This window comes from Peterkaempfera bronchialis (assembly GCF_003258605.2).
Taxonomy (GTDB): domain Bacteria; phylum Actinomycetota; class Actinomycetes; order Streptomycetales; family Streptomycetaceae; genus Peterkaempfera; species Peterkaempfera bronchialis.
On the sequence record NZ_CP031264.1, the window covers coordinates 4951448 to 5009118 of the forward strand.

The window sequence follows — 57671 nt, forward strand, 5'->3', positions numbered from 1 at the left end:
TCCTGGCCGGCGACCACACCAAGGCGGCGGCCGTCCACCAGAACCTGCTGCCGGTCTTCACCGGGATCTTCCGCACCCAGGGAGTGATCACCACCAAGGCGGCGCTCAACCGGCAGGGCCTCCCGGCCGGCCCGCTGCGGCTGCCGCTGGTGGAGGCGACGGACGCAGAGGTGGAGCAGCTCAGGAAGGATCTCGCCGCAGGCGGGGTACACCTGTAGGCAGGAGCACCGCAGACGTGCGCGCCCCGGCTCGCAGGCTCCCGTCGGACATCCCGGCGGAAGTCGCCGCAGAACCGGACAACGGCGCGAGGCAACGCACGGAGACCCACCCCGCCCGGCGACGGGCGGACAGCAACCGAAGGAACGAGACGATACGCGCGCCATGTGCCGCTCGGGGACCCACAGCCCTGGGGCATGTGGCGCGCGTCGTGAGGAGAGACTTTTGAGCCATCCGCACCCGGAACTGGGCCCGCCGCCGGAGCTTCCCGAGGGCGCGCTGCGCGTCACCCCCCTCGGTGGCCTCGGCGAGATCGGCCGCAATATGACCGTCTTCGAGTACGGCGGCCGCCTGCTGATCGTCGACTGCGGGGTGCTCTTCCCCGAGGACGAGCAGCCGGGCATCGACCTGATCCTCCCGGACTTCTCCACCATCCGGGACCGGCTCGACGCCGTGGACGGGATCGTCCTCACCCACGGCCACGAGGACCACATCGGAGCCGTCCCCTTCCTGCTCAGGGAGAAGCCGGACATCCCGCTGATCGGCTCGAAGCTGACCCTGGCCCTGATCGAGGCCAAGCTCGCCGAGCACCGCATCCGGCCGTACACGCTGGAGGTCAAGGAAGGGCAGCGCGAGCGCATCGGCCCCTTCGACTGCGAGTTCATCGCGGTCAACCACTCCATCCCGGACGCGCTCGCGGTCGCCCTGCGCACCCCGGCGGGCCTCGTCGTCTGCACGGGCGACTTCAAGATGGACCAGCTGCCGCTGGACGGCCGCCTCACCGACCTGCCGGCCTTCGCCCGGCTGGGAGAGGAGGGTATCGACCTGCTGCTGGTGGACTCCACCAACGCGGAGGTCCCCGGCTTCATCCCGCATGAGCGGGACATCCTGCCGGTGCTCCGGCAGGTCTTCGACAAGGCGGAGCGCCGCATCATCGTGGCCAGCTTCGCCAGCCATGTGCACCGCATCCAGCAGGTGCTGGACGCGGCCCACGAGTTCGGCCGCAAGGTGGCCTTCGTCGGCCGCTCGATGGTCCGCAACATGGGCATCGCCAGGGACCTCGGCTATCTGCGGGTGCCGGGCGGCCTGGTGGTCGACGTCAAGACGCTGGACGACCTGCCCGACGAGGACGTGGTGCTGATCTGTACCGGCTCGCAGGGCGAGCCCATGGCGGCGCTCTCCCGGATGGCCAACCGAGACCACCAGATCCGGATCGTCGAGGGCGACACCGTGGTGCTGGCGTCCTCCCTGATCCCGGGCAATGAGAACGCGGTCTACCGCGTGATCAACGGGCTCACCCGGTGGGGCGCCCATGTGGTCCACAAGGGCAATGCCAAGGTCCATGTCTCGGGCCATGCCTCGGCCGGCGAGCTGCTCTACTTCTTCAACCTCTGCAAGCCGCGCAACCTGATGCCGGTCCACGGCGAGTGGCGCCACCTGAGGGCCGCCGCCGAGCTGGGCCGGGCGACCGGCGTCCCCAAGGACCGGACCGTCATCGCCGAGGACGGCGTGGTGGTCGACCTGGTCGACGGCGTCGCCCGCATCACCGGCAAGGTCCAGGCCGGCTATGTGTATGTGGACGGTCTGTCGGTCGGGGCGGTCACCGAGACGTCCCTGAAGGACCGCCGCATCCTGGGCGACGAGGGCTTTGTCTCGGTCTTCGTGGTGGTCGACTCCACCACCGGCAAGGTCGTCGGCGGCCCGCACATCCAGGCCCGGGGGTCCGGTATCGACGATGCCGCCTTCGCCCCCGTGGTGGCGAAGATCGAGGAGGCGCTGGCCCGGGCAGCGGGCGACGGCGTCGCCGAGCCCCGGCAGCTCCAGCAGCTGATCCGGCGGGCGATCGGCAAGTGGGTGTCCGACACCTACCGCCGCCGCCCGATGATCCTCCCGGTCGTCGTGGAGGTCTGACCAGGCAGAACGGTCAGGGCGGGCCCCGGGGTGTGTACCGGGTCCCGCCCTGACCGCATCCGGGGGGTTGACAGACCCCGGGTGCGCTACTAGTGTTCTCCGAGCTGCCTGTAGAGGGAACCGGGCGCGCAGGATGCGCGGACGGCCTCCGGGTAGCCGACTCCAGAGGTAGGCAGACCGATTCGGGAATTCCCGGAGCGGTTGCTTATCGCGGGCCGGGAAGCGTGAAAGACCGTCGGAGAGATCTGATAGAGTCGGAAAGCGCCGAAAGGCCGAAGGAAAGAATGCAGTGCCCCGCCAGCGGGGGTCGGAAAAGCGGTCAGCGGATCTGATAAGCTGGAGACACAAGAAGGGAAGCGCCCGGAGGAGCCCGGAAGGGTTTCGATGGAAGCGTCCGTTCCTTGAGAACTCAACAGCGTGCCAAAAGTCAACGCCAGATATTTGAACCCTTTGGGTTCCTTTGAATGAAGTGCAGCGAGGACGCTGTGCGCGGGTCCGGCTTATTCCGCCGGATGCCGTGCCGCTCTTCCGCGAATGAGACATTCACGGAGAGTTTGATCCTGGCTCAGGACGAACGCTGGCGGCGTGCTTAACACATGCAAGTCGAACGGTGAAGCCCTTCGGGGTGGATCAGTGGCGAACGGGTGAGTAACACGTGGGCAATCTGCCCTGCACTCTGGGACAACACCGGGAAACCGGTGCTAATACCGGATACGACGTACCTCCGCATGGGGTGTGCGTGGAAAGCTCCGGCGGTGCAGGATGAGCCCGCGGCCTATCAGCTTGTTGGTGGGGTGATGGCCTACCAAGGCGACGACGGGTAGCCGGCCTGAGAGGGCGACCGGCCACACTGGGACTGAGACACGGCCCAGACTCCTACGGGAGGCAGCAGTGGGGAATATTGCACAATGGGCGAAAGCCTGATGCAGCGACGCCGCGTGAGGGATGACGGCCTTCGGGTTGTAAACCTCTTTCAGCAGGGAAGAAGCGCAAGTGACGGTACCTGCAGAAGAAGCACCGGCTAACTACGTGCCAGCAGCCGCGGTAATACGTAGGGTGCGAGCGTTGTCCGGAATTATTGGGCGTAAAGAGCTCGTAGGCGGCCTGTCGCGTCGGATGTGAAAGCCCGGGGCTTAACCCCGGGTCTGCATTCGATACGGGCAGGCTAGAGTTCGGTAGGGGAGATCGGAATTCCTGGTGTAGCGGTGAAATGCGCAGATATCAGGAGGAACACCGGTGGCGAAGGCGGATCTCTGGGCCGATACTGACGCTGAGGAGCGAAAGCGTGGGGAGCGAACAGGATTAGATACCCTGGTAGTCCACGCCGTAAACGTTGGGAACTAGGTGTGGGCGACATTCCACGTCGTCCGTGCCGCAGCTAACGCATTAAGTTCCCCGCCTGGGGAGTACGGCCGCAAGGCTAAAACTCAAAGGAATTGACGGGGGCCCGCACAAGCGGCGGAGCATGTGGCTTAATTCGACGCAACGCGAAGAACCTTACCAAGGCTTGACATACACCGGAAACTGGCAGAGATGTCAGCCCCCTTGTGGTCGGTGTACAGGTGGTGCATGGTTGTCGTCAGCTCGTGTCGTGAGATGTTGGGTTAAGTCCCGCAACGAGCGCAACCCTTGTTCTGTGTTGCCAGCGAGTAATGTCGGGGACTCACAGGAGACTGCCGGGGTCAACTCGGAGGAAGGTGGGGACGACGTCAAATCATCATGCCCCTTATGTCTTGGGCTGCACACGTGCTACAATGGTCGGTACAATGGGCTGCGATACCGCGAGGTGGAGCGAATCCCAAAAAGCCGGCCTCAGTTCGGATTGGGGTCTGCAACTCGACCCCATGAAGTCGGAGTCGCTAGTAATCGCAGATCAGCATGCTGCGGTGAATACGTTCCCGGGCCTTGTACACACCGCCCGTCACGTCACGAAAGTCGGTAACACCCGAAGCCGGTGGCCCAACCCTCTGGGAGGGAGCCGTCGAAGGTGGGACCAGCGATTGGGACGAAGTCGTAACAAGGTAGCCGTACCGGAAGGTGCGGCTGGATCACCTCCTTTCTAAGGAGCATTGGCCGGCTTCGAGCGAGTGTCTCGGAGCGGTTGCTCATGGGTGGAACGTTGACTATTCGGCACTGTCTGGAAGCTTCTTCTCAGTACTGCGTCTCTTCGGGGTGTGTGGAACGGTCGGGGTTCTGGGTGGTGTCGGGCGCGCTGTTGGGTCCTGAGGGAACGGTTGGTTGTTTCCTCTGGTTGTGCCGGTCCCATGCTTGTTCTGGGTGGGTGGCTGGTCGTTGTTTGAGAACTGCACAGTGGACGCGAGCATCTGTGGCCAAGTTTTTAAGGGCGCACGGTGGATGCCTTGGCACCAGGAACCGATGAAGGACGTGGGAGGCCGCGATAGGCCCCGGGGAGCTGTCAACCGAGCTTTGATCCGGGGGTGTCCGAATGGGGAAACCCGGCAGTCGTCATGGGCTGTCACCCGCTGCTGAACACATAGGCAGTGTGGAGGGAACGCGGGGAAGTGAAACATCTCAGTACCCGCAGGAAGAGAAAACAACCGTGATTCCGGGAGTAGTGGCGAGCGAAACCGGATGAGGCTAAACCGTATGTGTGTGATACCCGGCAGGGGTTGCGCGTGCGGGGTTGTGGGAGCGTACTTCAGTCGTCTGCCGGCGGCTGGGCGAGTCAGAAACCGTACAGGTAGTCGAAGGGCATGCGAAAGGCCCGGCGTAGAGGGTAAGACCCCCGTAGACGAAATCTGTGCGGCTTGCTTGTGCGTTTCCCAAGTAGCACGGGGCCCGAGAAATCCCGTGTGAATCTGGCGGGACCACCCGCTAAGCCTAAATATTCCCTGGTGACCGATAGCGGATAGTACCGTGAGGGAATGGTGAAAAGTACCGCGGGAGCGGAGTGAAATAGTACCTGAAACCGTGTGCCTACAAGCCGTGGGAGCGTCGTCGTGGTTTTCGGACTGCGGCCGTGACTGCGTGCCTTTTGAAGAATGAGCCTGCGAGTTTGCGGTGTGTGGCGAGGTTAACCCGTGTGGGGTAGCCGTAGCGAAAGCGAGTCCGAATAGGGCGTTCTTAGTCGCATGCCCAAGACCCGAAGCGGAGTGATCTAGCCATGGGCAGGGTGAAGCGCGGGTAAGACCGTGTGGAGGCCCGAACCCACCAGGGTTGAAAACCTGGGGGATGACCTGTGGTTAGGGGTGAAAGGCCAATCAAACTCCGTGATAGCTGGTTCTCCCCGAAATGCATTTAGGTGCAGCGTCGTGTGTTTCTTGCCGGAGGTAGAGCACTGGATAGGCGATGGGCCTCACCGGGTTACTGACCTTAGCCAAACTCCGAATGCCGGTAAGTGAGAGCACGGCAGTGAGACTGCGGGGGATAAGCTCCGTGGTCGAGAGGGAAACAGCCCAGAACACCGGCTAAGGCCCCTAAGCGTGTGCTAAGTGGGAAAGGATGTGGAGTCGCAGAGACAACCAGGAGGTTGGCTTAGAAGCAGCCACCCTTGAAAGAGTGCGTAATAGCTCACTGGTCAAGTGATTCCGCGCCGATAATGTAGCGGGGCTCAAGTACACCGCCGAAGCCGTGTCACTCACACAAGAGCCTTAACGGGTGTGTGGGTGGGTAGGGGAGCGTCGTGTGCCGGGTGAAGCGGCGGCGGGAGCCAGTCGTGGACGGTATACGAGTGAGAATGCAGGCATGAGTAGCGATACAAGAGTGGGAAACTCTTGCGCCGATTGACCAAGGGTTCCTGGGTCAAGCTGATCTGCCCAGGGTAAGTCGGGACCTAAGGCGAGGCCGACAGGCGTAGTCGATGGACAACGGGTTGATATTCCCGTACCCGCTGTAGAGCGTCAACGCTGAACCTCTGAATGCTAAGGCCGTGAAGCCGCCCTTGAGACCTTCGGGTCGAGGGGAGTGGTGGAGCCGCCGGTCCAACAGGGTAGTAGGTGAGCGATGGGGTGACGCAGGAAGGTAGTCCAGCCCGGGCGGTGGTTGTCCCGGGGTAAGGGTGTAGGACGTGGGGTAGGCAAATCCGCCCTGCATATAGTCTGAGACCTGATGCCGAGCCGATTGTGGTGAAGTGGATGATCCTATGCTGTCGAGAAAAGCCTCTAGCGAGTTCTGTGGCGGCCCGTACCCCAAACCGACTCAGGTGGTCAGGTAGAGAATACCGAGGCGTTCGGGTGAACCGTGGTTAAGGAACTCGGCAAAATGCCCCCGTAACTTCGGGAGAAGGGGGCCATTGCTGGTGATGGGTCTTGCACTCTGAGCTGGTGGTGGCCGCAGAGACCAGCGAGAAGCGACTGTTTACTAAAAACACAGGTCCGTGCGAAGCCGTAAGGCGATGTATACGGACTGACGCCTGCCCGGTGCTGGAACGTTAAGGGGACCGGTTAGTCATGATTCGTCGTGGCGAAGCTGAGAACTTAAGCGCCAGTAAACGGCGGTGGTAACTATAACCATCCTAAGGTAGCGAAATTCCTTGTCGGGTAAGTTCCGACCTGCACGAATGGCGTAACGACTTCTCGACTGTCTCAACCACGGGCCCGGTGAAATTGCATTACGAGTAAAGATGCTCGTTTCGCGCAGCAGGACGGAAAGACCCCGGGACCTTTACTATAGCTTGATATTGGTGTTCGGTTCGGCTTGTGTAGGATAGGTGGGAGACTGTGAAGCTGTGACGCCAGTCATGGTGGAGTCATCGTTGAAATACCACTCTGGTCGTGCTGGATGTCTAACCTGGGTCCGTGATCCGGATCAGGGACAGTGTCTGGTGGGTAGTTTAACTGGGGCGGTTGCCTCCTAAAGGGTAACGGAGGCGCCCAAAGGTTCCCTCAGCCTGGTTGGCAATCAGGTGTTGAGTGTAAGTGCACAAGGGAGCTTGACTGTGAGACCGACGGGTCGAGCAGGTGCGAAAGCAGGGACTAGTGATCCGGCGGTGGCTTGTGGAAGCGCCGTCGCTCAACGGATAAAAGGTACCCCGGGGATAACAGGCTGATCTTCCCCAAGAGTCCATATCGACGGGATGGTTTGGCACCTCGATGTCGGCTCGTCGCATCCTGGGGCTGGAGTAGGTCCCAAGGGTTGGGCTGTTCGCCCATTAAAGCGGTACGCGAGCTGGGTTTAGAACGTCGTGAGACAGTTCGGTCCCTATCCGCTGTGCGCGTAGGAGTCTTGAGAAGGGCTGTCCCTAGTACGAGAGGACCGGGACGGACGGACCTCTGGTGTGCCAGTTGTTCTGCCAAGGGCATGGCTGGTTGGCTACGTTCGGGAGGGATAACCGCTGAAAGCATCTAAGCGGGAAGCCTGCTTCGAGATGAGGGCTCCCACCACCTTGAGTGGGTAAGGCTCCCAGCAGACGACTGGGTTGATAGGCCGGGTGTGGAAGCCTCGTGAGGGGTGGAGCTGACCGGTACTAATAGGCCGAGGGCTTGTCCATAGTTGCTCCGCGTCCACTGTGTTGTTCTGAAGCAATGATCCGTGCCGATTCCGGGTCAACTTCATAGTGTTTCGGTGGTCATAGCGTGAGGGAAACGCCCGGTTACATTCCGAACCCGGAAGCTAAGCCTTACAGCGCCGATGGTACTGCAGGGGGGACCCTGTGGGAGAGTAGGACGCCGCCGAACAATCTTTGACGGGAGGGCCCCGTAGCCGGAAGGCTACGGGGCCCTTTCGCATGCCCGGGCGCCGGTCAGGACGGCCGGCGTTTTGCGCGGCTGGGTTGCACGCGGCGCGGTTCGCCTTCCATTTTCGGGTGGTCCGGGGGATAGGGCAGGTCGCCGAGGCCGTGTTCGCGTTCGTCGCGGGCGGCGAGTTCCAGGGCCTGGTCGAGGCGGTAGCTGTGGTGGTCCATGTCGGCGTGGACATCGCCGACCTCGGCATAGCGCTGCTGCATGGTCATCAGATCGAAGTCCTGGGGGCGGGCGTCCCGGAGTTCCTCCCACCGCAAGGGCGCCGACACGGTGGCGTTCGGGGTGGGACGGACGGAGTAGGCGCAGGCGATGGTGCGGTCCCGGGCCGTCTGGTTGTAGTCCACGAAGATCTTGGCGCCGCGTTCCTCCTTCCACCAGGAGCTGGTGACCTGGTCGGGCATTCGCCGCTCCAGTTCCCGGGCGATGGCGATGGCGGCACGCCGTACCTGGACGAAGGTCCACTCGGCGGCGATGGGGACGAAGACATGGACGCCCCGGCCGCCCGAGGTCTTGGGCCAGCCTCGGAGGCCGAGTTCGTCCAGCAGACCGTGGAGTTCCTCGGCGGCCCGGACGGCGTCGGTGTAGTCGGTGCCGGGTTGGGGGTCGAGGTCGATGCGCAGCTCGTCGGGGTGGTCGAGGTCGCTGCGGCGGACCGGCCAGGGGTGGAAGGTGAGGCAGCCGAGGTTGGCGGCCCAGACGACGGCGGCGGGCTCGGTGGGGCAGAGCTCGTCGGCGTGGCGTCCGCTGGGGAAGCGGATGCGGCCGGTGGGGATCCAGTCGGGGAGGTTGGCCGGGGCGCGCTTCTGGAAGAAGGACTCGCCGGTCACCCCGTCGGGGTAGCGCTCCAGGGTGGTGGGCCGGTCCCGCAGGGCGCGCAGGATGCCCTCCCCGACCACCGTGTAGTACTGGGCCACGTCGAGCTTGGTCCATCCGGGCTCGGGGAAGTACACCTTGCCGGGATTGGACAGCCGGACCGTCCGTTCGCCCACCGTCAGCTGCACCGCTTCTGCCATCCAGCCACGGTAGGACGGCCGGTCGCCCGGCGCGCGCCGACGGGCGGCCGGAGCGGGCCGGAGCCACAATCGGGGCCATGGACCTTCCGGTGATGCCGCCTGTGAAGCCGATGCTTGCCAGATCGGCCGCGCAGATCCCGCCGGGGATGCAGTACGAGGGCAAGTGGGACGGCTTCCGGGCGATCGTCTTCCGGGACGGCGGTGAGGTCGAGATCGGCAGCCGTACGGGCAAGCCGCTGACCCGCTACTTCCCCGAGGTGGTGCAGGCCCTGGCGGCGGCGCTGCCGCCGCGCTGCGTGGTTGACGGGGAGATCGTGATCGTCCGGGGCAGCCGTCTGGACTTCGACGCGCTGCTGGAGCGGATCCATCCGGCCGACTCGCGGGTGCGGCTGCTGGCGGAGCGGACCCCGGCGAGCTTTGTTGCCTTCGATCTGCTGGCGCTGGACGACGTCTCGCTGATGGACACGCCGCTGGTGGAGCGCCGCCGGGCCCTGGTGGAGGCGCTGGGGGAGGCGCCGACCGGGCCGGTCCACCTGGCCCCGGCCACCACCGATCTGGAGACCGCCCGGCGCTGGTTCGACCAGTACGAGGGGGCCGGATTGGACGGCGTCGTGGCCAAGCCGCTAGACATCGGCTACCGGCCGGACGAGCGGGTGATGGTGAAGGTGAAGCACGAGCGTACGGCCGACTGCGTGCTGGCCGGGTTCCGCTTCCACAAGAGCGGCCCGGTGGTGGGTTCGCTGCTGCTCGGCCTGTACGACGGGCAGGGGCGGTTGCAGCATGTCGGCGTCTGCGCGTCCTTTCCGATGCGCCGCCGGCAGGCGCTGGTGGAGGAGTTGGAACCGCTGCGGATGGAGTCGCCGGCCGGTCATCCATGGGCGTCGTGGGCGGACGAGGAGGCGGCGGCGGCCGACCGGATGCCCGGGGCGCCCAGCCGCTGGACCGGGAAGAAGGACCTGTCCTGGGTGCCGCTCCGGCCGGAGCGGGTCTGCGAGGTCGCGTACGACCATATGCAGGGCGGCCGGTTCCGGCACACGGCGCAGTTCCGCCGCTGGCGGCCGGACCGGGAGCCGCGCGGCTGCACCTATGCGCAGTTGGAGGAGCCGGTGCGGTTCGACCTGGCGGATGTGCTGTCGGGCCCGAACGGGTGAAGAGGTGGCGGTGCTGCGGCCCGCCTCGTAAGGATGGACCGCCCCGGTGCGCGGCGCCGGGCGTCGATGGATGAGGTTCTCTTGGATGTGCTGATGCTGGTCACCACCGATGTGGCCCATGACAGCAGGGTGGTGCGGGAGGCGGCGGCGCTGGCCGGGGCCGGGCACACGGTGCATGTGCAGGGCAGGGAGGTACCGGCCGGGTGGGCGCCCCCCGGGGGGCTCTTCACGGTCGGCTCCTCCTCGGGCGGCCGTGGCCTGCGGCCGCCGCGCGCCCCGGGTCTGGGCGGTCAGCCCCAGGGCGACCGGGCGGGGGAGGCGCCGGAGGCCGTCCGCCGGGGGCCGGGGTGGCTCTGGCGGGCGGTGCGCTGGTGGCTGCTGCCCCGGCACCGCCGCCAGGTCTGGGCGGCGTGGTCCCGGGCGGCGGTGGCGGAGCTGCGGGAGCGGCGGTTCGACGTCGTCCATGCGCATGACTTCAACACCCTGCCGACGGCCGCGCGGCTGGCCCGGGAGTACGGCGCGCTGCTGGTGTACGACTCGCATGAGTGGTGGTCGGGCCGTCAGCGGCACGGCCGGCCCGCCCCGTTGGAGCGGCTGCGGGACCGCCGCCTGGAGGTGGAGCTGACGGGCAGGGCCGATGCGGTGGTGACGGTCGGCGAGGGGATTGCGCGCCGTCTGGAGCGCTGGGCGACCGGTCCGGTGACGGTGGTCCGCAACACCTTCCCGGCCCTGCCCCCGGCCACCGGCGCGGAGGAGGTGCCGCTGCCGTCCGCCCCCAAGGGGATGGTGTACGCGGGCCGGATCGGCGCCGGGCGGGATCTGGAGACGGTGCTCGCGGGGGCCGCCGCGCAGCAGAGCGCGGTGGTGCTGGTGGGTCCGGCCGACGAGGCGTACGCGGCGCGGCTGGCGCGGGCCGAGGGCGGGGACCTGGAGCTGCTGGCGCCGCGTCCGGTGGATGCGGTGGACGGGCTGCTGCGGCGCTACGGCCTGGCGGTGGTGGCGCTCACGGACAGCTGTGAGAACCACCGGCTGGCGCTGCCGAACAAGCTGTTCCACGCGGTGCGGGCGGGGGTGCCGGTGGTCGCCGCCGATCTGCCGGAGCTGCGGGGGACGGTGCTCCGGTACGACCTGGGCGAGCTGTACCGGCCGGGTGACCCGGGTTCGTTCCGGGCGGCGGTGGGCCGGGTCGAGGGGCGTTATCCGGAGCTGCTGCGGTCGGTGGCGGCGGCGCGGGCGGAGCTGGCGTGGGAGCAGGACGCGCGGCGGCTGGTCGCGCTGTACGGGACGCTGGCGGCCGCGCGGCAGAGCCCGGGGGAGCCGCCGGTGGACCGGCCTGCGGCGTCCCGGCGGGCGACGGCTCGGCGGGCGACGGCTCGGCGGGAGGGGGATCGGCCGCCGGCCGGTGACCGGGCATGAGCTGCGGCGGCCCGCTGCCCGGCCGGGTGGTGATGCTGGTCGCCAATGGGGTGGACGGCGACTCCCGGGTGCAGAAGGCCGCCTGGTCGATGGCGGCGGCGGGCTGGGACGTGGTGCTGCTGGGCCGGGCGCCGGGTCCGGAGCGGCTGGAGTACCGGCTGGGCGGCGCCCGGGTGGTGCTGCTGCCGGTGGGGTCGGCGGTCTCCGGCTATGAGCGGGGCAGGGGCGCGTCGTTGCGCAGCGCCTGGGCGCGGCGTGCCGCGTACGCCCGCGCGCGGGCCGTGGTCGCGCGCTGGGACGCGGTGGACGCGCCCCGCAGCGCGCGGCTGCGGCTCGCCGCCGTCGCCCGCCGCCGACTGGCGGCGCACCCGGCGCTGGACGCGCTGCTGGTGCCGCTCGGGGCCGGTCGGGTCGCCGGGCGGCTGCGCCCGGCCCTGGACGGGCTGCGCGGTGTGCTGGACCGGTACGGCGGCTGGCGCTCGCTCAACCCGTGGTTCCGGGATCTGGAGCTGGCCTTTGCGCCGGTGGTGGCCGAGCTGGCGCCGGAGCTGATCCACGCGCATGACTTCCACATGGTGGGGATCGGTGCCCGCTCCGCCGCCCGGCTCGGCGTCCCCGGGCGGCCGGTGCGGTGGCTCTATGACGCCCATGAGTATCTGGCCGGGATCGAGGTGCCGGGCCGCTGGGACCTGCGCGGTCGGCTGCGCCGCCGGATGCTGCTGGGCGTGGAGCGGGAGTACATCGGCCGGGCGGATGCGGTGGTGACCGTCTCGGAGGCCATCGCGGAGCGGCTGCACCGCGACCATGGCCTCACCCGCCGCCCGGCGGTGGTGCTGAATGCGCCGCTGGTCCGCACGGACGGAGCGGCCGGGGCATACGGAGCACCTGAAGCGGCGGTCCCCGAGGTGCGCCGGGCGGTGGGGCTGCCGCCGGACGCCCCGCTGCTGCTCTACAGCGGCGGGCTGGCGGCCCGCCGCGGGGTGGCCACGGCGGTGGCGGCGCTGCCCGCGCTGCCCGGGGTGCACCTGGTGCTGGTGGCCCGCCGGGGCGATCCGGACGCCGGGGAGCTGCGGGCGCTGGCGGGGCGGCTCGGGGTCGCCGACCGGCTCCACCTCGCCGACTATGTCTCCCCCGACCAGGTGATCCCCTATATCGCCTCGGCCACCGCCGGTCTGGTGCCGATCCTGCACCGCCCCAACCACGAGCTGTCGCTGATCACCAAGTACCTGGAGTATCTGCACGCCCGGCTGCCGATCCTGTGCAGCGATGTCGCGGAGATGGCCGCCACCACCCGCGCCCTGGGGGTGGGCGAGGTCTTCCAGGCCGGGGACACCGGGGCGTTCTGCCGGGCCGCCCGTACGCTGCTGGCCGACCCGGAGTGCTACCGCCGCCCGTACCGGCCGGACGGCGCCGCCGGGCGGGCGCTGCCCGGCTACGGCTGGGCGGGTCAGGCCGAGGTGCTGGACGCCCTGTACGCCGAGCTGACCGGGCGCCGCCCGCGCCCGGCGGCCCCGCCGCCCGCCGGTCCGCTGCTGCTGACGCCCTGGCCGGACGGCCCGGGTGATCCCGGACGGCCCTGTACGGCGCGCGCTGCGGACGGTGGTGTGCCTACCGTGCAGGGGTGAGGCTGCGGCGGCCGGGTCTGCCTGCTGCCCAGCGTTCACCTGGGCAGCAGCCCCTGTTCAACGGCGTCCGGAAGCCTGGTGGCGAATGCCCCGGGCGGCGGGACGTGCCCTCCGCCGTCCTGGGTGCCCAGGACGGCGCAACCACGCAGCGACGATGGAGGTGGCCGCATGCGCGGGCGGCACGAAGAACCGATCCCTGCGGCCCGTCCCGTGATCGGCGAGCATGAGATCGAGGCCGCCGTCCGGGTGCTGCGCAGCGGCGCCGTGGTGCAGGGCCCCGAGGTGGCGGCCTTCGAGACCGAGTTCTCCGCACTGGTGGAGGGCCGCCACTGCGTGGCGGTCAACTCCGGTACCTCCGCGCTTCAGCTCACCCTGATGGGGCTGGGCATCGGGCCGGGCGACGAGGTCGTGGTGCCGTCCTTCTCGTTCGCGGCCACCGCCAACGCGGTGCGGCTGGTGGGTGCCGAGCCGGTCTTCGCCGATATCGAGCCGGGCAGCTTCTGCCTCGACCCGGACGCGGTCGCCGCCGCCGTCGGGCCGCGTACCGCCGCAGTGCTGCCGGTGCACCTGTACGGGCATCCGGCGGCCATGGACCGGCTGCTGCCGATCGCCGAGCGGCACGGCCTGGCCGTGGTGGAGGACGCCTGCCAGGCGCATGCCGCCGCGCTGAACGGCCGCCCGGTGGGCACCTTCGGTGCGGCGGGCTGCTTCAGCTTCTACCCGACGAAGAACATGCACTCCCTGGAGGGAGGCATGATCACCACCGCCGACGCCGAGCTGGCCCGCACCCTGCGGCTGCTGCGCAACCAGGGCATGGAGCAGCGGTACGCCAATGAGGTGGCGGGCGCCAATATGCGGCTGACGGATGTGGCCGCCGCCGTCGGCCGGGTGCAGCTGGGCCGGCTGCCGGTCTGGACGGAGCAGCGCCGGGCCAACGCCAAGCTGCTGGACTCGCGGCTCACCGGCCTGCACACCCCGCCGGTGGCGGACGGGGCCCACCACGTCTACCACCAGTACACGGTGCGGGTGCCGGGCAACGGCCGCCCGGACCGCGACTGCCTCCAGAAGGCGCTGGCCTCGCGGGGGGTCGGCAGCGCGGTGTACTACCCGACGCCGATCCACCGGCTGAAGGCGTACCGGGGGGAGGAGGGCGCGCAGGCGCGGCGCTGGGACCTGCCGGAGACCGAGCGGGCCTCCGCCGAGGTGCTGTCGCTGCCGGTCTACCCGACGCTGACCGGTGCCGAGCTGGAGCGGGTGGTCGCCGCCGCCAATGCGCTGGGCGGGCTGCTCTGACCGGGTGCCCGCCGGACGGGGGAGCTGCGGCGGCCGGTTCCCCGGGGACGGGCCGCCGCTGACGTACCGCCAGCAGCGGCCGGGCGGTGGGCGGGTGCCCGGATGGCTGCGCTCGGCGCGCGGGGTGGCGGATCGTCTGCCTACGGTGCAGAGGTGACCTCGGCAACGTCTGGCACCACCCGGCAGCAGCCGTCCCGCGAGCCGTCCCGCGCGATCGACGCCGGTCCGGCGGGCGGACGCGGGGCGGCGTCCGCGCGCAGTACCCGCCGCCCGGTACGGACGCCGCCGCGCCGTGCCGCCCGCAGCGGCCCCCGCGTGCTCTATCTGGCCTTCTTCTTCCCGCCGACCCGGGCCAGCGGTGTCTACCGGGCGCTGGCCACCGCCAATCTGCTGGCCGACCGGGGCTGGGAGGTCACGGTGGCCACGGCGCCGCGCGAGTTCTTCGCGGACTACCTGCGCTCCCACGACCCGTCGCTGGAGGGCCGGATCCATCCGGCGGTCACCGTGGAGCGGCCCCGGATGGGCTACTTCCGCTGGGAGCGGGACGTCCGCCGGTTCGGCCGGCTGCGGGCCAACTTCCCCAGCCTGGCGAGCGCGGCGTACGGGTGGGCGCAGCGCCGGGTCTTCCCCGAGCACTACGCGACCTGGCTGCCGCATCTGCTGGCCCGCGCGGTGCGGCTGCACGCCCGGCGGCGGTTCGACGTGGTGGTGGCGACCGGCAACCCGTTCGCCTCCTTCGCGGCGGCCTGGGCGCTGGGCCGGGCGCTGCGGATTCCGTATGTGCTGGACTATCGCGACCCGTGGACGTTCAACCCGCTCACCGGGGACCTCGGCTTCCCCGAGGGGAGCAACGCCTGGACCTGGGAGCGCCGGGTGCTGCGCGGAGCCGCCGAGGTGGTGCACGTCAACGAGCCGATCCGGCAGTGGTACGCGGACCGCTACCCCTTCGCTGCCGGGCGCTCCCGGGTGGTCTACAACGGCTGGGAGCCCGACATCCTGGGGCGGCCGGAGTGGGTGCCGCGCCCGGCCGGGCGTCCGCTGCGGTTCGGCTACATCGGGACCGTCACCGACCATCTGCCGCTGGAGGTGCTCTTCGACGGCTGGCGCCTCGCCCGGCAGGACCCGTCGCTGGCGGGGGCGGAACTGCACCTCCACGGCCATCTGGGGTTCTTCTCGCACAGCGCGCAGCCGCTGCTGGACCGGCTGCCCGCCCCGGAGGAGCAGTTGGGCGTGCGCTACCGGGGGCCGGTGGCCAAGGCGGAGGTGGCGGCCGCGTATGCGGAGATGGACGCGGTGGTCTTCCTGGCCGGGGGGTCCCGCTATGTCACCTCCGGCAAGGTCTTCGAGTACATGGCCACCGGGAAGCCGATCGTCTCGGTGCACCGGCCCGACCACGCCGCCGTGGAGGTGCTGCGCGGGCATCCGCTCTGGTTCTCCGGCGGTCGGCTGGACGCCGAGGCGGTGGCCGGGGCGTTTGTGGAAGCCGGGCGAGCCGCACTGGAGTTGACGCCGGATCAGGTGAAGCGGGCGGTGGAGCATGCCGAGCGGTTCACCCGGGAGGCGACGCTGGCCCCGTTCGAGGAGCGGTTGAGGAGGATCGCAGGTGGCCGCTGACCGCAGGCAGCAGCACAGGCAGCAGGCGTCGACCCCGGCCCGGCCCGCACGGCGGGCCGGGACTCTCGCGGTGGTGACGCCGTGGTACCCGTGCCCGCAGCGCCCGCACGCGGGGTCGTTCGTGAGGACCGCGACCGCCGCGGTGGCGGAAGGTTTCGCCCGGGTGGAGGTCCTCAACGGCGAGGACTGGCCGTCGGCCGGCGGGGAGTTCCGCCACGACCTGGTACGCACCGCCTATGAGCGGCTGGCCGGACCGGTCGGCGCGGCCCGGGTGCCGGTGGTGCCCGAGACCACCCCCGAGGGGTGGCGGCTCACCAGGGTCCCGGTTCCGGTGCGGCCCCCCGCGCTGTACGCGGAGTGGGCGCGGGCGCATGAGAGCGCGCTGCGCGCGGTGCTGCCCGGCGGCCGGATCGACGCCGATGTGGTGCACGGCCACACCGGTGTCTACGGTGGCTGGGTCGCCTGCCGGCTGGCCCGGCCGGGGGCGCGGGTGGTGGTCACCGAGCATGCCTCCTTCCTGCCCAGCGTGCTGCGGCAGGCGCCGTCCCGCGAGCTGTACCGCGAGGTGGTGGAGCGGGCGGACGCCTTCCTCTGCGTCAGCCCCTGGCTGCGGGAGCGCCTGGCCCAGTCCTTCCCGGAGCACGAGGGGAAGTTCCGGGTGGTGCCCAATGCGGTGGATGTGGCGTCGATCCCGGTGCGGCCCGAGCCGGTACGGGAGCTGCGCCGCTGGCTCTTCGTCGGCAACCTGGTGCCGGCCAAGGGCGTACCGCTGCTGCTCACCGCGTTCGCGGCGGCCGTGGCGGACAACCCCAGGCTGGAGCTGACCCTGGTCGGGCCGGGCAACGCGGAGGCCGTCCGGCGGCGGGCCGCCGAGCTGGGCGTGGGGCATCAGGTGGTGGTGCGCGGGCCGGTGGAGCCCGGCGAGGTCTTCGGCATCATGCATGACCACGACCTGCTGGTGCATCCGAGCACCTTTGAGACCTTTGGGATGACCGTGGTCGAGGCGGTGGCCACCGGCCTTCCGGTGCTGGTCACCCGGTGCGGTGGGCCGGAGCAGACGCTCGCCGGGCTGGAGGGTGTCGCCGGGCGGCTGGTGGACCTCGCCGACGACCCCGGGCCGCTGCTGGACGGCTACCGGCGGCTGGCCGCCGCCGTGGACCGGCTGGACCCGGCGCGGGCCCGGGCCGCCATCGAGCGGCGCTATGGGCTGGCCGCGATCGGCGCCCGGCTGAGTAACTGTTATACGGGCGTGGCCGGTGGCTCGGACCGGCGCGATGGCGGCGGGGCTGGTGGGTCGGCTCGGAGCGGCGGCGGGGCTGGTGGTCCGGCTCGGCGCGGCGGCGGCGGCGGGTCCGGGACCGGGACCGGCGCCGTGGTGTTCGGCGGGCCGGTCGCCGGGTCGGCGGCCGTGGACGGCCTGCCCGCCCTCCCGTACCACCCGGAGCAGCCACCCGCCGCCGAGGACGGGGCGGTGCTGCTGCTGGCGCTGGGCGGCACCCGGCTGCGGGCCGTGGTGGAGGACGCCCGCTTCCTTGCCGAGCGCGGGGTGCCGGTGGTGGTGGCCGCCGCCCGCCGGGAGGTGGCGGAGGCGGCGGCGGAGGACCCCCGGATCTGGGTGCTGCGGCTCCCCTCCGGTGACGGCCCGCTGGGCGCGTGGCGGCTCTGGCGCCTCGCCCGGGGCGGGCTGCCCGCACTGCTCCGCCACGGGCCCCGGCCGAGGATCGCCGAGCTGGTGGTGTGCGACGCCCCCGCCACGGCCTTCGCCTGGCACCTCGCCAGGTCGGCCCCGGCGCTGCCGCTGCGCTGGTGCGTGGAGCGCGCCGGGTACGCCGGGCGCACCCGACCGCCAGGCCCGCCCGAAGCCGGGCACGGCAGCCGCTCGGATGTACCGGAGCCGGTCCGATGACGGCCCCGGCGCCCGCCTCCTCCACCGACACCGACACCGACACCGACACCGCCTCCACCGACACCGGCCGTCGGGTGCTGCTGCTGGCGCTCAACACCCGGCGGGTGGCGGCGGTCTGCGAGGACGCGCAGTTCCTGCTGGACCGGGGGATCGGGGTGGACCTGCTCATGGTCAACCCGGCGCCCTGGGAGGCCGCCGGACTGCCCCCGGCCGTGCGCTGCTGGTCGCTGCGCGCGGGCGAGGGGAGGCATCCGCTGCCCCGCAGTGAGCGGCTGCTGGTCTACCGCGCCCCGCGCAAGGCCCTCGGGCTGCTGCGGGAGGCGGCCGAGCCGCACTACGGCCGCCCCGACACCGGCCGCGCCCTGGAACTCGCCGTCGGCATGGCGGTCCGCGTCCACGCCCGGCTCGCGGACGGCTTCCACCAGCGGGTCTTCATCCGCGGCTACCGGGTGGTCCGCCCCTATCTGCTGTGGCGGGTGGCCCGCCGCGACCCCGGCGAGGTCCTGGTCTCGGAGACCACCGAGCGGGCGGTGGTCTATGACACCTACGCCATCCCCACCGCCTGGCACCTGGGCCGCAGCCACCCCCGGCTGGAGATCTCGCTCGGTCTCGACCGGGCCCGGTACGAGGCACCGTCGGGCGGTACCGGGGAGGCGGCGGGATGAGCGAGACCGCGATCGGGCCGCAGGCCGTACCCGAACGGCACCTGGAGCACCACCTCTTCCGTGCCCAGCGGGCCGGGCTGCCGCAGCTGCCGGTCTACTTCGGCCAGCTGTGGCAGCGTCGGCAGTTCGTCCATGAGATGGCCCGCAGCACCCTGCGGGCGCAGAACTACACCAGCTTCTTCGGCCAGCTCTGGCTGGTGATCAACCCGCTGCTGCTGGGCTGCGTCTACTACGTGCTGGTGGACATCCTGGGCGGCGGCACCCACCAGCCCGACTACTTCGCCAAGCTGCTCGCCGGGCTCTTCGCCTTCTACTTCTTCTCCGGCTGCCTGGGCCAGTGCGCCGGGTCGGTGATCGGCAGCAGCCGCCTGATCATGAACAGCTCGTTCCCCCGGCTGCTGCTGCCGATCACCCAGATCGTCATCGCCTTCATGCGGTTCCTGCCGTCGATGGTGGTCTTCCTGGTGGTGCACCAGGTGGAGGGGCTGCCCTGGGCCTGGGCGATGCTCTGGGCGCTGCCGGCCTTCGGCTGCCTGGTGCTGTTCGGCGCGGGGCTGGGCTTTCTGGCCGCGACCGTGCAGGTGTACTTCCGGGACTTCGCCAACTTCCTGCCGTACATGATCAGGATCTGGCTCTTTCTGTCGCCGGTGCTCTGGGTGCTGGAGGACCAGATCGCCAAGGGCGGCCGCAAGGCGCTGCTGATGTCGCTCAACCCGCTGTCGCCGATGCTCGGCACCTGGGGCGATGCGCTGGTACGCGGTCGCTTTGTCCATCCCGAGTGGCTGCTCCAGGGCGGCTGCTGGGCGGTGGGCGCCTTCCTGGTGGGCGCCCTGGTCTTCATGTGGAGGGAGCGTGAGTTCGCTGTCCGCCTCTGAGACGGTCACCGCCGGCCGAGGGCCGGCCGCACCGGGGCCGCCCGGCCGGGGCAGGCCCTGGGCGGTGCAGGTCCGCGACGTCCACATCACCTACCGGGTGCCGCGCGACCCGCGCGCCAACACGCTGCGCTACCGGCTGACCCGGCCCGCCCGGCGGCGCAGCGAGCTGGTGCGCGAGATCAAGGCGCTGCGCGGCATCTCCATGGATGTGGCGCACGGCACCGTCCTGGGCGTGGTGGGTGCCAACGGCGCCGGCAAGTCCACCCTGATGCGGGCCGTCGCCGGGATCCTGCCGCCGAGCGGCGGCGAGATCGAGGTGCACGGCCGGATCAGCACCCTGCTCGCCCTCGGCGTCGGCTTCAACGGCAACCTCAGCGGTCGGGAGAACGTGGTGCTCGGCGGCCTGGCAGCAGGTCTGAACCGCCGTCAGATCGCCGAGCGCTATGAGCAGATCGCCGCCTGGGCCGACCTGGGCGACTTCATCGACATGCCGATGAAGACCTACTCCTCCGGCATGTACGGGCGGCTCGCCTTCGCGGTCTCCACCCATATGGAGCCCGATGTGCTGCTCATCGACGAGGCGCTGTCGGCCGGGGACGCCAAGTTCAAGCGCAAGTCGTACGACAAGATCCGCGAACTGGTGGACCAGGCCCGCACCATCTTCCTGGTCAGCCATGCCGTGGGCACCATCCGCGACCTGTGCGACGACTGCGTCTGGCTGCATCGCGGCCGACTGATGATGCGCGGCGACCCGCAGCAGGTCACCGCCGCCTACATCCGCTTCCAGGAGGTCGGCGAGGACGCCGTCGTCCTGGAGGACGTCTGACCCGAGATCCACCAAGCCGAGGCGGTGCCACGACCATGAGCCACCCCGCAGCGGACCGCACCCCCGGCGACCGGCCGGCCGCGCTGCCCGCCCCGGTCGACGTCTCGCTGCTCACCAGCGGCCACCATGTCGCCGACGCCCGGCTGCACCGGCACTGCGCCGCGCTGCGCCGGGCCGGCCTCTCGGTGGAGGTGCTGGCGCGCGGCCGGGCGGCGGACGCACCACCCGGCGTGGACTTCCGGCCGATCGAGTCCGGTGGCCTGGCCCGGCGCGGACTGCACGCCCTGCTGCTGCCCACCCGGGCGCGCGGCCGGGTGCTGCTCACCCTCGACCCCGACCTGGTGCCCGCCGCCCGGCTGCACCGCGCCCTCTGCCGGCCACTGCCCGGTGCCCGCCGGCTGCTGGTCGTCGACGTGCACGAGGACTACCAGGCGCTGCTGCGCGACCGGGTCTGGGCGCATGGCGCCGTCGGCGCTGCCGCCCGGGTCTGGGCCCGCGCGGCGACGCTGCTCAGCCGCCGCGCCGACCTGACGGTGGTGGCCGACGAGCATGTGCCGCCCCGCTCCGCCGCCAACCGCCTGGTCGTCCGCAACCTGCCCGACTTCCGGCTGCTGCCCGCCCCGCAGCCGCCCGGCCCGGTGCCCCGCGCCCTCTATGTGGGCGACATCCGGGGCAGCCGGGGGCTGTGGACGATGCTCGCCGCCGCCGAGGCGGCGCCCGACTGGCAGCTGGACCTGGTGGGCCCGGTCGCCCTCGCCGACCGCGACCGGCTGCGGGACTGGCAGCGCACCAGCCCGGCCGCGCACCGGGTCCGGCTGCACGGCCGGATGCCGCCCCGGGCGGCCTGGCGGCTGGCCCAGGGCGCCTGGGCGGGCCTGGCCCTGCTGGAGCCCACCCGGGCCTTTGTGGACTCCGTCCCGTCCAAGGTCTACGAGTACCTGGCCTGCGGGCTGCCGGTGCTCGGCAGCCCGCTGCCGCGCGCGGAGGAACTGGTCCGCTCCCGGGGCGCGGGCACCGTGGCGGACGGCCCGGAGCAGGCCGCCCGCATCCTGACCGGCTGGGCGGGCCCGCAGCGGGACGCATACGACCGGTGCCGGGCCGGTGCCGTCCGCTGGTCCGACGAGCACCGGCAGCAGGAGAGCCCCTACGACGGCCTGGCCGTGGCGGTGGCCGAGCTGCTCGCCGCCGCCCGGCTCCATCCACTGCCCCATCCGGCGGAGGCGGCATGAGCACCGCCGGCGGAGGCGGCATGAGCACCGCCGGCGGAGGCCGGATGAGGCGGGCTCCGCACCGAGACCCCGAGCCGACGACGACCTGGACGACATGACGGAGGTGGCCGCGATGCGCGGGCGAGACCAACAGCTGATCCCTGCGGCCCGGCCGACCGCCCCCGGCGGGGGCCGGCGATGACCGCCACCGCCCCGACCGGGGCCACCGGGCGCCGTACGCTGCGGGCCGGACTGATCGGCCTGGGCGCGATGGGCCGCAACCACGCGCGGGTGCTGCGCGAACTCGACGGTGTGCAGCTGGTCGCCACCGTGGACCCGGCCGGTGACCGGAGCGGCGCCGCACGCGGGGTGCAGGTGCTGCACACCGTGGCCGAGCTGATCGCGCTCGGCATCGACTACGCCGTGGTGGCCTGCCCCACCGCGCACCACGAGGAGGTCGGCCTGGAGCTGGCCGCCAACGGGGTCTGCGCGCTGATCGAGAAGCCGCTGGCCCACTCGGTGGCCGCCGCCGAGCGGCTGGTGGACGCCTTCGAGGCGCGCGGCCTGGTGGCCGGGGTCGGCCACATCGAGCGGTTCAACCCCGCGCTGCAATCCCTGCGGGCCCGCCTGGAGACCGGCGAGCTGGGCGAGGTCTTCCAGGTGGTGACCCGCCGCCAGGGACCCTTCCCGCACCGGATCGCCGACGTCGGCGTGGTCAAGGACCTGGCCACCCATGACATCGACCTCACCGCCTGGGTGACCGGCCAGGAGTACGCCTCGCTCGCCGCCCGCACGGTGAGCAAGAGCGGCCGCCCGCACGAGGACATGGTGGCCGTGGTCGGCGAACTCTCCGACGGCACCGTGGTCAGCCACCTGGTCAACTGGCTGAGTCCGCTCAAGGAGCGCTTCGCCGCGGTCACCGGCTCGCACGGCTGCTTTGTCGCCGACACCCTCACCGCCGACCTCACCTTCTACGCCAATGGCGCGGTGACCACCGAGTGGGAGGCGCTGCGCGCCTTCCGGGGCGTCGCCGAGGGCGACATGGTCCGCTATGCCATCCCCAAGCGGGAGCCGCTGCTGGTGGAGCATGAGCGCTTCCGGGACGCGGTCGAGGGCAAGCCGGGCGACATCGTGACCCTGCGCCAGGGGCTGCGCACCGTGGAGGTCTCGGCGGCGGTGCTGGAGTCGGCGCAGCAGCGGACCACGGTGGCCGTACCGGCGCGGATCCCGGACGAGCCGCAGCCGGCGTAGCGGTCAGGAGGTGCCGGACAGCTCCCGGCGCCGCAGGTGCTCGGCGAGTACCTGCGCCACCCGTCCGGCCGCCCGGCCGTCGCCGTAGGGGGCGGCGGTCGGCTGCCGGGGGGCGGGCCGGGCGGCGGTGGCCGTCCAGGCGGCGGCGGTGAGCAGCTGGGGGTCGGGTACCAGGGCGTTCCAGCCGCCGGCCAGGGTCTCCGGCCACTCGGTCTCGGGGCGCAGCGTGGTGCAGGGCCGACCGAGCAGGTACGCCTCCTTCTGGAGGCCGCCGGAGTCGGTGACCACCCCGGCGGCGCCCAGCACGGCCGCGACCAGCTCCGCGTACGGCAGCGGCCGGCCCACCCGTACGGCGCCGCGTGCCAGTTCCACGCCGTGCTCCCGGGCGCGGGCCAGCAGCCGGGGGTGGGCCAGCAGGGCCACCGGCAGTGGCAGCGCCGCCAGCGCGTCGGCGAGGGCGGCGAGCCGCTTGGGGTCGTCGGTGTTCTCCGCCCGGTGCACGGTGGCCACCAGGTACGGCCGGTCGGGGGCGATGCCCTCGGGCAGCGTGGGCACCCGCCGCTCGGCCTGTACGGCGTCGCGCACCCGCAGGCAGACGTCCACCATCACATCGCCGACCAGGACCGAGCGTTCCGCCAGCCCCTCGGCGGCCAGGTGGCGCATGGCCTCGGCGGTGGGGGCGAGCAGCAGGTCGGCGGCGTGGTCGGTGAGCACCCGGTTGTGCTCCTCCGGCATCCGCCGGTTGAAGGACCGCAGGCCCGCCTCCAGGTGGGCGACCGGCAGCTGCTGCTTGACCGCCGCCACCGCCCCGGCCAGCGTCGAGTTGGTGTCCCCGTACACCAGCACCCAGTCGGGGCGCTCCGCCGCCAGCACCGGGTCCAGTGCGGCCAGTACGCCGCCGGTCTGCACGCCGTGGCTGCCCGAGCCGATGCCCAGGTGGACCTCGGGCGCGGGGATGCCCAGGCCGGTGAAGAAGACGTCCGAGAGGTCGGCGTCATAGTGCTGCCCGGTGTGGACGATCACATGGCGGTGGCCCGCCTGCGACAGTGCCCCGGCGACGGGGGCGAGCTTCACCAGCTGGGGCCGGGCCCCGACGACGCTGAGGACCTTCACGGCGGGCTGCTCCTCCGGGCGGGGGGTACGGGAACGCCCTCACGCTAGGCGGGCCCCGCGCGGCCCGGGGCCCGGCCACGCCGCGCGGCCCGCCGCCGTCCCCCGGACGCCGCGCCCGGGAGGCCGGGTCCGGGCCCCCGGCCGACAATCGCAGGGGAGCGGGGCCGCTGACGGGTGCCGCTGACGGGTGCCCGGCTCGGCCCGGGGCGTGGAGGGAAGCAGCCGTGCGGATCTGTGTGGTGGCGCTGGGGAAGATCGGTCTGCCGCTGGCGGTGCAGTGCGCCGCGCGGGGGCACCGGGTGGTGGGCGCGGATGTGGACGAGCGGGTGGTGCGGCTGGTCGGCGAGGGGGCGGTGCCGTTCCCGGGGGAGGCCGAGCTGGAGGTGCGGCTGAAGGAGGCGGTGGCCGCAGGGCGGCTGCGGGCGACCACCGACACCACGGCGGCGGTGGCGGACGCCGAGGCCGTGGTGCTGGTGGTGCCGCTCTTTGTGGACGCGGCGGGCGAGCCGGACTTCGGCTGGATGGACGAGGCGACCCGGGCGGTGGCGGCCGGGCTGCGGCCGGGGACGCTGGTGAGCTATGAGACCACGCTGCCGGTGGGCACCACCCGGGGGCGCTGGGCGCCGATGCTGGAGCAGGGGTCGGGGCTGGTGGCGGGGCGCGACTTCGCGCTGGTCTTCAGCCCCGAGCGGGTCTTCACCGGCCGGGTCTTCGCCGATCTGCGCCGCTACCCCAAGCTGGTCGGCGGCATCGACGCCGCCTCGGGGCTGCGCGGCACGGAGTTCTACCGGGCGGTGCTGGACTTCGACGACCGCGACGACCTGGCGCGGCCCAACGGGGTGTGGGACCTGGGCTCGGCCGAGGCGGCCGAGCTGGCCAAGCTCGCCGAGACCACCTACCGGGACGTCAACATCGGCCTGGCCAACCAGTTCGCCCGCTATGCCGACACCGTCGGGGTGGACATCACCCGGGTGATCGAGGCGTGCAACACCCAGCCGTACAGCCATATCCACCAGCCGGGGATCGCGGTCGGCGGGCACTGCATCCCGGTCTACCCCCGGATGTACCTCTGGAACGACCCCTCGGCGACCGTGGTCCGGGCCGCCCGCGAGGCCAATGAGCGGATGCCGGAGTACGCGGTGGAGCTGCTGGAGGCCGGGTTCGGGCCGCTGACCGGGGCGCGGGTGCTGGTGCTGGGCGCGGCCTACCGGGGCGGGGTGAAGGAGACGGCGTTCTCCGGGGTCTTCCCGGTGGTGGAGGCGCTGCGCGGGCGCGGGGCGCAGCCGTATGTCTCCGATCCGCTGTACAGCGCGGCCGAGCTGTCGGCGCTCGGCCTGCCGCCGCACCGGGGGCAGCCGGTGGACGCCGCCGTGGTGCAGGCCGACCACGCCGACTACCGGGTGCTGTCGGCCGCCGACCTGCCGGGGGTGCGGGTGCTGGTGGACGGCCGCCGGGTGACCGACCCGGCCCGCTGGCAGGGCGTGCGGCGGCTGGTGATCGGCGGCTGACCGGCGCGGGCGCCCCCGCGCGGCGCCGCGCGGCGGCCGGGGTCTACCGTCTCCTCATCGCGGGAGCCCGGCCGGTGCAGCTCCCCGCCCGACCGGGGCGGGGCCGGTGCGGCGCCTCCCCGGGAGGGGCGTGGCCGGTGCAGAACCTGACGCTGTCGTGGCAGAGCGCGGGCGGCACGTCCGCCGTGCTGTTCGCGGCCTCGTACGCGGTGCGGCGCACGGCATGGCGTCCGGAGTGGCGTCCGGAGTGGCGCCCGGCGGTGGTGTCGGTGCTGCGTGAGGCCGGGACGCTGCTGGCGCTCTTCGCGCTCTGGCAGCTGGCCGGGCACCTCTCGGTGATGTCCACCGACCATGCGCTGGACCGGGCGGAGTGGATCCACCGCACCGAGCGGCAGCTGGGCCTGCCGGACGAGGCGTCCTGGCAGCGCGCCGTACTGCCGCACCCCTGGCTGGTGAGGGCGGCCAACTACTACTACGCGGTGATGCACTTCGGGGCGATGATCGGGCTGCTGCTCTGGGTCTTCCTGCGGCACCGGCGGCGGTACGCCTGGGTGCGGACCACGGTGGTGCTGGTCACCGCCGCCTGCCTGCTGGTGCAGTTCATACCGGTGGCGCCGCCGCGGATGCTGCCGGAGAACGGCTTTGTGGACGTCGCCGTCCAGTACGGCCAGTCGGTCTACGGCGGGGCGGTCGGCGGGCTGGTCGCCGACGAGCTCTCCGCCATGCCCTCGGTGCATGTGGCCTGGTGCGTGCTGGTGGCGGTGGCGGCGGTGCGGATCTCCGGCAGCCGCTGGCGCTGGCTGGCGGTGCTGCACGCGGCGGTCACGGTGGCGGTGGTCGTGGTGACCGCCAACCACTTCTGGGCCGACGGGATCGTGGCGGTGGCGCTGCTGCTGCTCGCGTACGCGGCCCAGTGGGGCGGGTCGGCGCTGCTGCGTGCCCGGCGGCGGCCGGTGGCCGGGTCGGAGGACGCCGGGGGGCCGGTGGCGGCGCGGGAGCCGGTGGGCAGCCAGGGCTGACCGCGCCCCCGCCCGGCGGTGGTCAGGGCAGCAGCCGGGCGGCGGCGCGGCGGGCGGCGGTGAGGGCGTCCGCCTGGGTGGCGCCGCCAAGGCCGAGGACGACCCGGGTGCTCAGTCCGTCGAGCAGGGCGAGCAACTCGTCGGCGGCTGCCCGGGTCTCCGCTTCGCCGCCCGCCATGCCGCAGTCGGCGAGCAGCGCCGCCAGGTCGTCCTGCCAGCCCCGGTCGATCTCCTCCTGCGCGGAGCGCAGCTCGGCGTTGGCCGCAGTGCGCGCCCACAGTTCGACCCAGAGCATCCAGCGGGGGTCGCGGGTCTCCTTGGGCAGGTAGAGGGCGAGGAAGAGGTCGAGTTTGCGCGGTGGCCGGACCCGGCGGGCGAGCAGGGCGCGGCGCTCCTCGGTGAGCCGGTCCTCGCTCCAGCGCAGCGCGGCCAGCAGCAGCTGATCCTTGCTGCCGAAGTAGTACAGGATGTGCCCGCCGCTGGTGCCGAGGCGTTCCGCGAGGCCGGACATGGTGAGCCCGGCCAGGCCGTTCTCGGCGATGGCGGCCATCGCCTCCTCCAGCATGCGTCCCTGGGCGAGCCGCCCGTCCCGCCGCCGTGCCGGCACCGCTGTGCTCCCTCCATGGACGCCCGCTGCGTGGACCCGCGTCGGAAACCCTATCCGGCGCCGAGGTCTATTGACACCCGCGCCGGCTTCCCGCACATTGATTGGCGTTCAAACTTTCCTTGAACGCCATTCAAGATCACCCAGATGTGGAGGGAGGCGATCCGATGACGACGACGCGCACGGAGGAGGCCGCCGGATTCGGTACCGGCGTGGCCAATGACGAGGTCTTCCGCATCGAGACCCATGGCATCGACCCGATCCCGGACGAGGACCGGCACGGCAGTGCCAAGGACCTGTTCTGGCTCTGGTTCGGCTCCAACCTGACCTTCACCTTTGTCATCAACGGCGCACTCGCGGTCGCCTTCGGGCTCTCCTTCTGGGCCGCCACCGCCGCCGTCGTCCTCGGCGGCCTGGCGTTCTTCGCGGTCAGCGCGGCCGGGCTCAGCGGCATCCGCACCGGCACCGCCACCCTGGTCATCTCCCGCGCCGCGTTCGGCGTGCTCGGCAACTTCCCCGCCGGGCTGGTCAACTGGATCGTCAGCATCGGCTACACCGTGGTCAACACGGTGGTCGGCGTCCTGGCGCTCCAGTCGCTCTTCGGCCAGCTCGGCTGGGACGGCGGCAACCTCAGCCGGCTGGTCGCCCTGGTCGCCACCCTCGCCATGACCTTTGTGGTCGCGGTCTGGGGCCACGCCACCGTGCAGGCAGCCGAGAAGTGGATGGCCTATGCGCTCGCCGTCGGCTTCGGACTGCTGATCGTGCTGCTGCTGCCCGGCCGGGGACTCCACGCCGCACCCGCCGCCACCGGCCTCAACAGCTTCAGCGCCTGGACCCTGGCCCTGGTGGTGACCGTCTCCGGCCCGGTCTCCTACCTGCCGATGCCCGCCGACTACACCCGCTACCTGCCGCGCACCACCACGCTGCGCTCGATCACCTGGAGCGGCGCACTCGGCGGCCTGCTTTCCTCGGTGGCGCTGGGCATCGCGGGCGTCGCCGCCGCGACCCGGGTCGACATGTCCGACCCGGTCGAGGGCGTCAAGCGGCTGCTGCCGGGCTGGTTCCAGGTGGTCTTCCTGCTGCTGGTACTCGGCGGCTCGATCACCAACTCGATCCTCACCCTGTACTCCTCCAGCCTCAACCTCCAGGTGCTGGGCATCCCGTGGTCGCGCGCCAAGAGCATCTACATCAGCATCACCGTCACCACGCTCGGTGCGCTGGGCGCGCTCTTCCTGGTCGACTTCACCACCTCGCTGCTGAGCTTCCTGTCGCTGATGGTCATCGTCTTCGCACCGTGGGGCGGCGTCTTCATCGCCGACATGCTGATCCGCCGCTGCACCTACGACACCACCGGGCTGCACGCCGGACGCGACGGCGCGTACTGGTACCGAGGCGGCTTCCACCTCGCCGGGATGGCCGCGCTCGGCATCGGCATGGTCTTCTCCGCGCTGACCGCCGACTCCGAGCTGTGGACCGGCCCGCTGGTCGCACCACTGGGCGGCGGCGACCTGTCGCTGCTCGGCAGCGTCGTCTCCGGCCTCGCGTACTGGGCCCTCACCCGCCGCCCCCGCTGACCCTGCTGACCCGACCCCTCCCGTACCACCGGCACCACCCAGGAGAGACCCGATGGCCGCCACCGCCACCCCGACCCCCGCCGACCTCGTCGTCCGCAACGCCCGGGTGCACACCGTCGACCCCGACCACCCCGAGGCGCAGGCCCTCGCCGTCACCGGCGGCCGGATCGCCGCCGTCGGCACCGCCGCCCAGATCGCCGCCTGGACCGGACCGGACACCGAGGTGGTCGACGCGGGCGGCCGCCTGGTCCTGCCCGGCTTCATCGACGCCCACAACCATGTGCGGCTGGGTTCGGACGACGCCTGCGTCCAACTCGCCGGCGCCCGCACCCTCGCCGAGGTGCACGCCCGCATCGCCGCCTGGCGCACGGAGAACCCGGATGCCGAGTGGATCGAGGGCGAGGCGTTCGACTACTCCGCCATCCCGGACGGCCGGATGCCCCGCGCCGCCGACCTCGACCCGGTCACCGGCGACACCCCGGCCTTCATCCTCAGCTACGACGTGCACACCGCCTGGCTCAACACCGCCGCGCTGCGCCGCCTGGGCATCACCCGGGAGAGCGGCACCCTCCCCTTCGGCGAGGCGGAGCAGGACCCGCAGACCGGCGAACCGACCGGCTTCGTCCGCGACTTCGCGGTCCGAGGACTCTCCCGCGACGGCCACCGCGCCCTCCAGGAGCTCGGCGTGCCCTGGGCGTCCGCCGACCGGCAGTACGGCCGCCTGGCCCGCAGCCTGGACGACGCCATCCGGTTCGGCATCACCACCGTCGTGGAGCCGCAGAACTCCCTCGACGACCTCGCCCTCTTCACCCGCGCCCGCGCCGAGGGCCGGCTGCGCTCGCGCATCGTGGCGGCGCTCTTCCACCCGCGCGGCACCACCGACGCCGACCTGGACGACTTCGCCGCCGCCGCCGACCGCTTCGCCGACGACCGGCTGCGCGTCGGCCCGCTGAAGCTCTACATCGACGATGTGGTGGAGCCGCGCACGGCCGCGCTGCTCAAGCCGTACGCCGGATGCGCCCACCACCGGGGCGAGACCTTCTACCCGGCCGAGGAGTTCGCCGAGCTGCTGGCCCGGCTCGACGCCCGGGGCTTCCAGTGCTTTGTGCACGCCACCGGCGACCGCGGCATCCGCACCGTACTGGACGCGGTCGCGCACGCCCGGGCGGTGAACGGCCCGCGCGACGCACGCCACCAGGTGGTGCACGTGGAGTGCCTGGACCCGGCCGACACCGCCCGCTTCGCCGAACTGGGCGTCGTCGCCTGTATGCAGCCCCGGCACTGCGCCCCGGAGATCGCCGGGCCGGGCCAGGACTGGGCGGAGAACGTCGGCCCGGAGCGCTGGCAGCAGGCATGGCCGATGCGCAGCCTGCGCGAGGCGGGCGCGGTGCTGGCCTTCTCCAGCGACTGGAACGTCGCCGAGATGGACCCGATGGTGGGCATCTACACCGCCGTCACCCGGCGCCCGCTGGGCGGCGGCGAGGCGTGGATACCCGGTGAGACGGTCGATGTCGCGACCGCCGTGCACGGGTACACCATGGGGTCCGCGTACGCCAACTTCCTGGAGCACGAGCGGGGTTCGCTGACCCCGGGCAAGGTCGCGGACTTCGTGGTGCTCTCCCGCGACATCCTCGTCGCCGCGCCCGAGGAGATCCCCGGCACCGTCGCCGAGCTGGTGGTGGTCGGCGGCGAGGTCGCCCACCGAGCCTGAGCAGCGAAGCGCCCGGCGCCGGGCCCGGGGATTCCCTCGGGTCCGGCGCCGGGCGGTGTGCGCGGCTACTTCAGCGGGAGCGCGGTGCGGCCCCAGGCGGCGTTGGTGAGGGTGGCCGTGGCGCCGTACCAGGCGAGCAGGCCGGAGACCGCCGCCACCCAGCCGCCCACCTTGCCCAGGCCGTCGGAGGAGGCCCAGGTGGAGATGGCGAGCAGCACCAGCGCGACGGTGAGCAGCCCGTACACGCCCTGGCCGAGGCGCCCGGACTGCCAGCCGGCCGCGGTGAGGGTGAGGGCCAGCAGGGCCCACAGCAGCAGGAAGAGTCCGGCGGCGTTCTTGCTGGTGGTGCTGTCGACCGCAGCGGACCAGGTGACCCAGAAGGCCCCGAGGCCGGCGAACGCGGTGCCCGTGAAGCCGTCCCCGGAGCGGAACTGCCACATCCCGGCGAGGAAGAGGGTCAGGCCGCCGACGAAGAGCGCGATCGAGGCGGCGTCCTTGGTACCGGCGCCGGAGAAGACGCCGGTCCGCAGGAGGCCGAAGGCGAGAAGGGTGAGGCCGAGTGCGAGATATCCGAGGGGACCTGTGTCGGCGGCTGCGGGTCGGGCGTTCGCTGCCCCGGTAGCGGCATTGCTCACCGGAGGCTCCTTTCACTCGTTGCGTGGTTGCGTTGAGTGGTGCGGCGCCGGGTCGTGGCTGCGCCGGGTGCGGCGCGGGCGGCTCGGCCTCCTGTGCTGGGCGGTAGGGCCCTGACGCAGGAGGATGTACCCGTCAGGGAGGGGCTTGTACCCTTGTGAATTGCATCATTACGGCATCAAACACATTGCGTTTGACCAGGGTTGACGGCCCGTTCGAACAGAGGTCGGCCGGTGCGCTCAGCCCTGGCGCTGGGCGGGGATGCGCAGCGCCAGGATCGCCATGTCGTCGGAGGGCGGGTCGGGCGCGAAGCGCTCCACCGCGCGCTGCACCCGTGCGGCGACCGCCCCCGCCGTGAGCCCGGTGCAGCCGGCGAGCACCTCGGCCAGACCGTCGTCGCCCAGCATCCGGGTGCCCTCCCGGCGCTCGGTGACGCCGTCGGTGACGCAGAGCAGCACATCGCCCGGGTCCAGGACGATGGTCTCCTCCACCAGGGCCAGGTCGTCCATCACCCCCAGCAGCGGCTGCGGCTCCGCAGCCGCCACCACCTCGCCGCCCGGGCGCAGCCGCAGCGGCAGCGGATGCCCGGCACAGACCACCCGGAGCTCCACCGTGCCGTCGGCGCGCGGGGTCATCTCCCCGTAGAGCAGGGTGAGAAAGCGGCTGCGGGCGCCCTCGTCCAGGATGGCGGCGTTGAGCCGCTGGAGGACCTCGGGGGCGGCCAGGCCCTCGCGGGCCAGCAGCCGCAGCGAGTGCCGGGCCAGGCCGGTCACCGAGGCGGCCTCCGGGCCGGTGCCGCAGACGTCGCCGATGGCGAAGCCATAGGTGCCCTCGCGGATCGGGAAGACGTCGTAGAAGTCGCCGCCGACCTCATTGCCCTCACCGGCCGCCCGGTAGATCACCTCCACCTCCACCCCCGGCACCCGGGGCAGCTCCGGCGGCAGCAGCGAGCGTTGCAGGGCGCGGCTGATGGCGGTGCGCTCGGAGTACAGCCGGGCGTTGTCCAGCGCCAGGGCGGCCCGCCGCGACAGGTCCTCGGCCAGCTCCAGGATCTCCCGGCGGAACCGCTCGTCGGTCGACTTGCCGAGCGCCAGCAGCCCGATCACGCGGTTGCGGGCCACCAGTGGCAGCACTACGGTCTCGCCGCCCACCGCCGACGCGGTGGCCAGCGCGGTGCCGGGACCGGCGGCCGGGCGGGCGGCGGCGCCCAGGCCCAGCGAGCGCAGCGAGGCGCGCAGCGCCGAGGCATGCGCCATCTCGGCGGGCGCCTTCCAGGTACGGGGGCCGGGGCTGGGGTCCGGGTCCGGCGGCGGCACCTTCTCCAGCAGCGCCCGCAGCCCGTCGATCCGGTCCTCGTCCTCGTGCAGCACAAACGCCAGCTGCGGCGTGCCCGCCTGGTCGCCGGTGGTGTAGACGGCGCACCAGGCGGCCAGCGTGGGCACCGTCATCTGCGCCATCAGCGCCAGCGTCTGGTCCCGCTCCAGGGTGCCCGCCAGCAGGTCGGACGCCTCCACCAGGAAGGAGAGCGAACCGCGCCGCAGCCGCTCCAGCTCGGTCAGCCGGGCGCTCTCCACGGCGAGGGCGATCCGGTCGGCGGCGAACTGGAGCCGCAGCGCGTCGTCATTGGTGTAGCGGGCGGGCGCCTGGGCGGCCACGCCCAGCGCGCCGGTCAGCCGCCCCTCGACCTTGAGCGGCACGGTGACCACCGACCGGATCCCGGTGCCCGACAGCAGCGGTACGGCGCCGGGCTGCGCGGTGAGGTCCTCGTGGACGGCGGGCATCCGGGCCGAGCCGTACCGGCCGGTGCCGGCCTCCACCGGGACCCGGGCGAACCGCTGCCGGCCCGAGGGCAGCCCGGCGCTGGCCCGCACCTCCAGCTCGGTCTCGTCGTCGGTGGCCAGCAGCAGATAGGCGGCGTCCCCGTCGAGCATGTCGCGGGCCCGCTCGACGATGCGCTGGAGCAGCCCGTCCAGGTCGTCGGGGGTCGGGCGGCCGAGCAGCGCGTCAAAGGCGTCGGCGGGCCGCCGGTCGCGGCCGTCGGCGCGCGGCACGGTGCCGTCGCCCGGCGCCGGTACCCGGAACGGCGACTGGAGCACCGCGCGGTCCCGTTCGCGCACCAGCAGGCAGACCGTGGACGGCTGCCCCTCGGCGTCGCGCATCCGCAGGTGGGAGCCGTACACCTCGGTCACCCGGCCGTCGCCGCAGCGGATTCCATAGCTGCCCTCCCAGCGGGAGAGCGCCAGCGCCTCCTGGAGGCCCAGCCCGGTGCCGGGGGTCTGCGGCCAGGCCGCGTACTCCGCCAGCGGCTGCCCGGTGACGCGCTCGGCCGGCAGCAGGAAGAGGCCCTCGGCGTCCGCGTTCCAGGACCGGACGACGCCCTGGGCGTCCACCCGCACCACGGCGACCAGCACCCCGTCGTCCGCCGCCGGCAGCGCCCCGTCCGGACCGGCGGGCGCCGCGAACCGGGTCCCGGCGCCCCGGGCCGGCGGCACCATGCGGAACCAGACCAGCTTGTGGGTGGCGTTGTACTCCACGCCCCAGCGCGGTGCCAGCGCGGAGCAGAGCAGCAGCCCGCGTCCGCCCTCGCGCTCCGGGTCGCCGAGCCGGCCGCGCGCCGGGTCCCCGGCCGGGCCGAGCCCCTGGAGCGGCACCTCCCGCTCGGGATAGCGGTCGGCGACCTCGATCCGCACCGCGTCGTCCTCGCGCAGACAGGTCACCTCGGCGGCCGTCCCGGCGTGCACCACGGCGTTGGTGACCAGCTCGCTGGCCAGCACCACGGCATCGTCCACCACCTCGGCGAAGCCCCAGCCCTGGAGGGTGTCGCGGACAAAGCCACGGGCAGCTGCGACCGAGCGGCCGACCGGTTCGAAGGTGGCGGCTGCCCGCGCGGTGACCACTTCTTCCCCGGCTCCTTCGTCTCATCGGCGCCCTGTCCCGCCGGGCGCTGCTCCGGCGGACAGGTTACTTTCCGCGGCGGCTGCCGTGTGGTTCCGTCGTGGATGAAACCATTACGGCCGTGTCTTTTCCGGTACGCATGCGAACCGGTACGGGGCCGGTCGAGAATGCGATACCCCGGGATCAGCCTTGCACAACCGCACTCGTGCCCATGTGCTCGGGTTGCGCGTGATGCAAGACTGGGGGGTCCATGCTCGGTGTGCCGGATCTCGGTGTGCCGGATCTCGCTGTGTCGGATCCAAGCTGTGTCGGATCCAAGCTGTGGCAGACGCAGTAGACGTGCCAGACGCAATGATGTGGGAGGAACCCGTTGAGTTCGGGCGAATCGGTACCAACCGGCAGGGCGGGCGGCACCACCACCGCTCCGGCCAGGGGTACGTCCACCCGCAGGGCGACCACCCCGGCCAACGGCACCAGAAGCACGGACGCCGCCAACCTCCGCAAACTGCTGACCGCGCTGACCGCGATGCGCGACGGCAACTTCCGCCGCCGGCTGACCGTGCCCGGCGACGGGGTGATGGCCGAGATCGCCGCCGTCTTCAACGAGGTCGCCGAGCGCAACCAGCACCTCACCGGCGAGCTGGCCCGGGTACGCCGGGTGGTGGGCCGCGAGGGGCGGCTCTCGGAGCGGCTGGAGCTGGGCGCCGGGGAAGGCGCCTGGGGCTCGGCGGTCGACAACTGCAACGCCCTGATCGACGACCTGGCCCGGCCGATGGCCGAGGTGGGCCGGGTGCTGGGCTCCATCGCCGTGGGCGACCTGGAGCAGCGCATGGAGCTGCGCTCCATCGGCGCGGACGGCGCCACCCACCCGCTGCGCGGCGAGTTCCTCAAGATCGGCCGGACCGTGAACGGCCTGGTGGACCAGCTCTCCGAGTTCACCGACGAGGTGACCCGGGTGGCCATCGAGGTGGGCACCAAGGGCAAGCTCGGCGGCCAGGCCCGGGTGCGCGGCATGTCCGGCAGCTGGAAGGACCTCACCGACTCGGTCAACACCATGGCCGGCCGGCTGACCGCACAGGTCCGCGACATCGCGCTGGTGACCACGGCGGTCGCCAAGGGCGACCTGTCGCGCAAGGTCACCGTCCATGTGGACGGCGAGATGCTGGAGCTGAAGAACACCGTCAACACGATGGTGGACCAGCTCTCCGCGTTCGGCGCCGAGGTCACCCGGGTGGCCCGCGAGGTGGGCACCGAGGGCCAGCTGGGCGGCCAGGCCCAGGTGCCGGGGGTGGCCGGGGTCTGGAAGGACCTCACCGACAACGTCAATGTGATGGCGAACAACCTGACCGCACAGGTCCGGGAGATCGCCCAGGTCACCACGGCGGTCGCCAACGGCGACCTGTCGCAGAAGATCACCGTCACCGCGCGCGGCGAGATCGCCCGGCTGGCGACCACCATCAACGCGATGACGGAGACGCTGCGCACCTTCGCCGCCGAGGTGACCCGGGTGGCCAGCGAGGTCGCCTCGGAGGGGCGGCTGGGCGGTCAGGCGCTGGTACCGGGCGCGGCGGGAGTCTGGAAGGACCTCACCGACTCGGTGAACAACGCCTTCCGCGATCTGACGGCGCAGGTCCGCGACATCGCTCAGGTGACCACGGCGGTGGCCTCGGGTGATCTGACGCAGAAGGTCACGGTGGATGTCTCCGGCGAGATGCTGGAGTTGAAGAACACCGTCAACACCATGGTCGACCAGCTGTCGTCGTTCGGTGTCGAGGTGACCCGGGTGGCCCGGGAGATCGGCGCCGAGGGGCGGCTCGGCGGTCAGGCGCAGGTGCCGGGGGTGGCCGGGACCTGGAAGGACCTCACCGACTCGGTGAACAACGCCTTCCGCAACCTCACCGGCCAGGTCCGCAATATCGCCCAGGTGACCACGGCGGTGGCGTCGGGTGATCTGACGCAGAAGGTCACGGTGGATGTCTCCGGCGAGATGTTGGAGCTGAAGAACACCGTCAACACCATGGTCGACCAGCTGTCGTCCTTTGCCGCCCAGGTGACCCGGGTGGCCCGGGACGTGGGCGTGGAGGGCCGCCTCGGCGGTCAGGCGCAGGTGCCGGGGGTGGCCGGGACCTGGCGTGATCTGACCGACTCGGTGAACTTCATGGCCAACAATCTCACCGATCAGGTCCGCAATATCGCCCAGGTGACCACGGCGGTGGCCCGGGGCGATCTTTCGCAGAAGATCGAAGTCGATGCCCGGGGCGAGATCCTGGAGCTGAAGAACACCATCAACACCATGGTCGACCAGCTTTCGGCGTTCGCGGAGCAGGTGACCCGGGTGGCCCGTGAGGTGGGTACCGAGGGCATGCTGGGCGGCCAGGCCAGCGTGCCCGGCGTCGCCGGTACCTGGAAGGACCTGACCGACAACGTCAACTTCATGGCCAACAACCTCACCGGCCAGGTACGGAACATCGCCCAGGTCGCCACGGCGGTGGCCCGGGGCGATCTTTCGCAGAAGATCGACGTGGACGCCCGGGGCGAGATCCTGGAGCTCAAGACCACCCTGAACACCATGGTCGACCAGTTGGGCGCCTTCGCCGACGAGGTGACCCGGGTGGCCCGTGAGGTGGGTACCGAGGGCCGTCTCGGCGGTCAGGCCGAGGTGCCGGGCGTCTCGGGTACCTGGAAGGACCTGACCGACAACGTCAACCTGATGGCCAACAACCTCACCGGCCAGGTGCGGAACATCGCCGAGGTGACCACGGCAGTGGCCCGGGGCGACGTCTCCAAGAAGATCACCGTCGACGCCCGGGGCGAGATCCTGGAGCTGGTCACCACCGTCAACACGATGGTGGACCAGCTCTCCGCCTTCGCCGACGAGGTGACCCGGGTGGCCCGCGAGGTCGGCACCGAGGGCATCCTCGGCGGTCAGGCCCGGGTCCGGGGCGTCTCCGGCATCTGGAAGGACCTCACCGACAACGTCAACTTCATGGCGTCCAACCTCACCAGCCAGGTGCGGAACATCGCCCAGGTGGCCACCGCCGTGGCCAATGGCGACCTCTCCAAGAAGATCACCATCGAGGCGCAGGGCGAGCTGGCCGCACTGGCCGGCACCCTCAACACCATGGTCGACCAGCTCTCGGCCTTCGCCGTGGAGGTCACCCGGGTGGCCCGCGAGGTGGGCACCGACGGCATCCTGGGCGGCCAGGCGAGCGTCCCGGGCGTGGCGGGCATCTGGAAGGACCTCACCGAGAACGTCAACCTGATGGCGAACAACCTCACCAACCAGGTGCGGAACATCGCCCTCGTCACCACCGCGGTCGCCAAGGGCGACCTCTCCAAGAAGATCGACGTGGATGCGCGCGGCGAGATCCTGGAGCTGAAGACCACCCTGAACACCATGGTCGACCAGCTGTCGTCGTTCGGTGTCGAGGTGACCCGGGTGGCCCGCGAGGTGGGCACCGACGGCCGCCTCGGCGGCCAGGCCCGCGTCCCCGGCGTGGCCGGTACCTGGCAGGACCTCACCGAGTCGGTGAACGAGCTGGCCGGCAACCTCACCCGGCAGGTCCGCGCCATCGCCCAGGTCGCCACCGCGGTCACCCGTGGCGACCTCTCGCTGCGCATCGACGTGGATGCGTCCGGCGAGCTCGACGAGCTCAAGGACAACATCAACCAGATGATCGCCAACCTGCGCGAGACCACCCGCACCAACCAGGAGCAGGACTGGCTGAAGACCAACCTGGCGCGGATCTCCGGCCTGCTCCAGGGCCGCCGCGACCTGGAGGCGGTCGCCGCGCTGATCATGAGCGAGCTCACCCCGGTGGTCTCCGCCCAGCACGGCGCCTTCTTCCTCGCCCAGCCCGCCAGCCGCTCCGCCGCCCTGGTCACCGAGGACGACGACGAGAGCGATGTGGTGCTGCGGCTGATCGGCTCGTACGGCTACCAGCGGCGGGCCATGCCGACCACCTTCCGGCCCGGCGAGTCGCTGATCGGGCAGGTCGCGGTGGAGAAGCGGTCCATCATGCTCAAGGAGGCGCCGCCCGGCTATCTCAAGATCGCCTCCGGTCTTGGCGAGGCGTCTCCGGCCCATGTGATCGTGCTCCCGGTGATGTTCGAGGGCCGGATGCTGGGCGTGATCGAGCTGGCCTCCTTCAGCGCCTTCACCAATGTGGCGCTGGACTTCCTGGAGCAGATCGCCGAGATGATCGGCGTCACCGTCAACAACATCAGCGTCAACACCAAGACGGAGGGCCTGCTGCTGGAGTCCCAGCGGCTCACCGCCGAACTCTCCATGCGCTCCGCCGAGTTGGAGGCCCGCCAGGAGGAGCTGGAGCGCACCAACGAGGAGCTCCAGGAGAAGGCCGAGCAGCTGGCCCAGCAGAACCGCGACATCGAGATCAAGAACAGCGAGATCGAGGAGGCCCGCCAGGTCCTGGAGGAGCGCGCCGAGCAACTGGCCCTCGCCTCCCGCTACAAGAGCGAGTTCCTGGCCAATATGTCGCATGAGCTGCGCACCCCGCTCAACTCGCTGCTGATCCTCGCCAAGCTGCTGGCCGACAACAACGAGGGCAACCTCTCACCCAAGCAGGTGGAGTTCTCCGAGACCATCCACGGCGCCGGCACCGACCTGCTGCAACTGATCAACGACATCCTGGACCTCTCCAAGGTCGAGGCGGGCAAGATGGAGGTCCGGCCGTCCCGGATCGCGCTGGTCCAGCTGGTCGACTATGTGGAGGCCGCCTTCCGGCCGCTCACCGCCGACAAGGGCCTGGACTTCGCCGTACGGGTCGCCCCCGACCTGCCGGTCACCCTGCACACCGACGAGCAGCGGCTCCAGCAGGTGCTGCGCAATCTGCTCTCCAACGCGGTGAAGTTCACCGACGGCGGCGCCGTGGAACTGCTGATCCGCGCGGTCGGCGACGATGTGCCGCCGCATGTCCGGGAGCAGCTGCTGGAGTCCGGGGCGCTCGGCGAAGGCGGGCAGCCGCTGATCGCCTTCTCGGTCACCGACACCGGCATCGGCATCCCCAGCAACAAGCTGCGGGAGATCTTCGAGGCGTTCAAGCAGGCCGACGGCACCACCAGCCGCAAGTACGGCGGCACCGGTCTTGGCCTCTCCATCAGCCGGGAGATCGCCCGGCTGCTGGGCGGCGAGATCCACGCCGAGAGCGAGTTGGGGCGCGGCTCCACCTTCACCCTCTATCTGCCGCTGCACGCCGACGACCCGCGCGCGGGCGCCGAGCGGCGCGGCGGCCATCCGGCGCTGGAGGCGGCGATTCGCGCGGAGTACGACGGCATGGCGGACACCGGCAGCCCGGCCGAGCACTGGGCGCAGGAGGTCCGCGAGCTGGCCCAGGAGCGGCGCCGCGAGGCTGCCGACCGCCGCGCCGCGGAGCGCCGCGCCGCCGCCCGCCGGTCCCCGGCCGAGCCGGCCCCGGCGCCCGCCGTCCCGCCGGTGCCTCCGACGCCGCCGCGTACGGTGGCCTTCCCCGGCCAGGGCGGAGGCGTCGCCCACGCCGGGGCGGAGACCGCCGGGGGCGGCGAGGAGGCGGGCTTCCACGGGCGCTTCGAGGGGGAGAAGGTGCTGATCGTCGATGACGACATCCGCAATGTCTTCGCCCTCACCAGCGTGTTGGAGCAGTACGGGCTGACCGTGCTCTACGCGGAGAACGGCCGGGAGGGGATCGAGGTCCTGGAGCAGCACGACGATGTGGCGCTGGTGCTGATGGACATCATGATGCCGGAGATGGACGGGTACGCCACCACGGAGGCGATCCGCAGCATGCCGCAGTTCGCCGGGCTGCCGATCATCGCGCTCACCGCCAAGGCGATGAAGGGCGACAAGGAGAAGAGCCTGGACGCGGGCGCCTCCGACCATGTCACCAAGCCGGTCGACACCGATCACCTGCTGGGGGTGATGGCCCACTGGCTGCCGGCGCACGGCAGCTGACGGCACGCCCCCTCAGCGTGGTGGCCGCCCGGGACGGGAACCGGATAGGGTCGCTCGGCGTTGCCAGAAGGTGCCGGGTGCATCCGGTAGGGGACGGCATGTCGCGACGGCGCGACGACGTGACCATGCGACGACGCGACCATGCAGTGACGTGACCAAGCAGTGACGTGACCATGCGACGACGTGACAATGCGACGACGTGCTGTGGCGGACGAAAAGGTGCGACTACCATGACCGGCACGAGGGCAGGCGGCGCACAGGTGCCGCCCGTGGGGGCGGCGCCCGGGACACTTCCGGGACGAGGAGGACGGGCCATGGTGCAGAAGGCCAAGATCCTCCTGGTCGATGACCGGCCGGAGAATCTGCTGGCGCTGGAGGCGATCCTCTCGGCGCTCGACCAGACCCTGGTGCGGGCATCGTCCGGGGAGGAAGCGCTCAAGGCGCTGCTGACCGACGACTTCGCGGTCATCCTGCTGGATGTCCAGATGCCCGGTATGGACGGCTTCGAGACCGCCGCCCACATCAAGCGCCGCGAGCGCACCCGGGACATCCCGATCATCTTCCTCACCGCCATCAACCACGGCCCGCACCACACCTTCCGGGGCTATGCGGCCGGCGCCGTGGACTACATCTCCAAGCCGTTCGACCCCTGGGTGCTGCGGGCCAAGGTCTCGGTCTTCGTCGAGCTCTATATGAAGAACTGCCAGCTCAAGGAGCAGGCGGCGCTGCTGCGCCTGCAACTGGAGTCGGGGCAGCCGCTCGGCGACGGCGAGGCGGCCCGCAAGGAGCCGGTCAACGGCGGCCTGCTGGCCGAGCTGTCCGCCCGGCTGGCCGCCGTGGAGGAGCAGGCCGAGGCGCTCACCAAGCAGCTTGACGAGTCGGCGGACACCGCGGCCGCCGCCACCGCCGCCCACCTGGAGCGCAAGCTGGCCGGTCTGCGGCGGGCCCTGGACGCCCTGGAGCCGGGCTCCGGCACCGCCGGGTCCTCCTTTCCCGGCGAGGGCTGACCGTCCCTCAGGGGGTCCTGCTACGCCAGATGGGTGACACCCGTTCGGGTGTGGTGCGGTCCGCCGCGGGCGGGCGCGACACGCCCCCCGGGCCACGGCCGGGCACATGTTCCCCGGGTGGCACCGCCGGTACCCTCTGACCATGGCCACACGTACGTCCGGAAGCGCCCCGCGCACCCCTTCCTCCGGGTCGCCGAAGAAGGGTGGATCCGGAGCGGCGGGCAAGGAGGCGGCCAAGCCTCCGGCCAAGAAGGCCCCTCGGAAGGCCCCGGCGAAGAAGGCGGCCCCGCCGCCCCCACCGTCGCCGCCGCCGAGGCCCATACTCTTCCGCCTGGTGCGGGCCTGCTGGCTCGGCCTCGCGCATGCCGTCGGCGCGGTCTTCCGCGGCTTCGGCGACGGCGCCAAGGGCCTCCACCCCGCGCACCGCCGGGACGGCCTCGGGCTGCTGCTGCTCGGCCTGGCGCTGGTGACCGCGGCCGGTACCTGGTTCAGCCCGCAGGGCTGGCTGGGCGTCGCCGCCACCGCCGTGGTCAGCGGCGCCTTCGGCCGCTTGGACGTCCTGGTGGCGGTGCCGCTGGCCGGGATCGCCTGGCGGCTGCTGCGCCATCCGGAGCGCCCGGAGGCCAACGGGCGGATCGTCATCGGCCTGGGCGCGCTGACCGTCGGTGTGCTCGGCCTGGTGCACATCGGCTGCGGTGCCCCGGCCATGCAGACCGGCGCCACCCGGATCCGGCAGGCCGGCGGCATCATCGGCTGGGCCGCCTCCCGGCCGATGATGGCCGCCGCCGGTCCGGCGCTGGCCGTACCGCTGCTGCTGCTGGTCGCCTTCTTCGGCCTGCTGGTGGTCACCGCCACCCCGGTCAACAAGATCCCGGAGCGGGTGGCGATGCTGGGCCGGCGGCTCGGCGTACTGGAGCGGACCGACCCGGTGGACGGCACGGGCGGGGAGCCGATGGAGCGGGTGCACTCCACCGAGCCTCCGGAGGACGCCGACCCGGACGCCGTGCCGTACACGGTGGAGACGGACGGCCAGGCCGCACCGGTCAAGCGCCGCCGCAGCCGCCGCAGGCAGCTCGACCCGGCCGACGACGGCCCGTTCGCCACCCGCGACCTGGCCCGGGGCGTGGCGGCGGACCTCCAGGGCGCCGTGGAGTTCGGGGTGCCCGGGTCCTCCACGCTGGCCGACATGGTCCCCAAGGTGGCCGACATGGTCCCCAAGGTGGCCGGCATGGTCCCCAAGGTGGTGGACCGCACCGCGCCGCCCGAGGAGCCGGCGGTGCCCGCTGCCCGCAGCGGGACCGGCGAGGCCGACCCGGCCCCGGTGCGGATGGAGCAGCTCCAGCTCTCCGGGGACATCACCTATGCGCTGCCCTCGCTGGACCTGCTGGAGCGCGGCGGCCCGGCCAAGGCCCGCAGCAAGGTCAACGACGATGTGGTGGCCCAGCTCAGCGGCGTCTTCGCGGAGTTCAAGGTGGACGCCGCCGTCACCGGCTTCACCCGTGGCCCGACCGTCACCCGCTATGAGGTGGAGCTCGGCCAGGCGGTGAAGGTGGAGCGGATCACCGCGCTCGCCAAGAACATCGCCTACGCGGTGGCCAGCCCGGATGTGCGGATCATCAGCCCCATCCCGGGCAAGTCCGCCGTGGGCATCGAGATCCCCAACCGGGACCGCGAGATGGTCAGCCTCGGCGACCTGCTGCGCTCCCGTGCCGCCGCCGAGGACGGCCACCCGATGCTGGTCGGGATGGGCAAGGACGTCGAGGGCCACACCGTGATGGCCAACCTCGCCAAGATGCCGCACATCCTGGTCGCGGGTGCCACCGGCGCGGGCAAGTCGTCCTGTGTCAACTGCCTGATCACCTCGGTACTGGCCCGGGCCACCCCGGACGAGGTGAGGATGGTGCTGGTCGACCCCAAGCGGGTGGAGCTCACCGCGTACGAGGGCATCCCGCACCTGATCACGCCGATCATCACCAACCCCAAGAAGGCCGCCGAGGCGCTGCAGTGGGTGGTCCGCGAGATGGACCTGCGCTATGACGACCTGGCCGCCTTCGGATTCCGCCATGTGGACGACTTCAACGCGGCGGTACGGGCCGGGCGGGTGCAGCCGCCGGCCGGCTCCGAACGGGAGCTGGCGCCCTATCCGTACCTGCTGGTGATCGTGGACGAGCTGGCCGACCTGATGATGGTCGCCCCCCGGGACGTCGAGGACTCCGTGGTCCGCATCACCCAGCTGGCCCGCGCCGCCGGCATCCACCTGGTGCTGGCCACCCAGCGGCCGTCGGTGGACGTGGTGACCGGCCTGATCAAGGCCAATGTCCCCTCCCGGCTGGCCTTCGCCACCTCCTCACTGGCCGACTCCCGGGTCATCCTGGACCAGCCCGGCGCGGAGAAGCTGATCGGCAAGGGCGACGCGCTCTTCCTGCCGATGGGCGCGGGCAAGCCGATCCGGATGCAGGGGGCCTTTGTCACCGAGGCCGAGATCGCGGCGGTGGTGAACCACTGCAAGAACCAGTTGACGCCCGCTTACCGCGAGGACGTCACCGTGGGCTCGGGGCAGAAGAAGGAGATCGACGAGGAGATCGGCGACGACCTGGACCTGCTCTGCCAGGCGGCGGAGCTGGTGGTCTCCACCCAGTTCGGGTCGACCTCGATGCTGCAACGCAAACTGCGTGTGGGATTCGCCAAGGCGGGCAGGCTGATGGATCTGATGGAGTCGCGCGGGATCGTCGGCCCCAGCGAGGGTTCCAAGGCCCGCGACGTGCTCATCAAACCGGACGAACTGGATGCGGTCCTCCTTGAACTGAGGGGGTGACCTCGGACCCGCGAACTCGTTCGCGGGATGGGGAACCGATCGGCGGGCGCACTGCGTCCACGGTCTGGGACGACCTGTCGGGCGGCCCCGGCACGGGTTGCCGCGCGGCCTCTGCGCATTCGGTCCCGCCCGGCTTGATAAAGGCTTTCCCACCCCCTCTAGACTGATATTCCAGCAGGTGGCCAACGCTCGAAAGGCGCCCCAGTGACCATCGGCAAGTCCCCACTCGGCGACAACCGCCGGTCCGACACCGCCTCGCCCGGCTCCACTCCGACCAGGTCCGGGTCCTCTGCGGTCGGGCGGCACAGACCGCCGGTCCCGGCCACCTTCCAGCCGCCTGCCGAGGCCGTGCCCACCGCCACTCCGCTCCCCACCATCGGCCGGATCCTGGCGTCCGCCCGGATCGACGCCGCGCTGACCGTGGACCAGGTCAGCGCCGCCACCCGGGTCCGGGTGCCGATAGTGCACGCGATCGAGGAGGACGACTACAGCCGCTGCGGAGGCGACTTCTACGCGCGCGGCCACATCCGGGCCATCGCCAAGGCGGTCGGCGTGGACGGCGACGCGCTGGTGGCCCGGTACGACGCCGCGCACGGCGGCGACCCCGCCTCGGCCCGGCCGGTGCAGATCTTCGAGGCGGAGCGCATCCGGACCGAGCGGCGGCGGCCCAACTGGACGGCGGCCATGATCGCCGCCATCGTCGCGGTGGTGGCCCTGATCGGCTTCAACCTGGTCAACGGCAAGAACCAGCCGGCCACCGAGAAGGCAGCCTCCACACCGCTGCCGAGCCGGAAGTCCTCCGCGCCGGTCACGGTGCGGCCCACGCCGCCCGCCACCCAGCGCACCGAGTCCCCGATCGCGGCTGCGCCGGCCGACAAGGTGACCGTGAAGCTGGTCGCCCAGGACGGTGACAGCTGGGTTTCGGCCATGGACAGCCAGGGCAACACGCTCTTCCAGAAGAACCTCCAGTCCGGCGAGAACCAGACCTTCACCGACCCCAAGCGGATCAGGCTGGTGCTGGGCAACGCGGGCGCCGTCCACCTGTACGTCAACGGCAAGGACCTCGGCCCGGCCGGTGAGGAGGGCCAGGTGGTCAGGCTCACCTACACCCCGGGCGACCCCGAGGCCGCCTAGCCCACCACCCCCCACCGCCCCTGTAGCGGCTGCGCGGCCTCCGGAGACACACCCCCGGGGGCCGCGCGTTAATCTTGCCGCATGCCAGAACGCCGCACTGTCGCCCTTGTCACGCTCGGATGCGCCCGCAACGAGGTCGATTCCGAGGAACTCGCCGGGCGGCTGGAGGCCGACGGCTGGCAGCTCGTCCAGGACGCCGCCGACGCCGACGTCGCCGTCGTCAACACCTGCGGCTTTGTCGAGGCCGCCAAGAAGGACTCCGTGGACGCCCTGCTGGAGGCCAACGACCTCAAGGGCCACGGCCGCACCCAGGCCGTCGTCGCGGTCGGCTGCATGGCCGAGCGCTACGGCAAGGAGCTCGCCGAGGCGCTGCCCGAGGCCGACGCCGTGCTCGGTTTCGACGACTACGCCGACATCGCCGACCGCCTCCAGACCATCCTCTCCGGCGGGCAGCACACCTCGCACGCCCCCCGCGACCGCCGCAAGCTGCTGCCGCTGACCCCGGTCGAGCGCCAGACCGCCGCCGCCGAGGTCGCCGTACCGGGGCATGGGACCGCCACCGGGTCCGACCGCCCGGAGGCGGGTCCGGAGGCGAGCGTGGACCTGGCCGACCTGCCGGCCGGGGTGGCTCCGGCGTCCGGGCCGCGCACGCTGCGGCGGCGGCTGGACGACTCCCCGGTGGCCTCGGTGAAGCTCGCCTCCGGCTGCGACCGCCGCTGCTCCTTCTGCGCCATCCCGGCCTTCCGGGGCTCCTTCCTCTCCCGCCGCCCCGCCGATGTGCTCTCCGAGACCCGCTGGCTCGCCGAGCAGGGCGTCCGCGAGGTCATGCTGGTCAGCGAGAACAACACCTCGTACGGCAAGGACCTCGGCGACATCCGGCTGCTGGAGACCCTGCTGCCCGAGCTGGCCGCCGTGGACGGCATCGAGCGGGTACGGGTCAGCTACCTCCAGCCCGCCGAGATGCGGCCCGGCCTGATCGACGTGATGACCGGCACCCCGGGCGTGGTGCCCTACTTCGACCTCTCCTTCCAGCACTCCGCGCCCGCCGTGCTGCGCCGGATGCGCCGGTTCGGCGACACCGACCGCTTCCTGGAACTGCTGGAGACCATCCGGGGCAAGGCGCCCGAGGCCGGCGCCCGGTCCAACTTCATCGTCGGCTTCCCCGGCGAGACCGAGGCCGACCTGGCGGAGCTGGAGCGCTTCCTCACCCACGCCCGGCTGGACGCCATCGGCGTCTTCGGGTACTCCGACGAGGACGGCACCGAGGCGGCGGGCTACGACGGCAAGCTGCCCGACGACGAGGTGGCCGAGCGGCTGGCGCGGCTGACCCGGCTGGCCGAGGAGATGACCGCGCAGCGGGCCGAGGAGCGGATCGGCAGCGAGGTCGAGGTGCTGGTGGAGTCCCTGGAGGACGGCGTGGTGGAGGGCCGGGCGGCCCACCAGGCCCCGGAGACGGACGGCCTGACCACGCTGCTCGGCGCGGTGGACGCCAAGCCCGGACAGTTCGTCCGCGCCCGGGTGGTCGCCACCGAGGGCGTCGACCTGGTGGCCGAGCCGGTCGAAGGCCGTCAGCCAGTCGAAGGCCGTCAGCCGGTCGAAGGCCGTCAGGGGGCGGAGGCGTGACCGGAGCATCGGAGAGCGGCGGCAGAGGCGCCCGCCTGGGCGAGGTGGCCGCGGAGGCACTGGCCGAGCACCATGCGCCCGCGACCGCCCCGCCGGCGGAGGCCGTCCGCCCGGTGGAGCGCGCCGAGCCGCCACCGGACATCTGGAATGTGGCCAATCTGCTCACCATGGTGCGGCTGCTGCTGGTGCCGGTCTTCACCGCGCTGCTCTTCGCCGCCGGCGGCCACGACCCCAAGTGGCGGTCGGTGGCCTGGGCGTCCTTCGCCATCGCCATGATCACCGACCTCTTCGACGGAGAGCTGGCCCGCCGCAAGGGGCTGGTGACCGACTTCGGCAAGATCGCCGACCCGATCGCCGACAAGGCGATCATGGGAGCGGCGCTGATCGGCCTCTCCGCCCTCGGCGACCTGCCCTGGTGGGTCACGGCCGTGATCCTCGCCCGCGAGCTGGGCATCACCCTGATGCGCTTCTGGGTGATCAGGCACGGGGTGATTCCGGCCAGTCGCGGCGGCAAGGTCAAGACGCTCACCCAGGGCATCGCCGTCGGCATGTATGTGCTGGAACTCACCGGCTGGCTGGCGACCGCGCGGGCGGTGCTGATGGGCGCGGCCGTGCTGCTCACCGTGGGCACCGGCGCGGACTACGTCCGCCAGGCGGTGCGGCTGCGCCGGGCCGGGCTTGCCAGGGCCCGCACCGGGGCATGATCGGACCCATGGGCACCCCTTCCGCCGCGACCGAGCGCGATGCCACGGCCCCCGGCCTGGCTCGGCGGCTGCATGACGCCATGCGCGCGGCCGGTTCCACGGTCGCGGTGGCGGAGTCGCTCACCGGCGGTCTGCTGGCCGCCGAGCTGGTGGACGCCCCGGGTGCCTCCGCCACCTTCCGGGGCTCGGTGACCGCCTATGCCACCGACCTCAAGGCGTCGGTGCTGGGGGTGGACGCCGAACTGCTGGCCGCCGAGGGCGCCGTCCACCCCGAGGTCGCCTTGCAGATGGCGGAGGGCGTGCGGCGGCTGATGGGCGCCGTCTACGGAGTGGCCACCACCGGAGTGGCCGGACCCGAGCCCCAGGACGGGAAACCCGTGGGCACGGTGTATATCGCCGTGGTCGGACCTGAGGGAAGTGCGGTCAGTTCGCCCCGGCTGTCGGGGGAGCGTGCCACAATCCGACGCAAGACGGTGACCGCTGCCCTGGAGCTGCTCCGCGACCAGCTGCGGCCGACCGCCGCAGCCGGGGGAGGGGTTAGTTCCGGCGGTACCACCGGGAAGAAGCCCAGTAGCGGAATCCAGTGGCGGAATCCGGCAGCGGAATCCGGCAGTTGAACCCAGCAGTAGACCCATCCGCCCGGGACGACGGACACCCGTCCATACCGGGAACCACAGGGGAGGGACCATGCGTACAGCCCAGAGTGAACACGACCATGGTCCCCGCACGTGAAGCGGGCAAGGCGGTACGGTGGGGACGTGACGTCTCGATCCGCGGTCCGAGGAGGGAGCCACCGATGATCCTGCTCCGTCGCCTACTGGGTGACGTGCTGCGTCGGCAGCGCCAGCGTCAGGGCCGTACCCTCCGCGAGGTGTCCGCCGCAGCACGGGTGTCGCTCGGGTACCTGTCCGAGGTCGAGCGTGGGCAGAAGGAGGCATCCTCCGAGCTGCTCTCCGCCATCTGCGACGCGCTGGACGTCCGTATGTCGGAGGTCATGCGCGAGGTGAGCGACGAGCTGTCGCTCGCGGAGCTGGCCGCCGGCGAGCCGGTGCGGCCGGTGCTGGAGCCCGTCCCCGTCCCCGGCCCCGCTGCCGACCGGATGAGTTCCATCACGCAGAAGACCGCCCAGGCAGCAGCCGTCGACGTGGTCGCCGCCTGACCGGGGTTCGCGCGGGCCCTGCCCGATTGCTCCACCGGATCGTGGGCAGGAGCCCGTTGCCGCGCCGGAGTGCCAGCTCCGGCGGGTGCGATCGAATCCCCGGTTGCCCGGGGCGGCCGGGTGCCGCTCGGGGCGGGAGGAGCCACCCAGAGATGACCGTCGTCAAGAGCCCGCTCTCCGACAGTGACCGCGAGATCACCGGCAATGCCCTCCAGAGCGCACTGGTGGATCTGCTGGATCTCTCCCTGGTTGCCAAGCAGGCCCACTGGAATCTGATCGGTCCGCGTTTCCGCTCCATCCATCTGCAGCTGGACGAGGTCGTCAGCACGGCCCGCAACTACGCCGACACGGTGGCCGAGCGGGCCGCCGCGATCGGGGTCAATCCGGACGGCCGGGCCGCCACCGTCGCCAAGACCAGCGGCCTGCCCGACTTCCCCTCGGGCTGGGTGCGGGACACCGATGTGGTCCAGGCGCTGGTGGAGGCGTTCAACGCGGTGATCGGCCGGATGCGCGAGCGCATCGCGGCCACCGAGAAGCCGGATCCGGTCAGTCAGGATCTCTTCATCGGCCTTGCCGCCGAGCTTGAAAAGGAAGCCTGGATGTTCCAGGTGGAGAACATGAGCTGAGCTGAGCCCGGCCGACGGCGGCCGCACCGCGGTAGGGGTGCGGCCGCCGAGGTGTGCACCGGCCCGGATCTCCCACCCGTGTTCCACGACCGGCCCTGCGGAAGGCCCAAGGAGGCGGTTCCATGTGCCGACTCCCGCTGTCCCGCCGAGTGCTCCTTCGAGTGCCCCACCGTGTTCCCCGCCGAGTTTCCCGGCGCCGGCCGGCTGTCTGGGCCGCCTCGGCCGCCGGATCGGCGCTCTGCTGGTGGGCGCTGCTGAGCGGCGCCGTACACCCCGAGGCGGCGGGGGTCGCCCTGGCGGCGCTGGCGGGCGGCGGCTGGAGCCTGAGCCTGCTGCCCGTGCACTGCAACCGGCGGCGCACCGGCCCGGACCGGCGCTTCCGTGGGCCGCTCCGGCCGGTCGGCGGCGCGGGGCCCAGAGACTCGGGGTTCGGCGGCGCGGGGCCCAGAGACTCGGGGTTCAGCGGCGCGGAGGCCCCGGCCGGGTCGACCGGGTCGGCTGCTGCGGGGCCGGGGACGGGCCCCGCTGGCAGGCGGGACACCAGTAGGTGACCCGTTCCTGCGAGGGGTCGGTCCGCTCGGCGACGGCGACCGGGGTGCCGCAGCGCAGGCAGGGGCGCCCCGCGCGGCCGTAGACCCAGTGCTGCCGGCCGGGCCGGGTGTCACCGGTGGTGATGTGGCCGTGCCGCAGCTTGTTGGCGTCCAGCGCCCGGTGTGCCAGGTCGACCAGCCGCTCGGGCCGGGCCACCTCGCCCACCGGCGTCCACGGGGTGACCCCGCGCAGAAAGCAGAGCTCGCACCGGTAGACATTGCCGATCCCGGCCATGACCCGCTGGTCCAGCAGCGCGTCGCCCACCGGTCGGTCGGGCTGTGCCCGCAGGCGGCGCAGCGCCTCGTCCGGATCCCAGTCCGGGCCGAGCAGGTCCGGGCCCAGATGGCCGACCGCCTGCGGCTCGTCCTCGGTGCGGAGCAGTTCCAGGACGGGCAGGCGGTAGCCGACGGCGGTGTGGTCGGCGTTGCCGAGGACGGCCCTGACCTGCCAGTCGGGGCCGCCGCGCCAGCGCTCCCCGGCGCGGTAGACCTGCCAGCGGCCTTCCATCCGCAGATGGGTGTGGAGGGTCCAGCCGTCCTCGATGCGGATCAGCAGATGCTTGCCCCGGGGGAAGACCTCGGTCACCTGCCGGCCGGTGAGGTCCACGGTGGCCAGTCGGGGCACCCGCAGGTCGGTCACGGTCAGCGCCCGGCCCGCGAGCGCCTCGCGGAGCCGGGTGGCGGTGAGGAAGAGGGTGTCGCCTTCGGGCACAGGTCCATGATGCCGCGTGCGCCCTGGTCCAGCGCGTTCGGCTGATGGCGGCGGCGAGTTGACGGTGCGTCGGGAGGGGACTGATCGAGGGTCAGTTGCGGAGCCGGAGGCCACGGGGGGTGGGGTGGAAGCCGGATGCCTCCAGGGCGCGGCCGAGGGGGGAGGTGAGCGCGGCTTCGCCGTTGGCCCGCTCCACGGTGACCTTGCCCAGCGCGCCCTCCTGGACCGCCAGGGCCAGGGCGTCGGTGGCGCGTTGCAGCTGTTCCGCGTGGTCGGTCCAGGCGAGCAGGGATTTGCCGCCGCGCTCCACATAGAGCGCCAGCTCGCCGTCGACCAGGACCACCAGGGCGCCCGCCTTTCGGCCGGGCTTGTGGGCCGACTTGGCGTTCTGCGTGCCGGAGGCGCCGGGCGGATCGGGCCAGGGGAGGGCCGCGCCATAGGCGTTGGCGGGGTCGGCGGCGGCCAGCACCAGGGCCCGGGAGCGGTCGTCGGGGCGGGCGGGGTGGGTGAGGTGGGCAGGGTGGCCGCTCTGCGGGGGCGCCCCGGCCGCCCAGCTGCCGCTGCCGGGGCGGGAGTGCGCTCCAGGGCGCTGTGGACGGCCCGCAGCCGGTCGATCGCGCCGTCGGTGGCGAACTGGGCGGCGCCCAGCCCGTCCACCACATAGCCGCGCCGGGTGCGGCCGTTCTCCTCGAAGGCGGCGAGCACCCGGTAGGCGGCGGCGAAGCCCCCGGGCACCCGCTCGGCGGCGACCGCGCCCCGGGTGACCACGCCGTGCCGGTCGAGCAGGGTCTGGGCGAGCGCGGTGGCGCGCAGGGTGGGGTCGCCGATCCGCTCGGGAAGCAGCGACCAGCGGCCGGCGGTGGTGGGCGGCCCGGTACGGGAGGTCCGCCCGGCCCGGCCGCCGAAGGCGCGGCCGGCGCCGCCGATCCGCCCGCGCGGGACGGCGCGCGGTGCCCGGTGGGCGGTGGACCCGGCGGTGCGGCCGGAGCCCAGCAGGGCCCGCATGGGGCTCAGGGTGTCATTGGTGGCATACCCGGCCCAGGCGAGGTCCCAGAGCGCGTCGGCCAGGTCCGGATCGGACGGCGGCGGCGCTCCGGCGGCGGTCGCGGTGGCCGCCGCGCGGTCGGCGAGCTGGCGAAAGAAGAGGCCGTAGCCGCCCGCCAGGGCGTCCAGCAGCGCGCGGTGGACGGGGGTGGTCTCCAGCGGCAGCGGCTCGGGGAGCAGCAGGGGCGCGGCGTCGGCGAGGTAGAGCGAGACCCAGCCGTCCTTGCCGGGCAGGGCTCCGGCGCCGGACCAGACCACCTCGCCGGCGGCGGTGAGCTCGTCCAGCATCGCGGGGGCGTAGTCGAGCATCCGGGTGGGCAGCACCAGCTTCTCCAGGGCGGAGGCGGGCACCGGGGCGCCCTGGAGCTGTTCCACCGCGCGGACCAGCCCGTCGATGCCGCGCAGCCGACCGGGGCCGATGTGCTGCCACTGGGGGAGGAAGGCGGCGAGGGAGCGGGGCGGCACCGGCTCGACCTCATGGCGCAGGGCGGCCAGCGAGCGGCGGCGCAGTCGGCGCAGTACCTCGCTGTCGCACCACTCGGTGCCGCTGCCGCCGGGGCGGAACTCGCCCTGCACGATCCGGCCGGTGGCGGCCAGCCGGTGCAGAGCCCCGGTGACCACGGCGGTGCCGAGGCCGTAGCGGGCGGCGGCGTCGGCGGCGGTGAACGGGCCGTGGGTGCGGGCGTGGCGGGCGAGCAGGTCGCCCAGCGGGTCCTTGACCGGCTCGGTGAACGCCTCCGGGATGCCGACCGGCAGCGGGGTGCCCAGCGCGTCCCGCAGCCGCCCGGCGTCCTCGATGGCGGCCCAGCGCTCCTCTCCGGCGATGCGTACCCGGATGGCGCGGCGGGCCGCCTCCAGGGCGGTGGCCCAGTCGGCCTCGGCGCCCCGCTCGGCCAGTTCGGCGGTGGTGAGCGGGCCGAGCAGCCGCAGGGCGTCGGCGAGGGCCTCGGCGTCCTTGATCCGGCGGTCGGGGGCGAGCCGCTGGAGCTCGGCCTCCAGCTCGGCGAGGACGTCGGGGTCGAGTAGTTCCCGCAGCTCTGCCTGGCCGAGCAGTTCGGCGAGCAGCCGGGAGTCCAGCGAGAGTGCGGAGGCACGCCGCTCGGCCAGCGGTGAGTCGCCCTCGTACAGGAACTGGGCGACATAGCCGAAGAGCAGTGAGCGGGCGAAGGGGGACGGCTCGGGGGTGGTGACCTCGACCAGCCGGACCCTGCGGGTCTCGATGTCGCGCATCAGCTCGACCAGACCGGGGACGTCGAAGACGTCCTGGAGGCATTCGCGGACGGCCTCCAGCACGATCGGGAAGGAGCCGAACTCGGATGCCACCTGGAGCAGTTGGGAGGCCCGCTGGCGCTGCTGCCACAGCGGGGTGCGGCGGCCCGGGCTGCGGCGCGGCAGCAGCAGGGCGCGGGCGGCGCACTCGCGGAACCGGGAGGCGAACAGCGCCGAGCCGCCGACCTGCTCGGTGACCAACTGCTCCACCTCGCCGGGGTCGAAGACGGCGGCGTCGGCGCCCAGCGGCGCCTCGTCGGCGGGGGGTGCGGGCAGTTCCGTGAACGGGTCGGGGAGGTCGCCGTCCGGGGGGAAGTCCATCAGGTCGGCGTCGGGCAGCCGCAGCACGATGCCGTCGTCGGCGTGCATCACCTGGGCGTCCAGCCCATAGCGCTCGCGCAGCCTGGCCCCCAGCGCCAGCGCCCAGGGGGCGTGCACCTGGGCGCCGAAGGGGGAGTGCACGGCGATCCGCCAGTCGCCCAGCTCGTCGCGGAAGCGCTCCACCACCACGGTGCGGTCGTCGGGGATGTGGCCGCATGCCTGGCGCTGCTCGGTGAGGTAGGAGAGCACATTGTCGGCGGCCCATGCGTCCAGCCCGGCGGCGAGCAGCCGCTCACGGGCGGCGTCCGGTGCCAGGCCGCCGATCTCGCGGAGGAAGGCGCCGACGGCGCGGCCCAGCTCCAGCGGGCGGCCCAGCGCGTCGCCGTGCCAGAACGGCAGCTTGCCGGGGATGCCGGGGGCGGGGGAGACCAGGACCCGGTCGTGGGTGATGTCCTCGATCCGCCAGGAGGTGGTGCCCAGCGTGAAGACATCGCCGACGCGTGACTCGTAGACCATCTCCTCGTCCAGCTCGCCGACCCTTCCGCCGCCCTTCCGCTTGGCGTCGGGCGCGGCGGCGCCGGCCAGGAAGACCCCGAAGAGGCCCCGGTCGGGGATGGTGCCGCCGGAGGTGACCGCGAGCCGCTGTGCGCCGGGGCGGCCGGTGAGCGTGGACGCCACCCGGTCCCAGACCAGCCGGGGGCGCAGCTCGGCGAAGGCGTCGGAGGGGTAGCGCCCGGCCAGCATGTCCAGCACCGCCTCGTACGCGGACTGCGGCAGCGCGGCGAACGGCGCCGCCCGGCGGACCAGGGCCAGCAGCTCGTCGGCGTCCCAGGTGTCCATGGCGGTGATGGCGACGATCTGCTGGGCGAGGACGTCCAGCGGGTTCCGCGGGATGCGCAGGGACTCGATCCGGCCCTGGCGCATCCGCTCGGTGACCACGGCGGCCTGCACCAGGTCGCCCCGGTACTTGGGGAAGACCACGCCGGTGGAGACCGCGCCGACCTGGTGTCCGGCGCGGCCGACCCGCTGGAGCCCGGAGGCCACCGAGGGCGGCGACTCGACCTGGACCACCAGGTCGACGGCGCCCATGTCGATGCCCAGCTCCAGGCTGGAGGTGGCGACCACGGCGGGCAGCAGCCCGGCCTTGAGCTGCTCCTCGACGGCGGCGCGCTGCTCCTTGGAGACCGAGCCGTGGTGGGCGCGGGCGAGCACCGGGGGCGCTGCCCGGTCGGCCCCGGCACCGGCTCCTGCTCCTGCTCCGGCCCCGGGCTGCGCCTCGCCGGTGGCGCGCTCCTGGGCGATCTCATTGAGCCGGTTGCAGAGCCGCTCGGCGAGCCGCCGGGAGTTGGCGAAGACGATGGTGGAGCGGTGCTGCTGCACCAGGTCGGTGACCCGCTCCTCGACATGGGGCCAGATGGACGCTCCTCCGCCCTGTTGGGGCGGGCCGCCCTGGTCCTGGGGCAGGCCGCCGGAGAGCTCGCCCAGGTCCTCCACCGGGACCACCACGGAGAGGTCGAACTCCTTGGCGGAGGGCGGCTGCACCACGGTCACCTTGCGCTGCGGACTCAGGAACCGGGCCACCTCGTCCACCGGCCGCACGGTGGCGGAGAGCCCGATCCGCCGGGCGGGGCGCTCCAGCAGCTGGTCCAGCCGCTCCAGGGTGAGGGCGAGGTGGGCGCCGCGCTTGGTACCGGCGACCGCGTGCACCTCGTCCAGGATCACCGTCTCCACCCCGCGCAGCGCCTCCCGGGCGGCGGAGGTGAGCAGCAGGAAGAGCGATTCGGGGGTGGTGATCAGGATGTCCGGCGGGTGGGTGGTGAAGCGGCGCCGCTCGGCGGGCGGGGTGTCGCCGGAGCGGATGGCGACCTGTACGTCGGGCTCGGGCAGGCCGAGCCGTACCGAGGTCTGCCGCAGGCCGGTGAGGGGGGCGCGCAGATTGCGCTCCACGTCGACGGCCAGCGCCTTCATCGGTGAGACATAGAGGACCCGGCAGCGCCGCCTGGCGTCGGCGGGCGGCGGGGTGGTGGCGAGGCGGTCGAGTGCGGCGAGGAAGGCGGCCAGGGTCTTGCCGGACCCCGTGGGCGCGACCACCAGGACGTCGGAGCCCTCGCCGATGGCCTGCCAGGCGCCGGCCTGGGCGGCGGTGGGCGCGGGGAAGGCACCACTGAACCAGGCCCGGGTCGCGGGGGAGAACCCGGCCAGCGGGTCGCCGGGCGCTGCGGGGTCGGGCTGCGGGTCGGGGGCGGTGCGTGGTGCCATGCCCCCATGGTGCCGCGCGCCACTGACAGCAGGGGTGGGGCAGCGGGGCTGGGGCAGCGGGAGTGGGCCAGCGGGAGTGGGGCAGCGGGGGTCGCGCGTCCGGTGCAGCAGAGCAGGGCATACGGAAGAAACCACTCATATCGTATGAAGAGACCTGTGATCGTCCGCAGGCTGCCGACGCTGGGTGGGTGGAGGTGCGGTGCAGCAGGTCCCGAGCCGTGGCCGCACGCCCCTGCTGATCCGCTGCCTCGCCGTGCTGTCGCTGGCCGCCCTGCTGCTCGGCGGGGCCGTCCCGTACGCGGGAGGACCCGGCCGCGCCTACCTCGGCTATCTGGTGGTCGCCGAGCGCGTCGACGCGGCGGGCGCCGCACTCGCCGCCCGCGAGGTGACGGCCGCCGGCGGCGTGGTGGTGCAGGAGTACCCGCAGATCGGGGTGGTCCTGGCGTACTCCGCCGCCCGGTCCTTCGCCGAACGGCTGCGTGTCCGGCCCGGCATCGCCGAGGCGGGCGCCGGCCGCACCGCTCCGGTCTTCACGCTCCCCGGGCCGCCGGCCGACGGGGGCGGCTTCCGGGCGTACGGCCGCCCGGCGGGGCCGCATGACACGGCCCCCGCAGCCGTCGGCGGGCAGCCGGTCGGCGGACGGGTCGACCGGCTGCCCGCCGCCGACGACACCCCGACCGTGCCCGACCCCCGTGAGCGGTCCGCCTGGAACCTGCGGATGATCGGCGCCGACGCGGGGCCGGGGGAGAGCGGTGCCGCGCTGTTCAGCGGGATCGGCGGCGGCCCCGACCGGGAGCGCGAGGCGCTGCGCCGGGTGGTGGTGGCGGTCCTCGACTCCGGCGTGGACGACTCCCACCCCGACCTCCGCGAGGCGGTAGACCCGGACCGCTCCGCCTCCTGCGCCGACGGGCGCCCCGATCCCCGGTTCGGCGCCTGGCGGCCCGACCCCGCCATCGCCGAGAGCGGCCATGGCACCCATGTCGCGGGGATCATCGGCGCGGCCCGGGACGGCGACGGCGTGGTCGGCGTGGCGCCGGGGGTGCGGATCGCGGCCGTGCGGCTGCTGGGGCCGCTGGGCCAGTACTACCCGGAGAACATCGTCTGCGGGCTGCTCTGGGCGGCCGACCACGGAGCCCGGGCGATCAATGACAGCTACTTCTCCGACCCCTGGAAGTACAACTGCCCGGACAACCGCGACCAGGCGGCGGTCGTCGCGGCGGTGGGGCGCGCGGTGCGCTACGCACGCGAGCGCGGCGCCGTGGTGGTGGCCTCGGCCGGCAATGACGCCCAGGACCTGGGAGCGTCCCGTACCGACGGCCGCAGCCCCAACGACCGGACGTCCGCCTCCCCGCCGCCGGTCCGCACACTGGGCGCCGAGTGCATCCGGCTGCCCGCCGAGCTGCCGGGGGTGGTCTCGGTGAGCGCGGTGGAGCGCTCGGGGGCGCTGGCCGGCTACTCCAACTACGGCGGCGACCGGATCGTGCTCGCCGCGCCGGGCGGCGACCCGGGCGGGGGCGCCGCCCGCGCGGTGGTCTCGGACTGGCCCGGCGGGCGCTATGCGGCGCTGGCCGGTACCTCGATGGCGGCGGCGCATGTCACCGGCGCGGTGGCGCTGGCCGCCGCCGCCCACCCGGAGTACGGGTCGGACCGGCTGCGGGCGGTGCTGACCGGGGCGGCGCGGCGCGGGCGCTGCGCGCCGGGGGCGGGGCTCTGCGCCGATCCGCGCTACTTCGGCGCGGGGGTGGTCACGGTGGTCGGGCTGTCCGCCGCTCCGGCCTCCACCACCGGCAGCAGATAGCCGTGCAGCGCCTGCTTCAGCTCGGCGACCAGGGCCTGCTGCTCCTCCTCCGCGCCCTCGGCGGCCAGGACCAGCGGCAGCAGCCCCTTGAAGATCTGCACCGCGACCAGCGCCGAGCGCCTGAGCCGCGCTTCCGGCAGCCCGGGGGCGCGGCCGGCGAGTAGCGCGGTGACGCGGTCCAGTATCGCCGTGTGCAGCGGCCCATGCGCCTCGGTGATCCAGCAGGGGGTGTCCGGGCCCGTCAGCAGGACGTGGAAGGCCGGCTCGGCGCAGTTGAAGTCCACCGCGGAGTCCACCACCCGGTCGAGGACCTCCCGCAGCTCCAGGCCGGGCAGCTCCGGGTCCTCCAGGGCGCGCTGGGTGGCCCGGGCCTTCTCGGCGAACCGCTCGCCGAGGGCGTCCGCGATGGCGTCCTTGTTGGGGAAGTACTGGTAGAGCGTGCCGGGGGAGACCCCGGCGCGGGCGGCGATGGCATTGGTGGTGGTGGCGGAGTAGCCGCACTCGGCGAAGACCTGCCCGGCGGCGTCCAGCAGCTCGGCCATCCGCCGCTCGCCTCGGGCCTGCCGCTTTCTGGGCGGCCGGGTCTGCGCCTGCTCCGTCTCCTGGGTCGCCATCTGCCGTACTCCCTTCCCTTGGGCCTGTCGGCCGGATCCTATGCCCGTTGACTTATGCGAGCCATTGCTCGTAATCTCCAGCTGCCGGGAATGCGAGCGATGGCTCGTGTTTCTGTCGCCTCCACGGCGGCTGCCCGCATCCGACCCATGCCCGGCGCAGCCCTGCCTCCACCGACCCGTCCAGGGGGATCCGACATGCCGCAACGACCACCCGCCGCCGCACCCGCGCGCGGCCTCTTTCCCGCCCTGGCGCGGTTCGCCACCGCCCGGCCACGGCTGCTGCTCGCCGCCACGGTCGCCTTCCTGGCCGCTGCGGTGGT

General features: G+C 72.4%; 34 protein-coding genes, 3 rRNA genes and 1 pseudogene (2 of these 38 running past the window's edge). 31 read left to right on the top strand and 7 right to left on the bottom strand.

Annotation, left to right across the window (positions count from 1 at the left end; genetic code table 11):
• From dapA to rrf, 5 genes are all read left to right on the top strand, one after another.
• A protein-coding gene (gene dapA / locus C7M71_RS22055; protein WP_111490541.1) for a 4-hydroxy-tetrahydrodipicolinate synthase crosses the window boundary here: on the top strand, positions 1 to 218 show its end. The gene continues 682 nt to the left of window position 1, outside the view; 218 of the gene's 900 nt are visible here — the last part of the coding sequence; its start codon lies beyond the left edge, outside the window; it ends in the stop codon at positions 216 to 218.
• Between the two features lie 223 nt (positions 219 to 441).
• A complete protein-coding gene (locus C7M71_RS22060; protein WP_111490542.1) occupies positions 442 to 2127 on the top strand; it encodes a ribonuclease J in 1686 nt (561 codons plus the stop codon).
• Positions 2128 to 2669: 542 nt separating this feature from the next.
• Positions 2670 to 4186, top strand: a 16S ribosomal RNA gene (locus tag C7M71_RS22070).
• Positions 4187 to 4455: 269 nt separating this feature from the next.
• Positions 4456 to 7576: ribosomal RNA gene (locus C7M71_RS22075) — 23S ribosomal RNA — on the top strand.
• Positions 7577 to 7646: 70 nt separating this feature from the next.
• Positions 7647 to 7763: ribosomal RNA gene (gene rrf / locus C7M71_RS22080) — 5S ribosomal RNA — on the top strand.
• Together the 16S, 23S and 5S rRNA genes form the textbook arrangement of a ribosomal RNA operon.
• A gap of 65 nt (positions 7764 to 7828) precedes the next feature.
• On the opposite strand, the gene ligD is transcribed toward rrf, so the two are convergent.
• Positions 7829 to 8842 carry a non-homologous end-joining DNA ligase gene (gene ligD / locus C7M71_RS22085; protein ID WP_111495016.1) on the bottom strand — a complete coding sequence of 338 codons (1014 nt, stop codon included), beginning with the start codon at positions 8840 to 8842 and terminating at the stop codon, positions 7829 to 7831.
• Between the two features lie 77 nt (positions 8843 to 8919).
• Here ligD and C7M71_RS22090 point away from each other — a divergent pair, with 77 nt between their 5' ends.
• From C7M71_RS22090 to C7M71_RS22140, 11 genes are all read left to right on the top strand, one after another.
• The gene (locus tag C7M71_RS22090; protein ID WP_111495012.1) at positions 8920 to 9993 is read left to right on the top strand and encodes an ATP-dependent DNA ligase; all 1074 of its coding nucleotides are present in this window, start codon (positions 8920 to 8922) and stop codon (positions 9991 to 9993) included.
• A gap of 66 nt (positions 9994 to 10059) precedes the next feature.
• Positions 10060 to 11409 carry a glycosyltransferase gene (locus C7M71_RS32720; RefSeq protein ID WP_265737671.1) on the top strand — a complete coding sequence of 450 codons (1350 nt, stop codon included), beginning with the start codon at positions 10060 to 10062 and terminating at the stop codon, positions 11407 to 11409.
• Positions 11406 to 13034: a glycosyltransferase family 4 protein gene (locus C7M71_RS22100; protein WP_114914491.1), complete on the top strand. Its 1629-nt coding sequence runs from the start codon at positions 11406 to 11408 to the stop codon at positions 13032 to 13034. Before C7M71_RS32720 ends, C7M71_RS22100 begins: the two co-directional genes overlap by 4 nt.
• 168 nt (positions 13035 to 13202) lie before the next feature.
• A complete protein-coding gene (locus C7M71_RS22105) occupies positions 13203 to 14327 on the top strand; it encodes a DegT/DnrJ/EryC1/StrS family aminotransferase (RefSeq protein WP_111494765.1) in 1125 nt (374 codons plus the stop codon).
• A 153-nt stretch (positions 14328 to 14480) separates the two neighbouring features.
• On the top strand, positions 14481 to 15941 hold the full coding sequence (locus C7M71_RS22110; RefSeq protein ID WP_229758849.1) for a glycosyltransferase: 1461 nt from the start codon (positions 14481 to 14483) through the stop codon (positions 15939 to 15941).
• Between the two features lie 121 nt (positions 15942 to 16062).
• On the top strand, positions 16063 to 17847 hold the full coding sequence (locus C7M71_RS22115) for a glycosyltransferase family 4 protein (RefSeq protein WP_162824330.1): 1785 nt from the start codon (positions 16063 to 16065) through the stop codon (positions 17845 to 17847).
• Positions 17844 to 18512, top strand: coding sequence for a hypothetical protein (locus C7M71_RS22120; protein ID WP_111494543.1), 669 nt, complete (start codon positions 17844 to 17846; stop codon positions 18510 to 18512). Before C7M71_RS22115 ends, C7M71_RS22120 begins: the two co-directional genes overlap by 4 nt.
• Positions 18509 to 19387, top strand: coding sequence for an ABC transporter permease (locus C7M71_RS22125; protein ID WP_111494541.1), 879 nt, complete (start codon positions 18509 to 18511; stop codon positions 19385 to 19387). Before C7M71_RS22120 ends, C7M71_RS22125 begins: the two co-directional genes overlap by 4 nt.
• Positions 19365 to 20213 carry an ABC transporter ATP-binding protein gene (locus C7M71_RS22130; protein ID WP_229758850.1) on the top strand — a complete coding sequence of 283 codons (849 nt, stop codon included), beginning with the start codon at positions 19365 to 19367 and terminating at the stop codon, positions 20211 to 20213. The genes C7M71_RS22125 and C7M71_RS22130 overlap by 23 nt, the downstream gene beginning before the upstream one ends.
• Before the next feature lie 35 nt (positions 20214 to 20248).
• The gene (locus C7M71_RS22135) at positions 20249 to 21442 is read left to right on the top strand and encodes a glycosyltransferase family protein (protein ID WP_111494539.1); all 1194 of its coding nucleotides are present in this window, start codon (positions 20249 to 20251) and stop codon (positions 21440 to 21442) included.
• 177 nt (positions 21443 to 21619) lie between these two features.
• Entirely contained in the window at positions 21620 to 22672 is a 1053-nt protein-coding gene (locus C7M71_RS22140) for a Gfo/Idh/MocA family protein (protein ID WP_111494537.1), read from the top strand.
• Between the two features lie 3 nt (positions 22673 to 22675).
• Here the strand turns inward: C7M71_RS22140 and wecB are convergent, their stop codons facing one another.
• The gene (gene wecB / locus C7M71_RS22145) at positions 22676 to 23785 is read right to left on the bottom strand and encodes a non-hydrolyzing UDP-N-acetylglucosamine 2-epimerase (RefSeq protein WP_114914493.1); all 1110 of its coding nucleotides are present in this window, start codon (positions 23783 to 23785) and stop codon (positions 22676 to 22678) included.
• A 224-nt stretch (positions 23786 to 24009) separates the two neighbouring features.
• Between wecB and C7M71_RS22150 the strand changes: the two genes are divergently transcribed.
• Both C7M71_RS22150 and C7M71_RS22155 read left to right on the top strand, forming a co-directional pair.
• Positions 24010 to 25293, top strand: a complete 1284-nt coding sequence (locus C7M71_RS22150) for a nucleotide sugar dehydrogenase (protein WP_111495384.1) — start codon at positions 24010 to 24012, stop codon at positions 25291 to 25293.
• 137 nt (positions 25294 to 25430) lie between these two features.
• Positions 25431 to 26312, top strand: a complete 882-nt coding sequence (locus C7M71_RS22155; protein WP_111495623.1) for a phosphatase PAP2 family protein — start codon at positions 25431 to 25433, stop codon at positions 26310 to 26312.
• A 22-nt stretch (positions 26313 to 26334) separates the two neighbouring features.
• Here the strand turns inward: C7M71_RS22155 and C7M71_RS22160 are convergent, their stop codons facing one another.
• Entirely contained in the window at positions 26335 to 26877 is a 543-nt protein-coding gene (locus tag C7M71_RS22160) for a TetR/AcrR family transcriptional regulator (protein ID WP_111494491.1), read from the bottom strand.
• 206 nt (positions 26878 to 27083) lie between these two features.
• Here C7M71_RS22160 and C7M71_RS22165 point away from each other — a divergent pair, with 206 nt between their 5' ends.
• Both C7M71_RS22165 and C7M71_RS22170 read left to right on the top strand, forming a co-directional pair.
• A complete protein-coding gene (locus tag C7M71_RS22165; protein WP_111494489.1) occupies positions 27084 to 28490 on the top strand; it encodes a purine-cytosine permease family protein in 1407 nt (468 codons plus the stop codon).
• Positions 28491 to 28542: 52 nt separating this feature from the next.
• The gene (locus C7M71_RS22170; RefSeq protein ID WP_111494487.1) at positions 28543 to 30201 is read left to right on the top strand and encodes an amidohydrolase; all 1659 of its coding nucleotides are present in this window, start codon (positions 28543 to 28545) and stop codon (positions 30199 to 30201) included.
• A gap of 65 nt (positions 30202 to 30266) precedes the next feature.
• Here C7M71_RS22170 and C7M71_RS22175 read toward each other — a convergent pair whose 3' ends face one another.
• Both C7M71_RS22175 and C7M71_RS22180 read right to left on the bottom strand, forming a co-directional pair.
• The gene (locus C7M71_RS22175; protein ID WP_111494485.1) at positions 30267 to 30836 is read right to left on the bottom strand and encodes an acetate uptake transporter; all 570 of its coding nucleotides are present in this window, start codon (positions 30834 to 30836) and stop codon (positions 30267 to 30269) included.
• A 237-nt stretch (positions 30837 to 31073) separates the two neighbouring features.
• Positions 31074 to 33731: a SpoIIE family protein phosphatase gene (locus C7M71_RS22180; RefSeq protein ID WP_114914494.1), complete on the bottom strand. Its 2658-nt coding sequence runs from the start codon at positions 33729 to 33731 to the stop codon at positions 31074 to 31076.
• 524 nt (positions 33732 to 34255) lie between these two features.
• Here C7M71_RS22180 and C7M71_RS22185 point away from each other — a divergent pair.
• The 9 genes from C7M71_RS22185 to C7M71_RS22225 all read left to right on the top strand — a co-directional run bounded on the left by C7M71_RS22185 (position 34256) and on the right by C7M71_RS22225 (position 48744).
• On the top strand, positions 34256 to 39676 hold the full coding sequence (locus C7M71_RS22185) for a HAMP domain-containing protein (protein ID WP_114914717.1): 5421 nt from the start codon (positions 34256 to 34258) through the stop codon (positions 39674 to 39676).
• A gap of 314 nt (positions 39677 to 39990) precedes the next feature.
• Positions 39991 to 40683: a response regulator gene (locus tag C7M71_RS22190; RefSeq protein ID WP_111492720.1), complete on the top strand. Its 693-nt coding sequence runs from the start codon at positions 39991 to 39993 to the stop codon at positions 40681 to 40683.
• A gap of 142 nt (positions 40684 to 40825) precedes the next feature.
• Positions 40826 to 43498 carry a DNA translocase FtsK gene (locus C7M71_RS22195; RefSeq protein WP_111492721.1) on the top strand — a complete coding sequence of 891 codons (2673 nt, stop codon included), beginning with the start codon at positions 40826 to 40828 and terminating at the stop codon, positions 43496 to 43498.
• A gap of 204 nt (positions 43499 to 43702) precedes the next feature.
• Positions 43703 to 44632 (top strand): helix-turn-helix domain-containing protein, encoded by a 930-nt coding sequence (locus C7M71_RS22200; protein WP_407675932.1) that lies wholly within the window; start codon positions 43703 to 43705, stop codon positions 44630 to 44632.
• A gap of 81 nt (positions 44633 to 44713) precedes the next feature.
• A complete protein-coding gene (rimO, locus tag C7M71_RS22205; protein ID WP_111492722.1) occupies positions 44714 to 46255 on the top strand; it encodes a 30S ribosomal protein S12 methylthiotransferase RimO in 1542 nt (513 codons plus the stop codon).
• A 35-nt stretch (positions 46256 to 46290) separates the two neighbouring features.
• Entirely contained in the window at positions 46291 to 46959 is a 669-nt protein-coding gene (pgsA, locus tag C7M71_RS22210; protein ID WP_407675997.1) for a CDP-diacylglycerol--glycerol-3-phosphate 3-phosphatidyltransferase, read from the top strand.
• Between the two features lie 8 nt (positions 46960 to 46967).
• A complete protein-coding gene (locus C7M71_RS22215) occupies positions 46968 to 47576 on the top strand; it encodes a CinA family protein (RefSeq protein WP_111492724.1) in 609 nt (202 codons plus the stop codon).
• 179 nt (positions 47577 to 47755) lie between these two features.
• A complete protein-coding gene (locus C7M71_RS22220; RefSeq protein WP_111492725.1) occupies positions 47756 to 48118 on the top strand; it encodes a helix-turn-helix domain-containing protein in 363 nt (120 codons plus the stop codon).
• A 152-nt stretch (positions 48119 to 48270) separates the two neighbouring features.
• Positions 48271 to 48744: a Dps family protein gene (locus tag C7M71_RS22225; protein WP_111492726.1), complete on the top strand. Its 474-nt coding sequence runs from the start codon at positions 48271 to 48273 to the stop codon at positions 48742 to 48744.
• Between the two features lie 459 nt (positions 48745 to 49203).
• Here the strand turns inward: C7M71_RS22225 and C7M71_RS22235 are convergent, their stop codons facing one another.
• Entirely contained in the window at positions 49204 to 54939 is a 5736-nt protein-coding gene (locus tag C7M71_RS22235) for an ATP-dependent helicase (RefSeq protein WP_407675933.1), read from the bottom strand.
• 199 nt (positions 54940 to 55138) lie between these two features.
• Between C7M71_RS22235 and C7M71_RS22240 the strand changes: the two genes are divergently transcribed.
• Positions 55139 to 56737, top strand: coding sequence for a S8 family peptidase (locus C7M71_RS22240; RefSeq protein WP_175607721.1), 1599 nt, complete (start codon positions 55139 to 55141; stop codon positions 56735 to 56737).
• On the opposite strand, the gene C7M71_RS32725 is transcribed toward C7M71_RS22240, so the two are convergent.
• A complete protein-coding gene (locus tag C7M71_RS32725; protein WP_111495150.1) occupies positions 56665 to 57351 on the bottom strand; it encodes a TetR/AcrR family transcriptional regulator in 687 nt (228 codons plus the stop codon). The genes C7M71_RS22240 and C7M71_RS32725 overlap by 73 nt on opposite strands.
• 195 nt (positions 57352 to 57546) lie before the next feature.
• On the opposite strand from C7M71_RS32725, the pseudogene C7M71_RS22250 reads away from it, so the two are divergent.
• A pseudogene (locus tag C7M71_RS22250) lies at positions 57547 to 57671 on the top strand (MMPL family transporter); its annotated part runs 2233 nt beyond the window's last position; the annotation flags it as partial.

What these genes read in the sequence shown, in the direction of transcription:
- ligD (WP_111495016.1), bottom strand. Translation starts at nt 8,842, where the DNA reads ATGGCAGAAGCGGTGCAGCTGACGGTGGGCGAACGGACGGTCCGGCTG.
- C7M71_RS22090 (WP_111495012.1), top strand. Translation starts at nt 8,920, where the DNA reads ATGGACCTTCCGGTGATGCCGCCTGTGAAGCCGATGCTTGCCAGATCG.
- C7M71_RS32720 (WP_265737671.1), top strand. Translation starts at nt 10,060, where the DNA reads ATGGATGAGGTTCTCTTGGATGTGCTGATGCTGGTCACCACCGATGTG.
- C7M71_RS22100 (WP_114914491.1), top strand. Translation starts at nt 11,406, where the DNA reads ATGAGCTGCGGCGGCCCGCTGCCCGGCCGGGTGGTGATGCTGGTCGCC.
- C7M71_RS22105 (WP_111494765.1), top strand. Translation starts at nt 13,203, where the DNA reads ATGCGCGGGCGGCACGAAGAACCGATCCCTGCGGCCCGTCCCGTGATC.
- C7M71_RS22120 (WP_111494543.1), top strand. Translation starts at nt 17,844, where the DNA reads ATGACGGCCCCGGCGCCCGCCTCCTCCACCGACACCGACACCGACACC.
- C7M71_RS22125 (WP_111494541.1), top strand. Translation starts at nt 18,509, where the DNA reads ATGAGCGAGACCGCGATCGGGCCGCAGGCCGTACCCGAACGGCACCTG.
- C7M71_RS22135 (WP_111494539.1), top strand. Translation starts at nt 20,249, where the DNA reads ATGAGCCACCCCGCAGCGGACCGCACCCCCGGCGACCGGCCGGCCGCG.
- C7M71_RS22140 (WP_111494537.1), top strand. Translation starts at nt 21,620, where the DNA reads ATGACCGCCACCGCCCCGACCGGGGCCACCGGGCGCCGTACGCTGCGG.
- C7M71_RS22160 (WP_111494491.1), bottom strand. Translation starts at nt 26,877, where the DNA reads ATGCTGGAGGAGGCGATGGCCGCCATCGCCGAGAACGGCCTGGCCGGG.
- C7M71_RS22165 (WP_111494489.1), top strand. Translation starts at nt 27,084, where the DNA reads ATGACGACGACGCGCACGGAGGAGGCCGCCGGATTCGGTACCGGCGTG.
- C7M71_RS22170 (WP_111494487.1), top strand. Translation starts at nt 28,543, where the DNA reads ATGGCCGCCACCGCCACCCCGACCCCCGCCGACCTCGTCGTCCGCAAC.
- C7M71_RS22185 (WP_114914717.1), top strand. Translation starts at nt 34,256, where the DNA reads ATGCGCGACGGCAACTTCCGCCGCCGGCTGACCGTGCCCGGCGACGGG.
- C7M71_RS22190 (WP_111492720.1), top strand. Translation starts at nt 39,991, where the DNA reads ATGGTGCAGAAGGCCAAGATCCTCCTGGTCGATGACCGGCCGGAGAAT.
- C7M71_RS22195 (WP_111492721.1), top strand. Translation starts at nt 40,826, where the DNA reads ATGGCCACACGTACGTCCGGAAGCGCCCCGCGCACCCCTTCCTCCGGG.
- rimO (WP_111492722.1), top strand. Translation starts at nt 44,714, where the DNA reads ATGCCAGAACGCCGCACTGTCGCCCTTGTCACGCTCGGATGCGCCCGC.
- C7M71_RS22215 (WP_111492724.1), top strand. Translation starts at nt 46,968, where the DNA reads ATGGGCACCCCTTCCGCCGCGACCGAGCGCGATGCCACGGCCCCCGGC.
- C7M71_RS22220 (WP_111492725.1), top strand. Translation starts at nt 47,756, where the DNA reads ATGATCCTGCTCCGTCGCCTACTGGGTGACGTGCTGCGTCGGCAGCGC.
- C7M71_RS22225 (WP_111492726.1), top strand. Translation starts at nt 48,271, where the DNA reads ATGACCGTCGTCAAGAGCCCGCTCTCCGACAGTGACCGCGAGATCACC.
- C7M71_RS22235 (WP_407675933.1), bottom strand. Translation starts at nt 54,939, where the DNA reads ATGGCACCACGCACCGCCCCCGACCCGCAGCCCGACCCCGCAGCGCCC.
- C7M71_RS32725 (WP_111495150.1), bottom strand. Translation starts at nt 57,351, where the DNA reads ATGGCGACCCAGGAGACGGAGCAGGCGCAGACCCGGCCGCCCAGAAAG.